We start from the raw sequence: 57,671 nt of genomic DNA, 5'->3' as shown, positions 1-57,671 counted from the left end.
CCATGCGCGCTCCGGCTCTCCCCGTCCTCGTGGTGATCGCCCACGGCAGCCGCGATCCGCGGCACGCGGCGAGCGTGCACGCGCTCGTGGAGCGGGTGCGGTCGCTGCGGCCGGGGCTGCGCGTGGAGACCGGCTTCCTGGACTTCAACGTCCCCTCCGTGCAGGGCGTGCTCACGTCGCTGGCCGCGGAGGATGTGCGCGATGTCGTGGCCCTGCCGCTGCTGCTGACCCGCGCCTTCCATGCCAAGGCCGACATCCCGGCCGTCCTGCGCGACGCGCCGCCGCGACTGCGGATCCGGCAGGCAGACGTGCTCGGCCCGTCGCCGCTGCTGCTGTCGGCGCTGGAGCGGCGGCTGTACGAGGCGGGTCTGACGCCCGCCGACAAGTCCTCGACCGGGGTCGTGCTGGCCTCGGCGGGGTCCTCCGACCCGGAGGCGATCGCAGTGATCGCTGACATCGCGCGGGAGTGGTGGCACACCGGTTGGTGCGCCGTGCGGCCTGCGTTCGCCTCCGCATCCCTTCCCCGTACCGAGGACGCGGTACGGCAGCTGCGTGACCTCGGCTGTGAGCGGGTCGCGGTGGCACCGTACGTGCTGGCCCCCGGCTTTCTGCCGGACCGCATCGCGCGCGGCGCGGCCGGCGCGGACGTCCTGGCGGATGTGCTGGGCGCGGCGCCGGAGGTGGCGCGGGTGCTGCTGGAGCGGTACGACACGGCCCGTCTGCCGCTGCCCGCGGTGCTCGGCGCCTGAGCCCCGCCGGACCCGTCCGGTCGCCGTACGTCCCGACCTGCTCGGTTTCCCCGAAACCCCTACCTGGCCCCGCCCGGATCTGCTGGGATGGTTCCCCGAAGCACTATCGGGGGAGCAGTTCGCGTGGCCGGTCAGGAGTTCGGGCATCACCTGGGGCTGCCCAGGGCCCTGTCGGGTCTTCCGCTGAGCCCTCTCGTGCCCGGTTACGGTGCGCTCGCCGCCGCCCAGCACGCGGCCGGTCTGCGTCATCTCGGTGAGGTCCTCGGTGCCTCCCCCACGGGGTTACGGGTCCTGGACGGGCTGTACGTACCGGCGGGCCCGCGCGGCCGGCGCCGGGTGGACGGCGCTTTCCTCGACTCCCTCGCCCGGGGCGCGGATCCGGCGGCCGCGCTCGCGGCCCGGATGGCCGCACTGCACCGCAGCGATCCGCAGGCCCTGCGCCGAGTCGTCCTCTACCAGCTGATAGGCCTGCTGCAGGATCGCCCCGCCGGTCAACGTGCCCGTGCTGCCGCCGAGTTGGGGGTGCATGCCGACGAGGTGGCGGGCCTGGTGGCGGCCGCGCGGCTGCGGCCCGCCCTGGACCGGCGCGGGCGCGACGCCGCCGAGTCCCTGGCCGACACCCGGGAGCGGCAGCGGCTGCACCGCCTGCGGGCGCTGCTCGACCGGCTGCCGGCCGGCGGCGGGGATCCGGCGCTGGCCGCGCTGCGCACCGAACTGGCCGAACGGCTCGACATGGTGGACGACGCCCTGCGGTCCGCGCGACGCGCCGAGGAGCGCGGCGACCGGGACGCCGCGAGCAGCGCGTATCTGACGGCCCTCGGCGAGGCCGCCGACGACCGGCGCGCCCTGGGCGGGCTGGTCCGCATCCACCGGCCCGGCCCCGGCAGCCGCCCCCTGCTGGATGCCGCACTCCGCCCCGACCACATGGAGTTGACCTGGCAGGACCCGGACGGCACCCCGGGCGACTGGCGGCTGCTGCGACTGCAGCGCACGGGGGGCGGCAGGCCTGCCGTGCGGAGCGTGTCCGGCGCGGACCCCACTCCGGCCGGGACCGTCCGGGACACGGAGGCCGCGCTCGGCTCGACCGTCCGCTACGCCGCCCTCCCCCTGCGCGACGGGCGGGTGGCGGGGCCGCCCCTGGTGTCGCGGCGACTGCTCGTCGCCCCGGAGGCGGGACGTGTGACGCTGACCGACGGGCCCGGCCGCATCGACGCCGGCTGGCAGCGGCCGGCGGGCGCCGAGGAGGTGACGGTCGAGCACACCGGGCCGGAGGGCGGCACCGGGCAAACGAAGCTCCGTTCCGACACCGGGCAACCAGAGCTCCGTTCCGACACCGGCCAGACGGAGCTTCGTTCCGACGGGTTCACGGTCACCGGCCTGCCGGCCGGTGACCACACCTTCCGCATCGTGTGCCACTACCGGGCGCCCGACGGCAGCCGCGTCGCCTCCCCGGGCATCGGCGTGACCGGTACCGTCCATCCCTGGCCCGAGCCCGTGCACACCCTGACCGCCCGGCCCGAGGGCGGCTCCTTGCGGTTCGCGTGGACGGGCGGGCGGGACGCCGAGGTCCGGCTGGTGGTCTGGCCCGGCCGGGCGCCCGCGCCGGGCACCGAGCTGCGCACCGGTCAGCTGCCGCCCCGGCCGGACTGGCCCGAGCGGGCGGGCGCCCTGCTCCCTCCGCCCGGCACGCAGGCCGAGGTCACCGCGGTGGCCGTGCTCGGTGCGCGGGCGCTGGCCGGTCCGGGCGTCACCGTGGAGGCCGTCCACGCCGTGCCCGGGCTCGCCGCCCACCGGCTACCGGACGGGCAGGCCCAGGTCACCCTGGACTGGCCCGAGGACGCGGGGCACCTCGTGGTCACCTGGGAGGCCCTCGACGGCGAGGTGGCCGCCGGGGAGCGGACGCTCACCGCGCACGCCTACCGGCGCAGCGGACTGCGCCTGCCCGTCGGCCCGGGCGCCGTGCGCATCCGGGCGGCGACCGTGCCCCGGGTGCCCGGCGCCGTCGTCGTGGTCCCCGACGCGGCCGAGGCACTGCTGCCGCCGGACGCCGCCGTCAGCTACCACCTGGTGCGCGCGCCCCGGCGGCTGCTGGGCCGGGGCCGCGCCCTGCTGCGGGTCACCCTGTCCGCGTCCGGGGTGCTCGGGGACGTACCGGAGTTCGTGTGCGTCGCGCGCAGCGGGACCCTCCGCCCGCGCAGCGCCGCCGACGGCACGACCGTACTGCGGATACCCGGGCCCGACCTGGCCCGGCACGGGACCGTCGAACAGGAGCTGCCGGCCTCCCCCTGCCCGGCCCCCTATACGCTGCGCGGCTTCCTGCTCGGGGAGCACGCGGCCCTGGTGCGACTCGAAGAACCCTCCCTCGCCAGCCTGGTGGTGCGCTGAGCCATGACGACCGTGATCTGTCCCTACTGCTTCGACCGCGCGCCGGCGGCGAAGCTGCCCTACCGCTGTCAGATGACCCCGAGCGGTGTGCGCGGCAGCGCGCCCTGCGGGCCCGAACGCGACGACGCCTGGGCCGGTTTCATGGGTCCCAGTGTGCCCCCGGCGGCCCGGATGCGCGGCCCGCTGTTCGCCCCTGCGCGCAAGGTCGCCGGGCTCGGCGGGGGCAGCAGCGTGCCCTGCCCGAAATGCGGGGTGCCCACACCGGTACGGGCGTGCCGGTCCTGCCACAGCGATCTGCCCAGCGACTACTGCGACCAGGACAGCCGGATCATCGCGCTGGTCGGCGCGAAGGCCTCCGGCAAGAGCACCTATGTGTCCGTGCTGGTCAACGAGTTGAACCACCGTGTGGGGCAGGCCTATCACGCCTCGCTGGCGGCGATGGGGCAGAGCACCCAGCAACGCGACAAGGAGATGGCCGAGGACCTGTACGAGCGGCTGCGGCTGCCGGACGCCACCCGGCCGGCCGCCCTCGGCTTCAACGACCCGCTGCTGTACCGGCTCAGCCTGCCCCGCAAGTCTCTGCTGGGCGGCTCGGGGACCCGGCACACCACGCTGGTCTTCTTCGACGCGGCCGGCGAGGACCTCGCGGGCGCCGAGGCGATGAACCGCTACACCCGCTACCTCGGCGCCGCCGACGGGATCATCCTGCTCGTCGATCCGCTCCAGCTCGGCTCCGTGCGGGACCGGCTGCCGGTGCACGAGGGGCCGCCGCTGCCCGTGGTGGAGACCTCGCCGCAGCAGATCGCCGCCGACCTGGCGGCCCAGCTGCGCGCCCACGGCAGGGGGAAGGCGCGCGGACGCGTGTCCACGCCGATCGCGGTGGCCGTCACCAAGACGGACATGCTCGGACCGCTCCTCGACCCGCACTCCCCGCTGCTGCGCAACGCGGCGCACAGCGCCGGCCGCCACGACGCCGAGGACCGGCTCGCCGTGCACGAGGAACTCCGGTCCCTGCTGAACGACTGGGACTCCGGCGCGCTCTTGCGTCAACTCGAGCTGGATTTCGCCGAGTTGTCGTTCTTCGGGCTCTCCGCGCTCGGGGCGCCGCCACCGGCGAGCGCCCCGGCGGACGTACCGAAGTCGGGTCCGCAGCCGGTCCGGGTGGAGGATCCGCTGCTGTGGCTGCTGTCGCGGCGCGGGCTGCTGCCCGTGCGCGCGGCGGGGAAGGGGCGTGCCCAGTGAGCCTCGCCCAGCTGCACTACACCTCGGCGCCGCCCGGGCCGGACGGGTCCGGGTTCCGCTTCACCGCGGTCAGCCCCGGCGTGCCGCCCACGCTGCTGCGGGAGGCCGAGCAGCTCATCGGGTACGAGCCCCCGCGCGACCTCGCGGCCCGCCCGGACGCCGAACAGCTCAAGAGCTTCCCGAAGGCGTTCGGCTTCAGCGAACTGTCCGACGGCGGCATGCTGCTGAGCCGCTCGGTGTACACCGGCGCCGACTACAGCGGGCGGTGGGGCAACTTCCACGCCCATGCCTTCCATCTGCCGCCCGGCGTACGGCTGCCGGACGGGGCGCTGCCCATCACGGCGTGGGAGTCGCCGCGCTGGACCGATGCCACGCCCGCGGGCGGACGGCCCGAGCCCGTCGAACGGTTCGAGCCGTCCGGTCTGCTGCGCCGGGACGGCCTCGTGGCCTTCGCCCGGTCCCGCGCGGACCGGCTGGCCGCCTTCTTCGCGGACCTGCGGGCCCTGACCGAGGGCACGGACACCCGGCAGATCGTGCTCGTGGAACACGACAGCGCCGACGTCGCCCAGTGGATCGCGCTCGCCTGCACCGTGCTGGCGCGCGAGCAGGCGCACCGGCTGACCTTCACCACGTACACCCGCCGTCCGCAGCAGGCCCGCCAGCAGATCGTCGGGGCGCTGCCGTCCTCCGAGCCGGCCGGCCACGACCACCGGTTCCGGGTGCACGACTGCACCGCCCGCGCGGACACCGGGCCCGTCGAGGACGCGTGGGCCGACGTGTGCGCGAGGATCTGGGGCGCGGGGCGGCCCGAGCTGTTCCGCGACGGCTCCGGCGAGCTGGGCCCGCTCGCCGTGGCCGCGCTCGTCGACGGCATCGAGCTGCGGGCCGACGGGCGGGCGGCGGCGGCCCGCTGGGCCGCCGACCACGCGTTCACGCTGCCCGAGGAGTCGCTGACCGCGCTGGTCGCCGCGCTGGCGGGCGAGGCCGGTGAGCCGCGTGCCGACGCCGGCGCCCCCGGCGGACGGGAGGCGCGCCACAGCCCCGCCGGCACGCCCCTGGACGATGAACCGCCCGCACTGGCAGCCCTGTTGACACGGCTGGACGGGCAGGTGCCCACCGTCGTGTCGGCGCCGCTGGCCGCGCGGGTGCTGGCCTCGGCGGTGCGCGCCCGGGGCCCGGTCCCGTCGGTGGGCGCCGGCTCCCTGACGCCCGCGATCCGCGCCGAGCTGGCCCGCGATCTCGCACCGGACCTGCGCCAGGGCATCGCCGACGCCACCGAACCGGCCGCCGGCCGTCCGCTGGCCCTGCTGCGCGTCGCCGATCTGCTCGATGTGGACTGCACGGAGGTGCTTCCGGAGTTCGCGGGCCGCGCCGCCCGTGACCTGGTGAGCGGCCGGGCGACGGGCCCGGCCGCGGCGGAGGGCACCGCGCAGGCGGGTCCCGACGCGGGAACCGTGCACCCCGGCCGGAGCACCACCGCGGGGGACGGCGGCGCGCGCCCCGGAGATCCTGCGCGCTCCGCGGCCGACGGCCGCCCCGGCGACGGGAGCTGTCCCGTCGCCCTCCTCGACGCCGTCCACGGCCATCCCGCCCTGCGCACCGCCCTGTTCGGGGCGCTGGACGCGCTCGCGGCCGCCAACCCGCCCGGGGTCGCCGGGCGGCTCGCGGGGTCCGGGCTGCCGGTCTGGCTCGACTCCGGCTTCCCGCATCTGCGGATGTGCGTCCAGGCCGAGGGGAGGGACCGGCCCGGCGGTGACCGGCTGGGGCGCTTCCACGAGGTGCTGCGCACCGCCGGGGTCTCACCGCACGCCGAACCCGCCGTCCTGTGCACCGCCTTCCACCTGGTGTGGCCGGACGGTCTGCCCACCGGGGAGGAGGCGAGCCTGCTCCTCGACGAGCTGGGCTCGGACGCCCACCGGGTGGCCGGCACCCGGGATCTGCTGGTCGAGTCCGCGCTCGCCGCCCCGGCCGACGACCCCGCCGTACCGGAGCTCGCCACCCGCCTGCTGACCGGCTTCCCCACCGAGCTGCGCCCCGCCCACCGCGGGCCGCTGCTCCTGCTGGAGTTCGCCGGGCAGCTGGGCACCGAGGCCGAGGGCGAGGGCTGGGCGAACCGGGTGCTGGACCTGCGCGACGGCGCCGCCGAGGCCGTGCCGGAGCCGGTGACCCGGCGGGCCTGCGACGCCGTGGCGCGGCGGCTGCTCGCCTCTCCGGCGCCCGAGAGCGAGCTGTACGCGCTGGCCCGCTCGGGCGATCCGGCGCTGCTTTCGGCGTACGAGCGGCTGGCGCGCTCGGACCGGGTCGGTGACCGGCTGCGCACCGTCCCGTCGTACGTCGCGGCCTGCTTCTGCGACTGGAGCGCCTACCCGCAGACGCACACGGCCTGGGACGAGATGCGCACGACGCTGCTGACCAAGGTGCTGCGGCCCGTCGTGCGGGCGCTGCCCGCCGAGGACCTGGCCGAGGTCGAGGAGGCACTGCGCCGCACCGGCCGGGGCCGCCTGGACGCCTACCGCGCATGGAACCGCCCCGGGGCGCTGGGCAGGCTCGCGGGCCGCCTGACCGGGCGCGGGCGGCGCGAGGACCGGCAGACGGCCTGGTACGGCGATGTGGAGTCGCCGGGCGAGGAGGGTCGCCGATGAGGGCGGGCACGGACGACAGTGTCGAAGTGCTGGTGCTCCTGGCCCTGTTCGGGTGGGCCGGGGTGGTCGCCGCCGCGGTGTGCGGGTGCCGCGCGCTGTGGGAGTTCCTCTGGCGCGGCACACGGGCTGTGTGGCGGGGGCTCGGGCCCTGGCAGGCGGGCCGGACGGATCCGCGCCTGGCCGGGGTCGGCGGCGGGGAGCCCGCACATCCGGCCTACTGGTGGCGGCAGTCGTGGGCGGACGCCCTGTCCGCCGGGCGCGCCGGGCTTCGGGCCCTGTGGTCGGCGTTCACCGGCCGGTGGCTCCACCGGATCGTCAAGAACCTGTTCCTCGGGCGCCGGCCGTCGGGCCGCCCCGGCTCGATGCCGCTGACCCGGTTCCTGCTGGCCGTGCTCGTCGCGCCCGGAACCGCCGCGGGCGCGCTGGCCGGCGCCGTGCTGGCCACGGTGCTGCTCGGCTGGGGGCTGGTGGTGTTCGCCCTGCTGCTGGCCGTGGTGTGGCTGGGCTGGGCCGCCGCCGTGCCGGTGCTGCGCGGGCTGGAGCGCGGCTGGACGCTGGTGCGTGGCATCCGTGTCAGGTGCCCGCATCCCGGCTGCTACGCGCCCGTCCCGCTGGCCCTGTACCGCTGTCCCGGCTGCCGGGTGCACCACGCCGCATTGCGGCCGGGGCGTTACGGCGTGCTGGGGCACGTGTGCCGGTGCGGGCACCGGCTGCCGGCCGCCCGGCTCGCGGGCCGCGGGAAGCTGACCGCGCTGTGCCCGCACTGCGAGCAGTTCCTGCCGCGGGCGGCCGGCACCATGCGGGTGGTGCACACGCCCCTGGTCGGCGGAACCTCGTCGGGCAAGACGATGCTGATGGCGGCCATGGTCGACGGACTGCACGCCTGGGCCCGGCAGGGCGAACTGAGCGTCGAGTACGCCACCGTCGACGACCGGCGCACCCAGACCGGGCTGACCCAGGAGCTGAACCGCACCGGCTGGGCGCACGCCACGACCGGCGGCCCGCCGCGCGCCCTGATGCTGACGGTGGCCCGGGGCCGCAGGCGCCGGCTGCTGTACCTGTACGACCCGATGGGCGAATCGGTGAGCGACGCAGAACGGGTGCGCGCCCAGCGGTACCTGGCGCACACGGACGGAGTGGTCCTGGTCGCCGACGTGCTGGCCGACCCCAAGGTCCGCGGACTGCTGAGCCCCGCGGACGGCGACCGGGCGGACCGGGCCCGCCCCTCGTCGCAGGGGCCGTGGGAGACGTACCAGCGGCTCACCGGGGAGCTGGCGGCGCTCACCGGCCGGCGGTCCCGGATGTCCGTGGCGACCGTGGTGACCAAGCGGGACGTGCTGGACCAGCTGGCCTCGTTGCCGGTGCCCGGTGCGGACATCGGCGAGTGGCTCACCGGCATCGGTCTCGGCGGGCTGGTGCGCGCCCTCGGACACGACTTCGGGGCGGCCCGCTACTGGGCGGTCAGTGCCCACGCGGCCACCGGCACCGGGCCGCTGGAGAGCGAACAGCGCCGGGCCGCCGAGCCGGTGCTGTGGCTGCTCGCGGCCTCGGGCCTGCGCACCGGATCGCTCACCGGGTCCGGCGGCGGCCCGGCGAGCCGGCTGCTCCGTCCCCGGCGGCGCCCGGACGAGGCCACGGAAGGGAGGTTCAGCAAGGCATGAGCCAGGTCACCCCCTCGGTCTCCCGTGCCCGGCGGGCTCTCGCGGCCCTGTTCGTGACCGCCCTGGTGCTGGCGGTGGCCGCACTCGGCTACGGCGTACGGCTGCTGCTCTGATTCGACCCGATCCCGAACCCACCTCCACCGGAAAGGAAACACGGCGTGAGCGACATTCCCGGCGGGCCCATGGCCAACCGGCCGGTCCACTTCATCTGGCTTCTCGACTGCTCGTACTCGATGCAGGGCGAGAAGATCGCGAAGCTCAACTACGCGATCAGAGAGGCCGTTCCGGAGATGCGGTCGGTGGCGCACGACAACCCCGCGGCCCAGCTGCTGCTGCGGACGGTCACCTTCTCCAGCACCGCCCGGTGGCACCACCAGGCCCCGGTCCCGGTCGACGACTTCACCTGGCAGGACGTGCAGGTCGACGGCATGACCAATCTCGGCGAGGCGCTGCATCTGGTGGCGCGGGAGCTGCAGACCCCGCCGATGCCGCAGCGGGCGCTGAAGCCGGTGCTCGCGCTGGTGTCGGACGGGGTTCCCACCGACGACTGGAAGGCGGGCCTGAAGGCCGTCGACGCCACCCCGTGGGGCCGCAAGGCGGTACGGGTCGCCATCGCGATCGGCGCGGACGCGGACCGCGGAGTCCTCCAGGAGTTCCTCGCCAACCCGGAACTGCAGCCCCTGGACGCCAACAGCCCCAAGCAACTGGCCGCCGCCATCCGGTGGGCGTCCACCGCTGCCGTCAAGGCGGCCTCCCAGCCGGTCGCGGGCGGTGACAGCGCCGGTCCGGGCGTGACCATGGCGAAGCAGCCGTACGCACCGCCGGTGCTGGACGACGACGATGACGACGTGTGGTGACGCTCGGGGTGCGGCGATGGGAGACGCTGGCCGACAGCGTCCAGGGTGTCAACAAGCGGCGCAACCAGGACTGGTACGACTGTCTGGGCACCGGGTCCGGTGACGACCCGCTGGTCCTCGCCGTGGCCGACGGGCACGGCTCGGCGGTGCACGCGCGCAGCGAGCTGGGCGCGCGGTTCGCCGTGGACCGGTTCGTGTCACTGGCCGCCCGCTTCGGCCGGGCGGCGCACGACTGCCACGAGCCGGGGCGGCTCGCGCGCCTGATGACGTACGCGCGGGACGACTTCCCGCGCGCCCTGGTCCACGAGTGGCGGCAGGCGGCGCTCGGCCACTGGGACCGGCACCGTCCGGTCGTCGAGGAGGCCTCCCGGGAGCCGGCGCCCGAGGAGAAGCTCGTGCTGTACGGCACGACGCTGATCGGTGCCGTGCTCACCCCGTGGCTGTTCGTGGCCTGGCAGCTCGGCGACGGGGATCTCGCGGTGGTGGAACACGACGGCACGCTGAGCCGGCCGCTCGCACCCGCCGAGGAGGAACTGGGCGACGAGACGGAATCGCTGTGCGGGCGCGAGGCCTGGCGGTCGGTGCGGATGCACTGGGCGCCGCTGTTCGAGGAGGCACGCACCCCACGCCTGGTGGTGCTCTCCACGGACGGGCTGTCCAAGAGCTTCGCGGCGGCGGACGGGTACCGGGAGTTCGTCGCGGGGATGGCCGGGCGGCTGGCCGAGGAGGGCGGCCCGGGCGTGCGCACGGTGCTGCCCGAGTGGCTGGCCCAGGCCTCGCGCTACTCCGGTGACGACACGACGCTGGCGGCGGCGGTGCACTGCGCGCAGGACGCTCCGGAGCCGGACGAGGTGACGGTGGACGACGAGTCCTCCGCGGCGGCCGGCGGTGCCGCCGCGGGGGGAAGAACGGGAGACGGAGACGTAGATGAGCGGCATGCTCGATGGCGGGACGCGCCTCGCGGCGGAGAACGGTGACGAGGTCGAGATCGTCGACTTCCTGGGCGCTGGCGGCCAGGGGGAGGTGTACCGGGTCCGCACACCGGACGGGGAGCGGGCCCTGAAGTGGTACTACCCGACCTGTGCGACGGGCGAACAGGAGCAGATCGTGCGGGAGTTGGTCGCGCGGGAGTTCGCCGACGACCGGTTCCTGTGGCCCGGAGCGTACGTGCCCGCGCACCGCGGCTCGTTCGGCTATCTGATGGGGTTGCGGCCGGACCGCTACAAGGGCCTTCCGGCGCTGTTCCGGCGGCAGTTGCGCACCAGCCCGCGCGCGCTGCTGACGGCCTGTCTGTACACGGTGGAGGCCTACCAGGCGCTGCACTCGCGGGGCATCGCCTACCGGGACATCTCCTGGGGCAACATCTTCTTCGACCCGGCCACCGGTGACGTGCTGGTCTGCGACAACGACAACGCGGTGGTGGAGGGGGACGCCAGCGGCATCTCGGGGACCATGGAGTTCATGGCGCCGGAGCTGGTGCGCGGCGATCCGGGCGCACGCCCGGGCACCCAGTCCGACCTGCACTCCCTCGCCGTGCTGCTGTTCATGTTCCTGATGAACCATCACCCGCTGAAGGGCAAGCGGGAGCTGGGCATCCACTGCCTGGACGAGGCGGCCGAGCGCCGGCTGTACGGCAAGAGCCCGCTGTTCGTGTTCGACCCGGCGGACGACTCCAACGCGCCGGACCCGATGGAGCACGCAACCGTGCTGGCGACCTGGTCCGCGGCGGCCGGGACGCTGCAGGAGCTGTTCCGGCGCTCCTTCACGGCCGGGCTGCACGATCCTGCGGTCCGGGTCCGCGAGTCGGAGTGGCGCAATGCACTGCGGGCGGTGCTGGACTCGGTCGTGGAGTGCGCGTCCTGCGGGCGGCAGAACATGACCGAGCCGGGCGAGAACCCGCCGCCGCGGCACTGCTGGGGCTGCGGGGCGGTCCTGGTGCTGCCGCCCCGGCTGACGGTGACCACTCCCCCGCCGCGCACCGAGCACCACATCCGGCTGCGCCGGGGTGCCCGGATCCAGGCCCACCATCTGCTGCCGGAGCCCACACGGCACGACTGCTCGGACGCCGCGCTGGTGGCGGAGCTGGTCGAACACCCGGCCAAACCGGGCCGGTTCGGCTTCGCCAACCGCTCGCAGCAGACCTGGACGGGTACCCGCTCCGACGGCTCCGCGCAGAAGGTGGAGCCCGGTCAGACGGTGCCGCTCAGGTCCGGCCTGGAACTGGACCTCGGGGACGGGGTACGGGCGGTGGTACGGGCCAGGTGAGCGAAGGGCGGGGCCCCGTGGTGACGGGGCCCCGGCCGTCTACAGGCCCATGACGTGCATGAACTGCTGGACGAAGGCGAGGCTGCTGGTGCCGGCCGAGGCGCTGATGCTGATCGCCTCCAGGGCCGAGCGGATCCGGCCCCGGTTGGGCGGCCCGCCGTCCGCCTCGGACTCCGCCAGCGCGCCGCGGATGACGTCGCCGTGGTGCACGAGCCCCGGGTACTCGGCGCGCAGCGCCGCGAGGAGCCCCTCCGAGAGCTGGATGACGCCCTCCAGGTTCAGCCCGTGGGTGATGTCGATGCGGCCGTGATCGCCCATGTTGGCGGGGCCGTTGATGTTCCCGTGGAAGTTGTAGGTGCTCACTGTCGTGTCCTGACTCCTGGTCGGAGGGAGCGGTCGGGGTTGGGGCTACGGCGCGGGCGGGCCGGATCCCGCGGGTCCCGGGCCGCCCTGGGGTCCCTGGCCGCCGTGCGGCCCGGGGCCCTGCTGACCGCCCATGGTGATCCGGCCGTCGTTGCCGAAGATGCTGGGACCGCTGACGTTACCGATGTTGTAGGTCTGTGTGCTGATGACCTGAACGGCTTTGTCGTACGAGCTGGTGTCGACATTGTGGTCCTGCAGGAACCGTTCCGTGGCGACGAGCACGCCCTGCTGGAGCCGGAACAGGAAGTCCTGCGCGTCGGTGCGCTCGGTGTAGCCGGCCGCGTCCCACGCGCCCAGGTCCTGGCGCAGGCTGCCCTTGGCTCCGTAGTCGTGCAGCACGTGCTGCTTGGTGATCGCCCGGCGCAGCCGGGTCAGCGCGCGCTCGTGGTCGTGCTGCCAGCGGCGACGGGAGCGGAGCCGGCCGAGGGCGCCGCGCAGTTCCCGGCCCGTGTGCGAGGTGGCGTATCTGACGAGGTCCCACCAGCGTTCGCGGGGTGCCACCGGGAGGCGGTCCACCCGGTGGAAGCGGCCGTCCAGCGGCGGTATCGCATAGGCGGCGACCTCCCAGGTCAGGCTGGGCGGATGGAGGATCGCGCGCAGGTACATGGAGACGATCATCCGCCCGCCCTCGCCGATGCGTTCCAGGCAGAGGTGGGTGCGCATGCCCGCGCCCGGGTTCTGCAGCCCCGCCTGCACCAGGTGCTTGGGTAACCGGGCGTGCGGCCGGGCGGTGCGGTCGGACACCAGCTCGGGCAGGAAGGCGGCGTTGCTCCCGATGACGTAGAGCCTGTTCTGGGCCCTGAGGCCCTGGAGGCCGGAGATGCTCTCCATGTGCCGGGCCACGTAGGTGTGCAGGTCGACGGCGTCGAAGTCGCGCAGGGGGAGCTTGCCGCCGCCGGGGGCGTCGGCGGGCCTGCTGACGTCGATGGGCTGCCAGACCACCTCCTTGATCTTCGAGCCGCTGCCGACGAACGGCGTGGTCTGGGCGGCCGCGTCCGCGTACGGCAGGACGTTGGCGCGCTTCAGCTCGTTCAGCCAGGCCTCCGCCTCGGGCTCCACGGGCGGCGCCAACTGCTCGGGTTTCCCGGCCGAGAGATAGACCTCGCGGGCCGTGTCCCGGTCCGTGGACTCCTTCTGGTGGACCAGGGTCCAGGCGGCCGCGTACACCGCGAGTGGGCCGAAAATCGCCACCCATCCGAGTGAACCGTGTCCATTGACAAGCCCCCACAGGCCCGCCAGAACGGCCACGGGCACGACCGCCGCGAGGCCGGCCAGCCGTCGGTCCAGCGTCGCGCGGCGGCGGGTGGCCTTGCGTGCGTGCCGGGCGAGGGCCACGAAGTTGATGCCGAGACTCAGGCCCAGGGCGTCCAGCCGGTCTCCGGTGAGCGCCCGGTCCACGTACAGGGCGAAGGCGTCGTCGAGGTGCACCGAGGCACACAGACGCCGGGTCACCGAGTCCTTCCGGTACTGCGGCAGTGACGGCAGTGGTCTGCCCGGCGTGCTCATCCGTCCCCCTCAGGCCCGTTCCGCGCGCTTCACCCTAGGGACAACCTGGGGAGTTTGTCGCGGGGTTCCGGCGAGCCGGGGCCCCGCGGTCCGGCGCTCCCCTGTGACGTCGGACCGCGGTCGGCTCTTGCTACTGCGCCAGTTCCGGCACAGGTGTCACTGCCGCAGGACGACGCGCGCACCCGAGGGATGCTTATCAGCCAATCTTCGTGCGTCGTGCGGAACTTGACATCCGGGCGGCTCCCCTGCTCCGGGTCGGCCCGGTTCGTCGGATCAGTCGAAGCGGAGCGCCCCGGTGCGGGTGCGCTTGAGTTCGAAGAGGTCGGGGTGGCGGGCCAGCACCCTGAAGCTGTCGAAGAGTTCCGCCGCCTCGGCGCCGCGCGGAATCGCCCGCAGGACCGGGCCGAACCACACCGTGCCGTCGACGTGGATCGTCGGCGTGCCCACATAGCCGCCCGACTCCGGCTCGGCGCCCGTGTCGTGGCTGCGGCGCAGCGCCTCGTCGTACGACGGGTCGTGGGCGGCGGCCGCGAGGCCCGCGGGGAGCCCGAGTTCGGCGAGGGACTCGGCGACCACCGTGTCGAAGTCCTTGATCCCCCGCTCGTGGATCCGGGTGCCGAACGCGCTGTAGAGGCCGCGCAGCACCGGGGCGCCGTGCCGTTCGGCGGCGGCCACGGCGACCCGCACCGGGCCGATCGACCGGTCGACCAAGTCGCGGTACCAGTCGGGGAGTTCGTTTCCGGTGTTGTGCAGGTACAGGCTCATGACATGGAAGCGGAGGTCGAGCGGGCGCTCACGCTCGACCTCCAGCAGCCAGCGGGAGGTGATCCAGGCGAAGGGGCAGGCCGGGTCGAAGTAGAAGTCGACCCGGGTGTCGGGAGCAGGGGCGGTGGTACGGCCGTGACCGGCGGGCGTCGTCATGATGGTGACGCTAGTCGGTCGACCGCGCCGGATCCCGGCCCAATCCCCTCCGGTCTCACTGATCCACTTCGGGGCTCCGGAGGCTGGGCCCCCCGGCTTCCCGCACCGCCCGGTCGGCCAGGCGTTCCAGCTCCGCGACCGGCAGGGAGCCCGCCGGGCGGTGTTCCCGTGCGAACCGGCCGGCCAGGTGCTGCAGCAGCTCGTTGAGCGGGGTCGGTACGCCGTGCAGGCGGCCGAGGAGGACGATCTCGCCGTTGAGGTAGTCGGCCTCGATGGTTCCGGTGCCCCGCGCCAGCGACTGCCAGGAGGAGCCGCCGCGCGGAGCCCCGTCGAGCGGGACGAGGGTGACCTTGTCGCCGCGCGCCTCCTTCTGCTCCTCGGCGCTCGCGCGGGCGATCCGGGCGGCGTCGAGCACGGCTTCCCCCTCGGCCCGCACGCTCGCTTGCAGCGCCCGGCCCTGCGCGCCGTCGACGGGCCCGCTCAGCGCTTCCAGGGCGGTGCCGAGGTTGTGGAGCAGTTTGGCGTACTGCCAGCGGGACACGTCCGGCACGACCGGTGCCTCGAAGCGGGCGGCCTCCAGGTCGGCGGCGATGTGCCGGGCGGTGTCGTCGGTGCCGTGCGGATACCGGCCCAGGTGCAGGATGCCGGTGAGCGGGCTGCCCGCCGCGGAGACGATGCCGGGTTCCACGAAGGTCGAGGGCAGCCAGACGCAGACGCCGTACACGTGCCGGAAGCGGCGCAGTGCGAGCCGCGGGCTCTCCACCCCGTTCTGCAGGCACACCAGCGGCAGCCGCTGCGCCGCGGTCCCGCCGCCCGCCACCGGCGCCCGGCCCCAGCGTTCCAGGGCGGCCACGGTGTCCTGGGTCTTCACGGCCAGGACCAGGACGTCGTCGGCGCGCAGTTCGCCGAGCGGTTCCGGTCCCTCGACGGCGGGCAGCCGGTGCGTCAGTTCTCCCTCCGGCACCCGCAGCCGCAGCCCGTGCTCGCCGAGCGCCGTCAGATGCCGTCCGCGGGCGACGAGCACGACCTCGCGCCCGGCCTGGGCCAGCCGCCCGCCGACGGTGCCGCCGACCGCCCCCGCCCCGATGATGATGTAGCGCATGGGCAGAGCCTCGCACACCCGCCGGTGGCGTCGGCCCGCCGCTCCCGTCACCCCTGCGGAGCGGTCAACTCCACCAGTTTGACCACGGTGTTCCAGTTCCGGGTGGTGGCGGTGACGCCCTTGGTGATCCGCGGCCGGGACAGTGCCTCGGCGAGCTTGGAGCGGCCGAGGCCTTCCGGGGCGTACAGGTAGAGGCAGCGGTCGCCGAGGCGGAACTCCTCGGGGAGGTGGGCCTCGGGGTCGATCTCCGCGTAGCGCTGAGCGGTGACGGGCGCGGAGAAGTAGGTGACGTGCAGCTGCTTGGCGGCGAGGTCGGCTGCGGGGAACGGACAGGTGTCGGCCACCGCCTTCAGGTAGGCGTGGTCGCGCACGAGCACGTCGACCGGGAAGCCGAACCGCTCCTCGATCGCCTGCGACAGCTCGGCGGCCAGGGACTCCTCGTCACCACGGTCGGTGGTGAACACGGCCTGGCCGCTCTGGAGATGGGTCCGTACGCCGCCGTGGCCGAGCCCTGCCATGAGCGTGCGCAGGTCGGCCATCGGGAGCTTCTTGCTGCCGCCGACGTTGATTCCGCGCAGCAGCGCCGCATAGGTCGTCATCCGGCCACCTTAGAACGGCCGTCGTGCCCCGTGGGGGCGGGCACGACGGCCGTACCCGGGCGCGCCGGGTTGCGCGAAACTCTGGCTGATCGGAAGGGCGCGGATCAACTCCTACACGCAGCTGTGATTTGTTCAACAACCTTTCTTAATCACAAAGTGGATCTCTGTCGGCGGATCGGACATCCCATGTGCCACCCCGGCCGCCGGCCCCGAGAACCGTCCCCGAGAACCACCGATAGATGTAAGGGCCCGTCGTCCTCCCCCATGGTGAGCCGGGGCCCTCGTAGTTCACCGGGCAGTACGAGGTGACGTCCTTGTCCGGCCCATACCGTCGATGCAGAGCAAGCGAAGACGTGGCGGCAGGGGGCCGTCACCGCACACGAGGGGGATGGCCCGTCATGGGGAACACGGACGTGCGGGTGCGGGGCCTGGCCGCGCGCGCCGGCGGCTGGAGCGCCCGGCACCGCTGGGCGGCCGTCGGCATATGGGTGCTGTTCGTCGTCCTCGCCCTGGGACTCGGCTCGGCCGCTGGCCGGGTCAACGTGGACGAGAACGACCAGCTCAAGGGCGAGACGCACACCGCGGCACGGATCATCGACGACGCGGGCATCAAGGAGCCGGCCGCGGAGAGCGTCCTGATCCAGTCCAGGGACGGCTCCGCGAAGGTCACGAGCGGTGAGTTCCGCGCCGCCGTCGCGGACGTCGTCAAGGCCGTCGAGGGCACCGGCAGGGTCACGGGGGTGACCTCGCCCTACGACAGCCACGCCATCTCCCGGGACGGCCGCAGCGCGCTGGTGCAGTTCGACATGCGGGGCGACGCGGACACCGCCTACGACAGGGTCCAGCCGGTGATCGACGCCGTGGCCGGGGCGCAGAAGGCGCACGGCTCGCTGCGGATCGAGGAGCTCGGCGGCGCCAGCATGACCAAGCAGTACAAGGACGCCTTCGGCAACGACTTCCAGCAGGCCGAGTACTCGGCGGTGCCGGTGGCCCTCGGCATCCTGCTGATCGCCTTCGGCGCGCTCGTGGCCGCGCTGCTTCCGGTGGGTCTGGCGATCACCGCGATCATGGCGACGATGGGCCTGATGGGCCTCGTCAGCCATCTGCAGCCGATGAGCGACACCGCCAACTCCGTGATGCTCCTGGTCGGTATGGCGGTCGGCGTCGACTACTGCCTGTTCTACCTGCGCCGGGAGCGCGAGGAGCGGGCCGCCGGGCGGGATGCGGGCACCGCGCTGCGGATCGCCGCCGCCACCAGCGGCCGTGCGGTCATCGTCTCCGGTGTCACGGTGTGCGTGGCGATGGCGGGCATGCTGTTCACCGGTCTGGCCACCTTCGAGGCGATGGGCCTGGCCTCGATGATGGTGGTGGCCGTCGCCATGGTCGGCTCCGTGACGGTGCTGCCCGCGCTGCTGTCGCTGCTGGGCGAGCGGGTCGACAAGGGCCGCATCCCGTTCCTCAGCCGCAGGCAGCGGCGCGCCCCGGACAGCGGGAGCCGGTTCTGGACCGCCGTGCTGCGGGGCGTGCTGGCCAGGCCGCTGGTCTCCGTGGTCGTGGCGGTCGGTGCGCTGCTGGCGGTGGCCGCGCCCGCCCTGGGCATGAAGACGCAGCAGCTCACACTGGACCAGGAGTTCGGCAACTCACTGCCGATGGTGCAGACCTACGACCGGATCAACGAGGCGTTCCCGGGCGGCTCCGAGCCGGCCCAGGTGGTCGTCAAGGCCAAGGACATCAACGCGCCCGAGGTGCGCAAGGCGCTGTCCGAATTCCGTGAGCAGGCGATCTCCTCGGGCGCCTCGCGCGGCCCGGTCGACGTCAAGCTGCACGCCGCGCAGAACGTGGCCGTGGTCTCCGTGCCGCTGGTCGGCGGCTCGGACATGGACAAGGCCGTCAAGAGCCTGGAAACGCTGCGCGACACGGTCCGGCCGGCCACCCTCGGCAAGGTCGAGGGCGTCGAGGCACCCATCGCCGGACAGGTCGCGGGCAGCCACGACTTCAACGACCAGCTGCTCGGTTCCGTCGTCCCGGTCTTCGCGTTCGTGGTCGTCTTCGCCTTCCTGCTGATGCTGCTGTCGTTCCGCTCGCTGACGGTGGCGATCACCTCCATCCTGCTCAACCTGCTCTCGGTGGGCGCCGCCTACGGCATCCTCGTGGCGGTCTTCCAGCACGGCTGGGGGGCCTCGCTGGTGGGCGCCGAGGGCGTCGGCGCGATCGTCACCTGGCTGCCGCTGTTCCTGTTCGTGATCCTGTTCGGCCTGTCCATGGACTACCACGTGTTCGTGGTCTCCCGGATCCGCGAGGCGCGGATGCGCGGCCGTACGACGCGGGACGCCATCGAGCACGGGGTGGTCACCACGGCCGGTGTCGTCACCAGCGCGGCCGTCATCATGGTCGCCGTGTTCGCGATCTTCGGCACGCTGTCCATGCAGTCCATGAAGCAGATGGGCGTGGGCCTGGCCGCCGCGGTCCTCATCGACGCGACGGTCATCCGCGGAGTGCTGCTGCCGGCCGTGATGGCACTGCTCGGCGAGCGCAACTGGTACCTGCCGAAGTGGCTGCACCGGCTGCCGGACCTCACCCACGACGAGTCGCCGGAGCCGGCCCCGACGACCCCCGTGCGCGGCGAGGGCGAGCGGCTGAGCGTCTGATTCCGTGGGTGCGGTTCCGGTACGGTTCCGTACACCTGGTTCCACAAACCTGGTTCCACACCTGCGGAGCGGCACCTCTGCCGTGTGCGGCACATGGCGCTCGCGGACACAGGGCCCGTCGGTCTCCCCCGGGAGAGCGGCGGGCCCCGCCCGTTTCCGCTACTCGTGGCCGCCTCCCGGCAGTTCCGCCTCGATCAGATCGGCCGCCCGGCGGGTGCCGCCCTCCTCGGCCATCGCCGCCCGGATCTCCTTCAGGCGCCGGGCCACCTCCGGGTCGCCGGTCAGGGCGAGGGCGGCCTCGCGCAGACTGTCGGCGGTGGCCTCCTCGGTGGGCAATCGCCGGGCGACACCGAGGGACTGGAGCATGTCGGCGTTGCCGAACTGGTCGACGGCCTGCGGTACGGCGATCATCGGCGTGGCGGTCGCCAGCCCTTCCTGACTGCCGCCCGCACCGGCGTGCGTGACGAACAGGTCGGCCTGCCGCAGGACGGCCAACTGCGGCACCCAGCTGTGCACTTCGACGTTTGCCGGTACGTCGCCCAGCTCGGCGGGGTCCACATGCCTGCCGATCTGGAGGACCAGGTGCCAGCCGGGCAGGTCGCCGAAGGCGCGCAGGCACGCGCGGTAGAAGCCGGGCTGTTTGGTGAAGGCCGAGCCGAGGGAGACCAGGACCACCTTCTCGGCCCCGGCCGGGCGCTGCCAGTCGCCCTGGTCGGCTCGGTCGCCCTGGCAGGCGCCGACGAAGGTGTGGACCCGCTCGTCGACCCGGTCGGCATGCGGCTGGAGCGCCTTCGGGATGAGCACGAGGGAGCGGGCGGGCCGGCCCGCGAAGGGATCCGGGTGCTGGGTGATCCCGTTCTCCGCCAGCCAGGCCTCGAAGCGGGCGTAGTAGGCCCGCCCGCGCTCGGTCTTCCTCGGCTCCGCCCACATCGGTTCGGTGACCTCCTCCTCGTAGCCGTCCCAGGCGACGAGGTTCGGCGAGAGGGAGATCGCCGGGACGCCCCAGCGGTGCGCGAGGACGCGGGCCGGGTAGGAGGCGATGTCGTGCAGGACGAGATCGGGCTCGTCACCGGCGTAGGCCCGGATCAGCTGTGGAAGGGCCTGGATCGCGTCGTCCAGGAAGGGTTCCACGTTGTCCAGCAGGGTGCTCCCCCAGGCCTCCGGGTCGGCGTCGGGTCCGGGCAGCGTGCTGGTGTAGGGGACGGGCAGGGCGCCCGTCGCGGCCACCTTCCCGGCGAAGGCCGGCGGGATGCCGTACGTGACCCGGTGGCCCCGGGCGACCAGTTCACGGATCACCTCGAGGCTGGGGTTCACATGGCCGTGGGCGGCGATGGAGAACATGGCGATATGGGCAGGGTCGCGTCGGGTAGTCATACCCACGAGGCTAGACGAGACGGGTCGTCTCGCTCAATGGATTTTCCGGCGCGCACCGTCACCGCTGGTACCTCGCCAGCACCCGGTTCCCGTCCACCTCCAGGCGTCTGCGCAGGTCGGACAGGCCGATCGAGCCGCTGTAGTACTCCTGGAAGGCCGGGGTGGCGACCTTGTCCTTCCACTCCGGATAGCCGCGCACGGACTGGGCGGGCGCCGGGCGGAGGTGGGCCGCCAGGGCGGTGCCGACGGCCCAGCCGTTCTCGGCGGTGTGCAGGGCGGGGTCCCTCAGGGCCTGGGTGCCGGTGGGCAGCATCCAGTCGCCGAGGGCGAGGCGGACCATGTTCGCCGGCCGCAGCAGGAAGTCGATGAACGCGGCGGCCTCCCTCTTGTGCGGGCAGTCGGCGGCGACGGACAGGGTCTGCGGACTGACGCCCTGGGTGAGCCCGCCGGCGCCCGCGGGCGCGGGCAGCACCTCCCAGTCGAAGCCTCTCGGGGCCTGCTGCACGATCTGCTGCCGGTAGGAGAAGCCGAGGGGCACCATCGCGTAGCGGCCGCCGAAGAAGCCGGGCAGCGTGTCCGATCCGCCGCTGCCCAGCGTCGAGACGGGGGCACTGCGGTCGGTGGTGACCTGGTCGTGGACGGTGCGGGGCACGACCGCGTCACCGGCCTCGAAGCGGACGGCCACCTTGCCGTCTGCGCCCCGGTGGAAGAGCTGCCCGCCCGCCGACAGCGCGAGGTTGAGCGTGGCGGAGACGGGTTCCTTCAGCGGCCACGCCACGCCGTACCTTCCGTCGCCGCCGAGCCGCGCGGTGATCCGCCGGAACTCCGCCCAGCTCCAGGGGTGCTCGGGTGTCGGTGTGCGCACCCCCGCCGTGCGCAGCCAGGTGGAGTTGGCGATCAGAACGCGGGGCTCCTGGAGGAAGGGCACGCCGTAGATCCCGTCCCCGAAGGCCGTCGTCCGCCAGCTGCGCCGCGGGATGTCGGACCGGAGCCGGGCGGACAGCAGGCCGGTGAGGTCCGCGAGGTAGCCGCCGTAGGCGAAGTCGGCGAGGTCGTCGGAGGCGTCGTGGATGATGTCGGGCGCCTCGCCGCCCTCGAAGGAGGTGAGCAGCTGGTCATGGACGCTGCCCCAACTCCCCTGCACATACTCGACCTTGACCTCCGAGTGGGTCGCGTTCCACTCCCTCACCAGGTCCCGGTTGGCGGCGACGGACTCCTGCTGCCAGGCCAGGGACTGGAAGCGCAGGGTGATCGGGCCGCCGTGCCATCCGCTCCCCGACGAGCAGCCCGCAAGGAGCAGGAGGAGGACGACGGCTGCCGTGACGGCCCTGGTCCGCATCAGCTCTTCACCGCCCCGGCGAGCAGTCCGCCCGTGATCCGCCGCTGGACGAGGGCGAACACGAGCAGGGAGGGCAGGGTGGCGAGGAACGCCGCCGCGGCCAGCGGACCGAGGTCGGTGACGCCCTCGGCGCCGATGAAGTGGGTGAGGACCACCGGGAGGGTCTGCCTGCCGGGGCTCTTGAGCAGCACCAGCGCGAAGAAGAACTCGTTCCACGCGGTGACGAAGGCGAACAGCGCCGTCGCCGCGATCCCCGGCGCGAGCAGCGGCGCCGTCACCGACACCAGGGTCCGCAGCCGCCCGGCCCCGTCGACGGCCGCCGCCTCTTCCAGTTCGGCGGGTACGGCCCGGACGTGGCCGACGAGCATCCACAGCGCGAACGGCAGCGACCACACCACGTACACCATGACCAGGCCGGGCAGGGAGTCGATCGCCCGCAGGTGCTTCAGCACCAGGAACAGCGGGATGATCACCAGCACGAAGGGGAACGCCTGGCTGACCACCACCCATCCGGTCGCCGCCCGGGACAGCCACGACCGGTGCCGGGCCATGACGTACGCCATCGGCGTCGCGAGCAGTACGGCGACCACGGCCGCTCCGAGTGCCACGAGCAGGGAGTTGAGCGCGGCGTGCAGCAGCGGCTGCTCGTCGAAGGCCTTGCGGAAGTTGTCCAGCGTGGGGTGGCGGGGGATCCAGGCGGGATGGAGGCTGCCCAGTTCGCGGGGCGACTTGAACGCGGTGGACAGCAGCCACAGGAACGGGAAGGCCAGAAGGGCGAGGTAGGCGAGCAGAGCGGCGTACTGGCCGGCGCGTGCCGCGGGGCGGGTCCTCATGCGTCCTCACCGCCCCGCAGCCGGCCGGCCAGGAACACCGCGAGGAGGACCGAGACCACCGCGACCAGCACGCATCCCATCGCCGCCGCATAGCCGAACTGGCCGTAGCGGAAGGCCTCTTCGTAGGCGAACAGCATGGGCAGCCGGGTCTTTCCGCCGGGCCCGCCGTTCGTGAGCACGTACACCAGGGCGAAGGAGTTGAGGTTCCAGATCAGCTGGAGCGCGGTGATCGCGAGGGCCACGGGCCGCAGGGCGGGCCAGGTGACCGTGCGGAAGCGGCGCCAGGCACCCGCGCCGTCCACCGCGGCCGCCTCGTGCAGTTCGCGCGGGGTGTTCTGCAGCCCGGCGAGCAGGGCGACCGTGGTCTGCGGCAGGCCCGCCCAGATGCCTACGACGACGACGGCGGGCAGTGCGGTGGCCAGTCCGCTCAGCCAGTCCCGCCCGTCTCCGAGGCTCAGGTCGTGCAAGGTCTCGTTGAGGACCCCGGCGTCCGGGTTGTAGACCAGCCGCCACATGATGCCGACGACGACCTCGGGCATGGCCCACGGGAGGATCGCGAGGGCGCGGGCGAGCCCGCGCAGCCGTAACTCCTGGTGGAGCAGGAGGGCGAGGCCGAGGGCGAGCAGGAACTGGGGCACGGTCACACCGACCGCCCACACCAGCCCGATCCGGAACGACTCCCAGAACAGCGTGTCGTGCAGCAGGTCCCGGAAGTTGAGGGCGCCGATCCAGCGGGTGGCCGCGGTGCGCCCGGACTGGGCGTCGGTGAAGGCCAGCAGGATGCCGTACAGCAGCGGGCCCACGCTCAGCACGAGGATCGGGATCAGGGCGGGCAGGACCAGGAACCAGGCGCCGTGACCGGCAGGGGATCCTGCCGTATGTCCGGCGGCGGGTCCGGCCGGTCGTCTCGTGTCGGCAACCGATGCCACGGAATCAGCCCCTTTGCCATGTCCGGTTGGCGTGTTCATGGTCGTGAAGGCGTGAAACCTCGTCAAGAGGCCGCGCACACGGTCCGACCTGTGCGAATGCGAGACTGGCCGGAGACCGGACAGGCAGGCCACGGTACGAACGGCACGGAGGCGGACGATGGACGAGGCGCGGGCGCGGGACGTACTGGCCGCGGCGAAGGTGCTGCCGGACGCGGCGCCGGACGCACGGCTCCTCGCCCTCGGCGAGAACGCGGTGTTCGCCGCCGGCGACCTCGTGGTCAAGGTGGGCCGTGACGCCGAACTGCTGGAGCGGGCCCGGCGGGAGCTGGACATCGCCGGCTGGCTGGCCGAGGCGCAGGTGCCGGCGGTGCGGGCGGCCGAGCCGAAGCCGCTGTTGGTCGAGGGGCACCCGGTGACCGTGTGGCACCGGCTGCCCGAGCCGGTGCGACAGGCCGAGCCCCGGGATCTGGCGCAGTTGCTGCGGATCGTGCACGCACTCCCCTCTCCCCCTTTCTCCCTCCCGCCCCGCGAGCTGCTCGGCGGTGTGGAGCGCTGGCTGCGGCTCGCGGGCGAGGCGATCGCCCCCGAGGACGCGGCCTATCTGCGCGAGCGCCGGGACGGCTTCGCGGCGGCCGCGGCCGCGCTGACGCCGCATCTGACACCGGGCCCGATCCACGGCGACGCGCTGCCCCGTAATGTGCACGTCGGCCCCGAGGGCCCGGTCCTGGTCGACCTGGAGACCTTCTCCGCCGACCTGCGCGAGCACGACCTCGTGGTCATGGCCCTCTCCCGCGACCGCTACGGCCTGCCGGGCGAGGCGTACGACTCCTTCACCGGGGCCTACGGCTGGGACGTGCGGGAGTGGGAGGGCTGCTCGGTGCTGCGCGGTGCCCGCGAGACGGCCAGCTGCGCCTGGGTGGCCCAGCATGCGCCGAGCAACCCCGAGGCCCTGGCCGAGTTCGGGCGGCGGGTGGCATCCCTGCGGGAGGGGGACGAGACGGTGCGGTGGTATCCGTTCTGAGCGCCTGCCGGAGGGGGTGGGCCGGCTGCCGCGACTGCGGGTCGTCCGCGGCCGGTCGCGCCCACGCGGCGAAGCCCCATGCCGAACACGGCCCCGCGGGCCTCAGGCAGTCGCCTCGCCCTGGATCGTTCGTGCCGCTCGCCCCAGTTCCGTCAGGACCGTGCGGACCGCCTTTCTCGCCGTGCGCTCGGGGCGGCACAGGACGTCGATGTGCCGTGTGGCCTGGACACCGCTGAGCGGCCGCAGGACCAGCGCGGGATGCCGGCGCATGGTGAAGCGCGGCATCAGCGCGATCCCGCCTCCCGCGGCGACGGCCTCGGCGACCACCGCGAACTCGTTGATGCGATGGACCAGGCGGAGCCGCCGGCCGGCGGCCGCGGCGATGGCCTCGATGGTGGCCATGACCGGGAACCCGTCGTGCACGGTGATCCACGGCTGGTCGGCGACGTCGCGCGGCGTCACCCGCCGCTTGGCGGCGAGCGGATGCCCGGCCGGCATCGCCACGTCGAGCGGCTCGTGCAGCAGGGTGGTCACGGTCACCGTGCGCGGCCAGGGCGGGGCGTGGTCCAGGCGGTGGGCGAGGACGAGGTCGTAGGCGCGGGTCAGCCGCGGGAAGTCCTCCTGCGGTACGTCCTCGTCGGCGAGCGCCACCGTCGGCGCGTCCGGGCCGGACAGGCCGCGCAGCAGCAGCGGGAAGAACGCCGAGCCCGCACTGTGGAACGCCGCCACGGACACCTCGCCGTCCGGCCTGCCGACGAACTCCTCGACCGCGTGCCGGGCCCGGGCCAGCGCCGACTCCACTTCGACGGCCGCGTCCGCCAGCGCCTGCCCGGCGTCGGTGAGCACCAGGCGCCGCCCGTGCCGTTCGGTGAGCGGCACGGGGATCGAGCGCTGCAGCAGCCGCAGCTGCTGCGAGATCGCCGACGGCGTGACCAGCAGCGCCTCGGCGACCGCGGTGACGCTGCCCAGCTCACCCAGCTCCCGCAGGATCCGCAGCTGCCGTTCGTCCATATCCTCAGTGTAGGTCGACGATGTAGGCCCGCTAAAAGATCGTTTAAGAAGTTGGTTCTGGGCTTCAGACACCTCGGCGGTGCACCGTGGGCGGGTGACCGACGCCCGCCGTACCGATGCGGTACTCCTCCTCGTCGCGCTGGTCTGGGGTTCCAGTTATCTGTCCGCCCAGACGGCCGTGGCCGCCCTGCCCGTCCTCCTCGTCCTGTTCGCGCGCTACGCCCTTGCCGCGCTCCCCTGCCTCGCTCTCGTCGCCGCCCGGGGAGGACCGCGCGGGTGGACCCGGGACGAGGTCCGCGCGGGGCTGCCGCTCGGGGTCACCCAGGCCGCGGTCCTGGTCGTGGAGACCTATGGCGTCGCCCACACCACGGCCGCCAACGCGGGTCTGATCATCAGCCTCACCATCGTGCTCACCCCGCTCCTCGACCGCGGCGGCCGCCGGGGCGGACCGCCTCCCGCCTTCTTCGCCGCGGCCGCGGTGTGTGTCCTGGCCGTGGGTCTGCTCATGTCCGCGGACGGATTCCACGCGCCGCGCCTCGGGGACCTGCTGATGCTCGCCGCGGCCGGCGTCCGTGCGCTGCACGTGGCCCTCGTCGGCCGGCTCACCGCGGGCAGGGCGATCCGCCCGCTGCATCTGACGGCGGTGCAGACCCTGGTCGGCACGGGCCTGTTCCTCGTACCCGCCGCCCGCGACCTTCCGCTACTGGCCCGGGCCGGTGCGGCGACCTGGGCACAGCTTGTCTATCTCGCCCTCTTCTGCAGCGTGTTCGCCTTCCTCGCACAAACCTGGGCGGTGCAGCGCACCTCCGCGAGCCGGGCCAGTCTGCTGCTGGGCACCGAGCCCGTCTGGGCCGCGGCGGTGGGCATCGCCCTCGGCGGCGAACACCTCACCCCGCTCACCGCCCTGGGCGCGGCCCTGATGGTCACCGGTACGTACTGGGGCCAGGCCGTGGAACGCGCCCACCGGACCGCGCAGACCGCCCTCGGCCCCAGGGGCACCGACAGCACCGGGGACGTCGCACCCGCCGCGTCCCCCGAGAGGAACGGGGACGACCTCCCCCACCGGAGCACGACACTCACCAGCACCTGATCTCCCGGCTCGACGCCTCGGCCGCGCTTCAACGCCGCCCGTCCCGACCGCTCGCCGTGTCCGGCCGGCGCCGACCACGCGAGACTCGCCGGCCCGCCGGGGGCCCGCATCGCGAACGCCGCGCCGCGCCGCGCCGGTGTGACCGCTCGGCTCAGACCTTCTCGTCCGCCAGGTCCGCGGGCTCGCGCAGCGGCCACAGGCCGTCGACCACCGCTGTCGCGTCCCCCTTGCGGCGCAGGAACGCCTGGAAGTCCGCCGCCCACTCGGCATACCACTGGATCTGGCGGCGGTGCAGCTCCGCCGGGGCCAGGGACGCGATCTTCGGGTGGCGGTCGGCTATCGCGGAGGCGAGGCGGGCCGCGGCGAGGGCGTCGGCCGAGGCGTTGTGGGCGGCGTCGAGGACTATGCCGTACTCGGCGCAGACCGCCTCCAGATTCCGCTTGCCGCGGCGGTAGCGGTCGACCCAGCGGTCGATGGTGTAGGGGTCGACGACCGGCGCCGGGTCCGGGCCGCCGAGCCGGTCGGCCAGGGACGGCAGGCCGTACCGGCGCAGTTCGGCGTTGAGCAGGGTGAGGTCGAAGGCCGCGTTGTAGGCGACGACCGGCACTCCCGTGTGCCAGTACGAGACCAGCACGTCCGCGATGGCGTCGGCCACCTCGTCGGCCGGACGGCCCTCGGCCGCCGCGCGTTCGTTGCTGATCCCGTGCACGGCCACCGCGTCGGCCGGGATCTCCACGCCCGGATCCGCCAGCCATTCCCGGCGCCCCATGGGCTCACCGGCCCTGACCTCGATCACCGCGCCGGTGACGATGCGCGCCTCACGCGGATCGGTCCCGGTCGTCTCCAGGTCGAAGCCGATCAGCAGCTCCCGGTGCCAGCCCATGGGCGGCCCCCCTTCTTGGTGGTGCGTTCCCCCAGTGGCCTCCACCCTCGCACGCGGCACTGACAATCCGATGACCGCGTTCCGCTTACCGGAGTGGACCGTTCAGGACACCGGGCGTGAATCCGCCCAGGCCAGCTCGAATTCCTCGCGGTACGTCGGGAAGAGTCCCACTTCACCCACGTCATCCGACTTGACCACCTTGCTTCCGTTGCGCAGCACCAGCACCGGCGACTCCATCCCGCGCGCCCCGCGCAGATAGGACTGCACCACGGCGATGCCGTCGGCACCGTCCCCGTCCACGAGATAGGCGGTGAAGCGGGGCGTCTCGTCGTAGACCTGGATCTCGAAGGCGCCGGGGTCGCGCAGCCGGGACCGCACCCGGCGCATGTGCAGGATGTTCATCTCGACCGACCGGCTCAGTTCGCCCCGCTTCATCCCGAGTTCCCGCTCGCGGCGCTTGACCGCACTGGAAGCCGGGTTGAGGAAGAGCAGCCGCACCCGGCAGCCGGACTCGGCGAGCCGGACCAGGCGGCGTCCGGAGAAGTTCTGCACGAGCAGATTGAGGCCGATGCCGATGGCGTCGAGACGGCGGGCGCCGCCGAACAGGTCCTCGGCCGGGAACTGGCGCATCAGCCGCACCCGGTCGGCATGGACGGCGACCACGTCCGCGTACCGGTCGCCGACCAGGTCCTCGACCGCGTCGACGGGCAGCCGACGCGCGGAGGGCACGTCACCGCCCGCGCCGAGCATCTCCAGCAGCCGGGCCGAGGCCCGCTCGGCCTGGTTCAGGACGGCCTCGGACAGGGCCCGGTTGCGGGAGACGACGTTGCGGGTGACCTCCAGCTCGTCCAGGGCCAGTTCGAGGTCGCGGCGCTCGTCGAAGTACGGCTCGAAGCACGGCCAGTGCTGCACCATCAGCTCGCGCAGCTGCGGCAGGGTGAGGAAGCTGAGCACGTTGTCGTCGGCCGGGTCGAGCAGATAGCCCTTGCGGCGGCTGACCTCGCGTACCGCGACCGCGCGCTGCACCCACTCCTGCCCGGCGGGTCCGGCCGCGGCCACCACCCACTCGTCGCCATGGACGGGTTCGTAGATGGGGCGCAGTACGGCGGCCACGACGGCGCGCAGCCGCTGTTCGACGAGGTTCAGCCAGATGTAGGCCCGGCCCGCCCGCTGGGCACGGATGCGCACCTCGAGCCAGGCGTCGGCGTCCCAGTCCAGTTCCGGCCCGATGGACCCCGCCGCGTCCATCGGGCGGGCCAGGGACACCGCGCCGGGCGGGACGTCTGCGGAGCTCCCCTCGTGACCCTCGTCACCAGGGGGCAGCTCCAGGCCTCCCGAGCCCACCCGTGCACCGCCTTCCGCCACCCCGGGCCTTCCCCGTCTCAACGATCAAGGAAGGGTACTCCGGGAGCGGTCGGCGGTGCAGCCGGATCGACAGGTCGGTTTCTCAACTACGAGGGCGCCAGTGGCCGTTCTGCCATGACAGCGCATCCGGAGTGAGCGGATTCATAGCGGTGACGTCCCTCGGGGCGATGGCGAAGCCCTGCCAGTGGATCGGCATGGGCTGCTGGTCCTCGTCCCGCGCGATGTGATGGAAGCCGACGTTCATCCAGACCACCGGGTGAGTGAGCGTCTGGCCGTTGACCCACTTGTCGACGGACTTGCCCGCTCCGGCCGGGCAGGCGCCGGGGTTGTTGCTGGCGAACTGCTCGCACGTGTTGTACTCGGTGAAGTACACGTCGTGCTTGGTGAAGCTGCGGCCCGGGTACTTCGTGGTGGGGCCGGGCACGATCTCGTACGAACGCGCGTGCCCGTCCTTGTTCTTGCCGCTCTCGCTGACCACCCGCCACCAGCGGTAGGTCTTGTAGTCGCCCGCGAGTTCCTTGGTGACCTTGGTGCGGGTGGTCTTGTTGGTGGGCGCCTGCTGGCCGTGGGCCGGGGCGGTGACGGCGGAGTCGTACTGCTCGACCTTGGTCCTGGACGAGCCGTCGAGGCCGAAGTCCAGTCGCCAGAAGACGTTGTGGCTGTGGCTGGTGGCGTAGGCCTTGGCACCCTTGCCGATGGGCCAGCCGCGGCCGTCGCCGGCGTCGTAGTCGTCGTAGGAGAGGCTGCCGGTGGCGCCGACGTTCATGTTGACGGTGCCGTCGTCCTGGAAGCGCCACTCGGTCATGTACTCGTACCAGCCGACCTTGTTGACCGTGTAGACGAGCAGGTCCTTGCCCTGGGCCTGGAAGACCTTGTTCGCGCTGTCCCCCTGCATGCGGTAGGCGTGGCCGCGCGAACGGGTGGTCGTGCACAGGCCCTTGACGTCCTGGTGCTGCGGGTCCCAGGCCTCCGGGACCCGGACGGTCTTGATGGTGCCGCCGGGGCACTCGCCCGGCGCCAGGTCCACCAGTCCCTGGGCGAAGCCGAACCCGGTGAGGTCGTCGTACTCGACGCTGCCGTTGTCGTAGGGCACGTCGATCTGGGCGAGACGGGCGCTGTTGAGGACCTTGATCGGCTTCGGCTCGCCCTTGGGCTGGTAGGAGACGTTCTCCAGGACGAGGCCGGCCTTGCTGTCGTAGCGCCAGCACATCCGCCAGGTGGTGCCGGTGGCGAGTTTCTGCTCGATCCGGTAGGCGGCACTGCAGTCGGCAGCAGCGGCGGGGGCTGCCTTGGGCCGGGCGGCCTTGGGCTGGGCGACCGCCGGTCCGGCGCCGGCCGTGGCGCCGGCGGCCAGTGCGGCGACGGTCAGGCCGACGGCCGCCCGCGTGCGGGCACGCGTGATTCTGTCTTTGCGCATGAAGACGTGACTCCCCTGCAGGAGATGCAAGTTGGAAAAGCGAACGGACTGCCGGGACTCAGCGGCGGTCGAGCCCTGCGACCTTGCGGGCGCTCAGGTCGACGATCAGCCACCGGGCGTCGATCCACGGGCCGTTCTTGACCTTCGGGAACAGCCGCACGCAGCGGTGTTCGCCGCACTTGTCGAGCGCGGCGGGCTGTCCGCCCGGGGTGGCCCGGTAGACGGCGCCGTTGAGCAGCAGCTGGTCCGCGGAGGTCAGCTCGTGGCCGGTGGCGTCCTTGTAGTCCGCCTTGAGGCCCGCACCCAGCGGGTCCGCGATCAGCAGCCTGGCCGCCTCGGCGTTCTCGTCGCGGCTCAGCGGCGGCTGGACGCCGTGCTGGCTGCTGGTCCGTTCGACCTTGCCGCTCTCCAGGTCGACCGTCTTGGTGACGAGCGTGTCGCTCTTGTAGTCGTAGAAGGTCACCTCCGCCCGGCGCGGCGCGTCCGGATCGTCCAGCTCGTTCGCCTCGGGGTCGGCGAGGTCGACGCTCAGACGCTGCGGACCGCGGTCGCCGTCGACGTTCTCGCCCGAGGTCAGCAGCTGCTTGTTCAGGGCGATCTTCTCGACGCGTCGCATCTCGTCGCCGGTCAGCGGGTCGCGGCCCGTGCCCTTCTTCCCCTCGGCGGGCGCCTGCTGCACGACGCCCGGCCGGACCGCGTCCGGCCCCTGCCCCCCTTGCTGTGCGGCCTGCGCGCCGCCGCTCGCTCCTCCCGATTCGTCCGCCCCGGCCGTGCCCGGCAGGGTGATCCCGATCATCACGGCGGTCCCGGCGACCGCCAGGGCCGCACCGGCCACCACCTTGCCCAGATGGCGGTGCACTACATCGCGCACATCTTCCCCCTACTCCCCCAACATCCCCGGGAGTACGTGTTGCCCCACTGGTTCGGCGCACGGCGGGTGGTCGAGTCGCCGTGCGCACTGGTCGGCCGGTAAGAGGGGCGTAAGTCGCGGGAGGTTGCATCACTTTCGGGCAGACTCGAAGCCGAACGCGGCCCCGGCGGGGCGGCACACCTGGAAGAGTCGTGCCCATGCAGGTCTGGCCTGGAGAGGCGTATCCGCTCGGCGCCACCTACGACGGCGCCGGAACCAACTTCGCGGTCTTCACGGAGGCCGCGGACCGAGTAGAGCTGTGTCTGCTGCACGACGACGGCTCGGAGACGGCGGTGGAACTGCGCGAGAGCGACGCGTTCGTGCGGCACGCGTACCTGCCGGGCGTCATGCCGGGACAGCGGTACGGGTTCCGGGTGCACGGCCCGTACGCCCCCGAGCGCGGGCTGCGCTGCAATTCCGCGAAGCTGCTGCTCGACCCGTACGCGAAGGCGATCGGCGGCAGTGTCCGGTGGGGCGAGGAGGTGTACGGCTACCACTTCGGCGCCCCCGACCGGCGCAACGACCTGGACTCGGCGCCGCACACCATGACCTCGGTGGTGATCAACCCGTACTTCGACTGGGGCGACGACCGGCCCCCGCGCACCGAGTACCACCACACGGTGATCTACGAGGCCCATGTCAAGGGCCTGACCATGCGCCACCCGGGACTGCCGGAGGAGCTGCGCGGCACCTACGCGGCGCTCGCGCACCCCGCGGTCATCGAGCACCTGACCGCGCTGGGCGTGACGGCGCTGGAGCTGATGCCCGTCCACCAGTTCGTCAACGACCACCGGCTGGTCGACATGGGCCTGAACAACTACTGGGGCTACAACACGGTCGGCTTCTTCGCCCCGCACAACACGTACGCCTCCTGGGGCGACCGCGGCCAGCAGGTCCTGGAGTTCAAGTCGGCGGTCCGGGCGCTGCACGAGGCCGGGATCGAGGTCATCCTCGACGTCGTCTACAACCACACCGCCGAGGGCAACCATCTGGGGCCGACGCTGTCCTTCAAGGGCATCGACAATCCGTCGTACTACCGGCTCGCGGACGATCCCCGCTACTACACGGACACCACGGGCACGGGGAACTCGCTGCTCATGCGGTCCCCGCACGTCCTCCAGCTGATCATGGACTCGCTGCGGTACTGGGTCACCGAGATGCACGTCGACGGCTTCCGCTTCGATCTCGCGGCGACCCTGGCCCGGCAGTTCCACGAGGTGGACCGGCTGTCGTCGTTCTTCGACCTGGTGCAGCAGGATCCGGTGGTCTCCCAGGTGAAGCTGATCGCCGAACCGTGGGACGTGGGCGAGGGCGGCTACCAGGTGGGCAACTTCCCGCCGCTGTGGACCGAGTGGAACGGCAAGTACCGGGACACGGTGCGGGACCTGTGGCGGGGCGAGCCGCGGGCGCTCGCGGAGTTCGCGTCCCGGCTGACCGGCTCCTCGGACCTCTACCAGGACGACGGGCGCCGCCCGCTCGCCTCCATCAACTTCGTCACCTGCCACGACGGCTTCACCCTGCACGACCTCGTGTCGTACAACGACAAGCACAACGGGGCCAACGGCGAGGACAACCGGGACGGCGAGAGCCACAACCGGTCCTGGAACTGCGGCACGGAGGGCGAGACCGGCGACCCGGGCGTGCTCGCCCTGCGTGCCCGCCAGATGCGGAACTTCGTCGCCACGCTGATGCTGTCCCAGGGCGTGCCGATGCTCAGCCACGGCGACGAGTTCGCCCGCACGCAGCGCGGCAACAACAACGCCTACTGCCAGGACAGCGAGGTGTCCTGGCTGGACTGGCCCGAGGACGGCGGGGAGCTGCTGGAGTTCGTCCGGGCGATGGTCTGGCTGCGCCGCGACCACCCGGTCTTCCGCCGGCGGCGCTTCTTCCACGGGCGGCCGGTGGAGGGCACCCACGACGAGCTGTCCGACATCGCCTGGTTCACGCCCGAGGGCGGCGAGATGGCCCAGCGGGACTGGGACTCGGCGCGGGCGTCCGCGCTGACCGTGTTCCTGAACGGCAACGCGATCTCCGAACCCGGTCCGCGCGGGGAGCGGATCGCCGACGACTCGTTCCTGCTCATGTTCAACGCCTCGCCCCGGCCGCTGGACTTCCTGGTGCCGGTCGACCACGGCCGGCAGTGGCAGGTGGTCGTCGACACGGGCCGCCCGGAGGGGGTCGCGCCGGGGACGGGGGCGAAGGTGGCGGCCGGTGACCGCATCACCCTTCCGGACCGCAGCATGACGGTGCTGCAGCGCCCGGCCTGACGCCCTCCCGCGCGGCCCGGGCAGGGAGCCGCAGCGGCTGCGGAGAAGGAGTCGTGGATGCTCCGGACGGGGAGTGGTAGCGGCTGCGGCCAGGGAGTCGTGCGGGCCCGCTCGTCCTCCACGCGCGCGTGGAGGACCTGTCCGGCCCGTCCGGAGCGCGTCGCCGGACGAGCCGTCGAGCGGGGCACGCGTGCGGGGGTGTGTGCAGGAGTCGATGACACGAAAGACGGCGGGCTGGGTACGTAGGTCTCCATGACCTCTGTGCGATCCGGACCGGGGGTGCCCACGGCCACCTACCGGCTGCAGCTCCAGCCAGCGTTCCCGTTCGCCGCGGCCGCCGCGGCCGTGCCGTACCTGGCGTCGCTCGGCATCTCGCACCTGCACCTGTCCCCCGTCCTGGAGTCCGTGCCGGGCTCCACGCACGGCTACGACGTCGTGGACCACGCGCGCGTGCGCGAGGAACTGGGCGGTGAGGAGGGGCTGCGCGCGCTGGCGCACACCGCGCGCGAGCACGGCCTGGGCCTGGTGGTGGACATCGTGCCGAACCACATGGCCATGGCGCCCCGGCACAACCACGCGCTGTGGGAGGTACTGCGCGAGGGGCCCGGGTCCCCGTACGGGCGCTGGTTCGACATCGACTGGGAGGCGCAGGGCGGGCGCGTGCTGCTGCCCGTGCTCGGCGGCCCGGTCGGCTCGGAACTGGACCGCCTCGTGGTCGACGGGGACGTCCTGCGCTACCACGACCACGCCTTCCCGCTCCGCGCGGGCACCGAGGACCTGCCGCTGCCCCGGCTGCTCGACGCCCAGTGGTACCGCCCGGTGTGGTGGCGGCTCGCCCGCACCGAGCTGAACTACCGGCGCTTCTTCAGCATCTCGGAGCTGATCGGGGTGCGCGTGGAGGACCCCGACGTGTTCGAGGCCACCCACGCCAAGATCCTCCAGCTGCTGGCGGAGGGCGTGGTCGACGGGCTGCGGATCGACCATCCCGACGGGCTCGCGGACCCCGACGGCTACCTGGCGCGACTGCACGGGGCGAGCGGCGGGCGCTGGACGGTCGTGGAGAAGATCCTCGCCGACGGCGAGCGGCTTCCGGCCGCCTGGCCCGTCGCGGGCACCACGGGGTACGACGCCCTGCGCCACGTGGACGGCCTCTTCACGGACAGCGCCGGGGCGTACGAACTGGTGGGGCGGTACCGGGCGTTCGCGGCGCCCCAGACGGACCGGGGCGGCAACTGGGAGGCCACGGTGCGGCAGGCCGCCTACAAGGTGCTCACGCACGAGCTGGCCGCCGAGACCGACCGGCTCACCCGGGTGGCCGCCCGGCTGTGCACCGACTCGCCGGACCCCGCGCTGCGCGACCGGGCTCCCTGGGCGCTGCGCACGGCCGTGGAGGAGCTGCTGGTGCGGCTGCGGGTCTACCGGCCCTACGCCTCGGGCGACGCCTCCGCCGTCCTCACCGAGGAGGCCGCCGAGGAGGCCCGGCTGGCCTTCGTGGTGCCCGAGGAGGCCGAGGCCGTCGACATCGTGCGCCGGCTGCTGGTCGAGGCGCCCGGCGACCCGTCGGCGCCGGACCACGCCGACCGGGTGGACTTCCGCACGCGGTTCGCGCAGACCGCGTCGGCGCTGCGCGCCAAGTCCGTCGAGGACACGGCGTTCTACCGCTACGTGCCCCTGCTGTCGGCGACCGAGGTGGGCGGCGACCCGGGCAGTCCCGGCATGGCCCCGGAGGACTTCCACGCCTACTGCGCGCGCGTGCAGCGCGACCGGCCGCTCACCGGCACGGTGGTCTCCACCCACGACACCAAGCGCAGCGCCGACGTGCGCGCGGCGCTGGCCGTGCTCACCGAGTGCCCGGACCGCTGGGCGGAGTTGCTCGCCGGGGTGGCCCTGCCCGAGGAGGGCGCACCGGACGGGCAGCTGGCCTGGGCGGCCTGGCAGACGGCGTTCGGGCTCGGACCGGCGCAGGGCGAACGGGTCCGCGAGGCGCTGCTCAAGCATGTGCGCGAGGCGGGCATGTACACCAGCTGGACGGAGCAGGAGCCGCCGTACGAGGAGGCGGTGGCGGCCTTCGTCACGGCCGGGCCGTGCGGGCCTCCCGGGGAGCGCGTGGCCGCCTTCCGCAAGGCGCTGGAGCCGCACATCCGGGCGAACGTCCTCGGCACCGCGCTGGTCCATCTGACGATGCCGGGCGTGCCGGACCTGTACCAGGGCACGGAGGGTGAGTACCGGGCGCTGGTGGACCCGGACAACCGGCGGCCGGTGGCGTTCCCTCCCGGGACCCGCGGCGAGAAGGACGCGCTGACGGCGGCGGCGCTGCACCTGCGCGCCCGCCGGCCCGGCGTCTTCGGTGCATCGGCGACGTATGCCCCGCTGGCCGCCGAGGGACCGGCGGCCGACCACTGTGCGGCGTTCACGCGCTCCGGCGAGGTGGCCACGGCCGTGACCCGGCTGTCCCTGCGGCTTGCGGAGTCGGGCGGCTGGCGGGAGACACGGCTGGAGCTGCCGCCGGGGCGATGGGCGGACGTGCTCACCCCCGGACGGGAGTTCACGGGGCACGCGCCCGTGGCGGATCTCTTCGAGCGGCTCCCCGTTGCACTGCTGGAACGGACCGGGGAGGACTGAGGGGCCGCCGGTCCGACACCTGCTCAGCCCCCTGCGAGCAGCTGCCCCTGGCACTGCCGGGGCAGACCGGGAGGAACTGAAGAACCGCCGGTCCGACGCCTGCTCAAGCGGCCGGTCTGCCTGCTCTGCCGGTCCGGCGCCCGCTCTGCCGGTCTGCCCGCCCGCTCGGCCGGCCTGCCCGCTCAGCCGGTCCGACGCCCGCTCACCCGGTCTGCCCGGCGGGCGAGCCGCACTCGTCGTACGCCCGGGCGGCACCTGCTGCCCCCGCGGAGGGCCAGGCGGCGCGCAGAAGGTCCACGAAGGCCGCGGCGGCCCCGGTGGGCGGCACGCGCGCGTAGACCGTCAGGGCGCGCTTCCAGGCCGGGTCGGGGGTGAGGACCACGCAGTCCTCGCCGACGGCGCCCCGCACCACGTGGGCGGGCGCCACGCACACCCCGACGCCCGCGGCGGCCATGCGCACGGCCGTCGAGGTGTGCTCGGTCCACACGGCGGTCCTGGGCCGGAACCCGGCCTGCCCGCACGCCCAGTCGAGGAAGCGTTCGCCGTGGACGACGGGTTCCATGGCGCAGCGGATCCAGTCGCGCTCGGCGAGTTCCGGCAGCGTCACCGTCGTACGGCCGGCGAGCCGATCGTCGAACGGCACGACGAGGACGACCTCCTCCTCGCCGACCGGCACGACGGTGCCGGGCGGGCCGGCGGGCTCGGGGCCGACGGCGAGGTCGGCGGTGCCGCGCTGCACCGCCTCCTCCAGAGCTTCGGAGGTGGCGTACTCGTGCAGCCGCAGCAGGACCTGGGGGTGGGCCGTGCGCCAGCGGGCGAAGACGTCCGGGAGGGCGCCCACGGCGATGGAGTGGAGCGCGGCGATGTGCAGCTCGCCGCCCTCGGCGCCGGCGGCGGCGCGGGCCGCGCGGTGGGCCCGGGCGGCGCTGCGGACGGCGAGTTCGGCGTGCGGCAGGTAGGCGCGGCCCATCGGCGTGAGGCGCACCCCTCGCGGCATGCGCTCCAGCAGGGCGCCGCCCACTGCCTTCTCCAGGGCCTTGATCTGGTGCGAGAGGGCGGGCTGGGTGACGTGCAGGGCCTCTGCCGCGCGCGTGAAGGACGCCTCCTCGACGACGGTCAGGAAGTACTCCATCTGCCGCAGGCTCAACTCCCCGCCCTCCCATGAAGATCCTGCATGGGTTCTACAAGAACATTGCCTTGGACTCATGGCAAGCGGCGGGCGGAGGGTGGAGCCATGAGCATGAACACAGCGGACGTCATCGTCATCGGCGGCGGCACCGGCGGGTACAGCACCGCTCTGCGCGCCGCCTCCCTCGGGCTCGCCGTCGTGCTCGTCGAACGCGACAAGGTCGGCGGGACCTGCCTGCACCGGGGGTGCATCCCGAGCAAGGCCATGCTGCACGCCGCCGAACTCGTCGACGGCATCGTCGAGGCCCGTGAACGCTGGGGCGTGAAGGCCACGCTGGAGTCCGTGGACTGGTCGGCGCTGGTGGCCGCACGGGACGGCATCGTGGAGCGCAATCACCAAGGGGTGGAGGCTCATCTGGCCCACGCGGGCGTACGGGTGGTGCGAGGCAGCGCGCGGCTGACCGGGACACGCACGGTGCGCGTGGAGGACGTACACGAACGCTCTGCGTCCGGCGCGGTCGGCGGTTCCGGGTCCCGGTCCGGCATGGTCGGCGGTTCCGGGTCCGGGTTCGGCATAGTCGAAGGTTCGGCGCTCGGCGCGGTCGACGGTTCCGGAGCCGGCGTGGTCGACGGTGCCGCGTCCCGAGGGGGCGACGGTTCGGCGCCCGGCGTGCACGACTTCACCGCGCGCCGGGGCATCGTCCTCGCGACCGGCTCGCGACCGCGCACGCTCCCGGGGCTCGCACCGGACGGCCGGCGCGTGGTGACCAGCGACGACGCGCTGTTCGCACCCGGGCTCCCCGCCTCCGTACTGGTGCTGGGCGGCGGCGCGATCGGCGTGGAGTACGCCTCCTTCCACCGCTCGATGGGTGCCGAGGTCACGCTGGTGGAGGCCGCCGACCGGATCGTGCCCCTGGAGGACGCCGATGTCAGCCGTCATCTGACGCGGGGTCTGAAGAAGCGCGGCATCGACGTGCAGGCGGGCGCGCGGCTGCTGGACGCGGAGGTCGTGGAGGACGGCGTACGCGCCCGTGTGCGCACCGTGCGCGGGGAGACGCGGACGGTGGAGGCGGAGCGGCTGCTGGTGGCCGTCGGCCGGGCCCCGGTCACCGAGGGCCTGGGCCTGGCCGCCGCCGGTCTGACGACGGACGAGCGGGGGTTCGTCGTACCGGAGGACTGGAACCGGCTGGAGACGGCCGTACCGGGGATCCATGTCGTGGGCGACCTGCTGCCGCCGCCCTCGCTGGGCCTCGCGCACGCCTCGTTCGCGGAGGGCCTGCTGGTGGCCGAGACGCTGGCCGGGCTGCCGTCGGCCCCCGTGGACTACTCGGCGGTGCCCCGGGTGACGTACTCCTCGCCGCAGACCGCGGCCGTGGGACTCGGCGAGGCGGAGGCACGCGCGCGTGGGCACGAGGTCGACGTCAACACGATGCCGCTGACCGCCGTCGCCAAGGGAATGGTGCACGGGCAGGGCGGCATGGTGAAGGTCGTCGCCGAGGCCGGCGGCGGGCAGGTGCTCGGCGTGCATCTGGTGGGCCCCCACGTGTCGGAGATGATCTCCGAGAGCCAGCTGATCGTCGGCTGGGACGCCGAGCCCTCGGACGTGGCCCGGCACGTGCACGCGCACCCGACGCTGTCGGAGGCGGTCGGCGAGGTGTTCCTGACGCTCGCGGGACGCGGCCTGCACCAGCAGTGAGCACCCGGAGCACGGTGCCCGGCCGCAGTCCCGGAATGCGTCGGGCGCCCCCTGGAGCCTCCCCCGTCGAGTTCTTGACAGTTCCCCCACGCCGTGCGGCACTTGGAGGGCGAAGCCGGGCGGACAAGTCGGGGGTGAGTCTCCTGCCGGAGCTGCGCTACCCCAGCGTTCCCGAACTGGTCGCCTCCGCACGGGCGTTGGCCGCTCAGGAGCCCGGGCTGTGTGCGCTCAGACAGGTGGGCGTCTCGCGGGCCGGCCGGCCCCTGCATCTGCTGTCCGTGGGGCATGCGCGGCGCGCGGTGCTGGTCGTCGCCGGCGCCCACGCCAACGAACCGACAGGGGGCTCCACCCTCCGGGTGCTGGCCGAGCGCGTGCTGGCCGAGCGGGAGCTGCGGGCCGGCACCTCATGGCACTTCCTGCTCTGCGCGGACCCGGACGGCGCGAGCCTGCATGTGACCCCGGCGCCGCGCAGCCTGCTCGACTACCACCACGGCTTCTACCGGCCGACGGGCGCCGAGCAGCCCGAGTGGTCGCCCGCGGTGCTGCCGCCGGACCGCCTGCCGCCCGAGACCCGGGCCCTGACCGGGGTGATCGACGAACTGCGCCCCTACCTCCAGGTGACGCTGCACGGCACCGATCTGGGCGGCAGCTGGGTGCAGCTGACGAAGGACGTGCCGGGCCTGGCCGAGCCGTTCGCCAAGTCCGCGGCGGAGCTGCACATCCCGGTGGAGGCGGGTGCCTCGGACGCCGCGGGCTGGCCGGTCTCGGGGCCCGGGGTGCATGTGATGCCGGGCCCGGAGACGGGCGTCGCGTACCCGAGCCTGCCGGACGACGCACGGCACAGCACCTGGTACCACACGCACCGCTACGGCGGTCTGACGGCCGTAGTGGAGGTCCCGATGTGGGCCAGCGATCTGGTGGACGACCCGGCGCCGCACCCGGCACCGGCGGCGGCGATGCACCGGCTCGCGAAGCGGCTGCTTCGGGACTCGCGGGAGGTGGAGCGGGTGCTCGCCGAGGCGCTGCCCCGGCTGGAGGGCGCCGACGGGCCGCTGCTGCGGGCCGCGCAGTGGGCCCTGGAGCTGATACCGGGCCTTGCGCGGGACTGGACCCACACCCCGCCGGCCGGCACGACGATGGCGTACGTCGGCAGCGTGGACGCCTTCGGACGGAGGCTGCCGCTGCGGTCCGCGGCGATGCTCCTGCGGGTGCTGCGGGAGACGGACGACCGGGCGGCGCCCGGGCTGGAGCAGCTCGTCGCCTCCTGGTGCGAGGCCTTCGCGGATCGTTTCAGAGCCCGCTGGGTGCCGTTGGAGCACCAGGTGGAGCATCAGTCCCGGACGGTGCTGGTCGCGGCCCAGCAGGCACGGGAGCGGGCGGTGTGAGGCTGCACACCGCCCGCGCCTCGCTCACCTCACGGGAGCCGGGTCGTGCTCCAGGGCGAACACCGATCCCGTCCGCGCGTCCATGACGCACTTGCTGGAGTAGGTCTCCTGGTAGTCGACGGGCCGTCCGTTCCACTGCCCGTGGGCGTGGACGGTCACGGGGGCGAAGATCATCGGGCAGAAGACCTTCGTGTGCGGGATGCGCGCGATGTCGCCGTCCGCGGCGCCGAGTTCGGCACAGGCCTCGGCCGCCCGGGCGAACCCCAGGGGCACCGGGTCGCACAGCAGCAGCTTTTCGTGCGCGTCGCGGGGCGGGGTGTCGCCGCGGGCCACGGAGAGGTAGAGCCAGTTGTCGGCAAGGGGGAACGTGCTGCGGGGTGCCGCCTGGGCCGGGCCCGCGGCGAGGAGGCCGGCACAGGCCAGCAGGGCGCCGGCGGCCGCTGTCGCTCGGGTGATGTACGTCATGCCCGAATCCATCGGCACGGCGGCCCGCGTTCCCCAGCCCGACTCACCCGAACGGGACCGTGCGGACAGGCGGTGGTGCGTCAGTTCGAATGCGGGGAGGTGTCCCCGTACGCCGCGAGCCGGAAGGCGATCCGCCCGAAGGCCACCTGGTCGCCCTCCTGGACCACCACGGCGCCGACCACTCGGCGTCCGTTGACCGTGGTGCCGTTGGTGGAGCCCAGGTCCCTGAGGATCCACATGCCGCCCTGCCGGCGCAGCTCGGCATGCACCCGCGAGACGGTCTCGTGGTTCAGGCGCAGCCCGTTCGCGGGGTCGCGGCCTATGCGCAGCGGATGGCCCCCCGCCGGATGCGGCAGCAGCAGCTTGGGCAGCCGCTCGGCCTGCCAGGCCCGGCGCAGCCGTACGGTGAAGCCGGAGACGGCCTCGACGGTGCCGAGGAGCGCGCGGGAGAAGCGGTTCTCGCGGGGCAGGTCGGCGGTGAGGGCGACGAGTTCGTCGGCGCGGCGCGCGGCGAGCGCGAGTTCCATCCGGCGCACGAACGTGTCGTGCGACAGCCGTCCCATGGCGACGCCGTCACGCAGCACCTGCAGCGCCTTGTCGCGCTCCGCGTCGGACAGCCGCGCGGGGTACGTGGGGAACTCGAAAGACGACGTCACGCTGGCGATTGTCGGGCAGTGAACCCCTGGTGTCCAGAAACGGGGGAAACGGTTGCAAGGCGCGTGCACTTCCGCGACACCTTCCGGGAAAGGGCGTATTCGAAAGCGCATGGATCTCTTTCGCGGCACGATGGACGCGCTACATCACGGTGAGCAGACGAAGGGGAACCGTCCGTGCAGTTCGAGGTGTGGGCACCGCAGGCAGACCGTGTGACGCTCCATTGCGACGGGGCCACGCGCGCGTTCGCGTTGGAGCGCGATCCGGAGCGTGCCGGCTGGTGGACGGGGGAGGCCGAGGGCGAGGACGGCTCGCGATACGGGTTCGCGCTGGACGACGGGCCCGTGCTGCCCGATCCGCGCTCGCGACGCCAGCCGGACGGCCCGGACGGGCTGAGCGCGGTGGTCGACCACGGGCGGTACACGTGGCGTTCCGCGTGGGCGGGACGCGAGCTGCCGGGCGCGGTGCTCTACGAGCTGCACGTGGGCACCTACACCCGCGAGGGCACCCTGGACGCGGCCGCCACGCGGCTGGAGCACCTGGTGGAACTGGGGATCAGTCATGTGGAGTTGATGCCGCTCTGCCCGTTCCCCGGACGGCACGGGTGGGGCTACGAGGGAGTGTCGCCGTGGGCGGTGCACGAGCCGTACGGCGGGCCCGAGGCGCTGAAGCGGTTCGTCGACCGGGCGCACGAACTGGGCCTGGCCGTCGTGCTGGACGTCGTGCACAACCACTTGGGCCCCTCGGGCAACCATCTGCCGCAGTTCGGGCCGTACTTCACCGACACGCACCACACGCCGTGGGGTGCGGCGGTGAACCTCGACGCGCCCGGCTCGGACGAGGTGCGCGCGTACTTCCTGGGCAGTGCGCTGGCCTGGCTGCGGGACTACCACGTCGACGGGCTGCGCCTGGACGCGGTGCACGCGCTGCACGACACGCGCGCGTGCCACTTTCTGGAGGAGTTGTCGGAGGCCGTCGACGGCCTCGCGGACGAGCTGGGCCGCCCGCTGTTCCTGATCGCCGAGTCCGACCTGAACGACCCGCGGATCATCACCCCGCGCACGGAGAACGGCCTCGGGCTGCACGCCCAGTGGAACGACGACTTCCATCACGCCGTACACACCGCGCTGACCGGCGAGTCCCAGGGGTACTACGCCGACTTCGCACGCACCCCCTTGGCCTCGCTCGCCAAGACCCTCACCGGCGGCTACTTCCACGACGGCACGTACTCGACCTTCCGGGGCCGCAGCCACGGCAGGCCGCTGGACCGGGCGCGCGTCGCCGCGCACCGTTTGCTGGGCTACGGCCAGACCCACGACCAGGTCGGCAACCGAGCACAGGGGGACCGCCTTTCGGTCCTCCTCTCCCCCGGTCTGCTGGCCTGCGCGGCCGCGCTGACGCTGACCGCGCCGTTCACACCGATGCTGTTCATGGGCGAGGAGTGGGCGGCGGGCACGCCCTGGCAGTTCTTCACCGATCACACGGATCCGGAACTGGCCGATGCGGTGCGGCGGGGCAGGCGGCGGGAGTTCGCGGAGCACGGCTGGGCCGAGGAGGACGTGCCGGACCCGCAGGACCCGGCGACCCGGGAGCGGTCCTGTCTCGACTGGGCGGAGCGGGAACGCGAGCCCCACGCGCGCGTGCTGGCCTGGTACCGGCAGCTGATCGCGCTGCGCCGGGACCAGCCGGACCTCACCGATCCCGACCTCGCCGACACGAAGGTGGCCTACGACGAGGAGGCCCGCTGGCTGGCGTTCCGGCGCGGGGACGTCCGGGTGGCGGTGAACCTCGGCACGGAGCCGGCGGCGATCCCGCTGGGCACCCGCCCGGCCGAGGTCCTGGCCGCATGGGAGCCCGTAGCGGCACCGGGCCCGGACGGGCTGCTCCAGGTGCCCGGGGAGTCGTGCGTGGTACTGGTGCAGCCCTGAGCGGCGGCGCCCGGGGAGTCCTGCGAGGTGCTGGCGCAGCCCTGAGCGGCGCCCGGGGCCGGTCCGCGTCGCGGGGCGGACGCGCAGGTCCGGACGGCCCTGGGTCTGTCGTCGAACTCCCGTCGTCCGCCCGGAGGGCGGGCCCTGCGCCCGGAGGGCGGGCCCTGCGGGCGTCGGGTGCGTGCTCTCGGCGTGCCGTGCGCAGGCCTTCGTACTGGATGTACCCGGGACTGTGCGCGGTGCGGCGGGAGTGCGTGCATGGCGTCGCGGGGCGGGCAGGAGTTTGACGGCAGGGCCTAGGGCTCGGTCTCGTCGTCCTTGAACTCGGTCACCCGCTCCAGCAGGATCGGCTCCCAGGTTCGCCTCAGCCGGGTTCTCAGCAGCGGCAGGTCGCCCGGTGCGCGGCCGTCGACACGATCCGTGAGGCGGATGACGGTGTCGCAGCGGGCGAGCCACAGTCCGCGCAGGCAGGGGCGGGCGCCGTAGCCGGCGAGGGTGGCGGCGCGGACGGCCGCCGGGGAGCCCACGGCCACGGCGAGCCCGGCGATGTCCTCGGCGGGGTCGCCCAGGGCCGCCTCGGTCCAGTCGAGGACGCCGCGGACCCGCCCGTCGGCACTGACCACCACGTGCTCGCCGGTGAGGCCGTGGTGGGTGAGGACGGCGGTCCCCGGCTGTGCGGCGAGCTGGGCGGCGCCCGGCGCGGTGAGCTGGTGCAGGCGTGCGGCGTCGAACTCATCGGCGGCGGCGAGCCGTTCGGCCGCGTGCACGGCCATGCGGCGCAGCGCCTCCAGGGAGCGCGGAGCGGTGCGGGGCACGCCGAGCGTCTCGCACTGCCGCGCGGGCACCGTACGCAGCCCGCTGAGCAGCCCGGCCAGGTCGGCCTCGCCGACGGCGGAGACGTCGTGCTCGTCGGCGGTGCCGCCGGGCACCAGGGTGTCGAGGGTGTAGGCGAGTCCGGGTGCCCAGTCACCGTGGGCGACGCTGGTGGGGACGGCGACGGGCACCTGCGGGCGGACCAGGTCGCGCAGGCGCAGTTCACGGCGGCGGCGGACGGAGGCGTCGCGGTCGGGGGCGAGGCGCAGCACATGGCGGGTGCCGATCCACCAGGTGTGTTCGTGGCCCATCCCCACGGGCCGCACGTCGGGTCCCTCGGAGCCGGTGCCCCTCCCGCTGCTCTCCCTGCCCTCCTTGAGCAGCGAACGGACCAGTCGGCGGACGGTGTCCGCGGTGGGTGTCGGTGCCTGGGTCATGGGTCGCGTCGTCGCCGTTCCGGGATGTCGTCTGGGTGTGTCTCCTGGTCCTCTCAACCCACTATGACCATCTCGCGGGTGGTGTTGTTGAAGCGGCGGCCGCCGTCCTCGGTCACCGTCACGATGTCCTCGATGCGCACCCCGAAGCGGCCGGGCAGATAGATGCCCGGCTCCACGGAGAAGCACATGCCGGGCACGAGGGGCTGTTCCTCGCCCTCGATCATGTACGGCGGCTCGTGCGTGGTGACGCCGATGCCGTGCCCGGTGCGGTGGATGAAGTACTCGCCGTATCCGGCGTCGGTGATGACCGCGCGGGCGGCGCGGTCGACTTCCTGGCAGGCGACGCCCACCCGTACGGCCCTGAAGCCCTCCTCCTGGGCGGCGCGCACGATGTCGTGGACCGTGCGTTCCTCCTCGGTCGGCTCGCCGACATGGACGGTACGGGTGGTGTCGGAGCCGTAGCCGTCCTTGAGGCCGCCGAAGTCTAGGACGACCATGTCGCCGTCCTGGATGACCCGGTCGCCGACCTCGTGGTGCGGGTTGGCGCCATTGGGGCCCGAGCCGACGATGGTGAAGTCGACCTGGGAGTGCCCGAAGCGGCGCAGCAGGTCGGCGAGGTCGTGGCCGACGTCGGACTCGCGGCGGCCGGCGAAGGGGACCTTCCGGATCTCCTCGAACGCCCGGTCCGCGGCCGCACCCGCGGCTGCCAGGAGTTCCAGTTCGGCCGCGTCCTTGACGGCGCGCAGCATGGGCAGGGCGTCGGTGAGCGAGGCGTAGGAGGTCCCGGGCAGGGTGCGCTGCAGGCCCAGCAGGTGCATCGCCCAGGTGTTGTCGCTGATGCCGAAGCGCCCTCGGTCGTCGAGGAGAGCGGCGGTGACGGCGTAGGGGTCCTTGCCGTCGGTCCAGTCGCACAGGGTGAGGGCGGCCGCGCCGGCCCCCTGTTCGGCGTCCGGGGCCTCCAGGGTGGGCACGACCAGCACGGGGTCGCGGCCGGGGACGAGCACCAGCACCGTGAGCCGTTCGGTGACCGCGGTGGGCGTGTGCCCGGTCAGCCACACCAGGTCGGGTCCGGGCGCCACGAGCAGGCCCGCGAGGCCGGCGTCGGCGGCGGAGCGCACGGCGCGTTCCATGCGGGCCCTGTAGTCGTCGGCGGTGAAGGGCGCAGGCGTGCTACCGGTCATCCGGGCCTCCGAGCGCGATCGAGGTGGCGGGGGCGAAGCGGTCCCGGGCAGCATCCTGCCCGGCCGGGCAGGGCGGCGCGAGCCGATCGCGCGATACCGACGGCACGGTTCGCGGACAGGGGCGCGGCATGGGGCCATCATGGCGCGTGGGGCGGGGGGCGACCAGCGGGTTTCGCGACGTGTCCGGACACGCGGGAGCGGGCTCGGCACATGAACATCTCACACCCGGGACCGAGCCCCGGGCATGAACACCTCACACCCAGGACCGGGCCCGGGGCATGGACACCTCACGCCGGGACCGGGACGCGAACGCCTCACACCCGGCACCACGCCCGGAACGCAGAACCCTCACACCCGACACTGCACCCAGAACGCAGAACCCTCACACCCAGCACCGCACCCGGGACATGGACACCTCACGCCGGGACCGGGACCGGGACGCGGTCAGGTCACCACTCCCGGAACGACCGTCAGCTGCTGGTAGCCGCCGCTGGAGTGGCGCACGGTGAGGACCACCGCCGTGCCGGGGCGGGCGTGGGCGACGGCTCGGACGAGGTCGGCGGCCGTGTCGATGCGGATGCTGCCGAACTGCAGCAGGACGTCGCCGCGGACCAGACCGGCCGTGTAGCCGGGGCCGGGCACGTGGACGCCCACCACCAGGGCGCCCGGCTTGCCCGCGTCGACGGCCTCCACACCCAGCGTGGCGCCGGTGCGGACCTCGGCGGGGCTCGGGGACACGGAGAGCCCGGGCCGGGCCGAGGAGGCCGGCGGGATCTGGTGGCGCAGCTCGGCCAGCCTGCTCATGCCGATCACCGTGGCGCCGACCGTGCCGATGCCGACCCCGGAGAGCACCAGGACGGTGCCGGTGATCAGTCCTAACAGCAGGGTCCTGATCCGCCTGCCGCGCCGGCGCGCGGCGTGCGGGTGCCGGTCGGGGCCGGGCGTGTCGCCCTCCCGCCCCTCCTGACCGGGCATCGGTTTGGGACGCAACGCAGTCTGTTCCATGGTTCGCTCGCCTCCGGCTGGTGCTCTACCCGTGACACCGGGCCGCGACGAGACACGAACGAGTGAGACTGGCCGGAGGGTGGCGGAGGGTAGCCATGACTTTCGTGTCCTTCCACCACCTCGAAACGCTCCGGCCCAACGGACTGCGCCCGTCCGGGCACGACGAGGACGGGCAGGTCTGCGTGGCCGGACTGCCGGCCCCTCCCTTCTTCCTGGCCACGGCGTTCCGGCCGGAGCTGTCCGGCGACGGCTCGCGCTCCACCCGGTGATGCGGGCGCCGTCGTGAGCCTCGGTCGAGCACGCGGGCCGGGCGGAGCCCGGCCCGCGTGACGTGACCGGGGTCAGCCGGTGTGGCCCCCGCCGCCGTCGTGACCGCCGTCGTGACCGCCGTCATGACCGCCGTGCGCGCCGTGGTCGAACTTCATGGCCTCGGCCGGTATGACGACGAAGGGCCGCATCATGCCCATGTCCTCGTGCTCCAGCAGGTGGCAGTGGTACATGAACCGGCCGTACGCCCCGTCGAACCGGCCCATGACGCGCAGGATCTGCCCGCCGGGGACGCGGAAGACGTCCTTGTGGCCCATTTCGTTGGGCGCGAGCGGTATCTGCGTGCCCTTGTCGTACGCGACAGGGGTGCGGGTGCCGCCCGCCGCCGGGTCGAAGCCCGTGACGTCGTACGCGTCCCGGCCCAGCAGTTGGAAGTCGGCCAGATGGATGTGCATCGGGTGGACGATCGGGGCGAGGTTGAGGAAGCTCCACTGTTCGTAGGAGCCCTCGGCGACGGTGAAGCCGAGGCCGTCGTTGAACGTCCGTGCCGTGCGCCGGTACGTCTTCGTCGTGCCGTCCGCCCCGGTGAGCTGGATGACGCCGTCGGCGGGGAGCCGGAGGCCGCTCGGGTCCGCCACCTCGGTCATCTCCCAGATCTCCGGGTGACCGCCGCCGCCCTTGGTGGCGGGCGGGGTGAGCACGACCAGGCGGTGGCCGTGCTCGATGTCGTGCGTGAGACGGCGGAAGGAGCCGGAGAGCACCTGGGGCACCTCGAAGGTGTCGCACGTCCCGCTCTCGCGGACGCGGAACTCCATGACCGCCGGGTACCGCACGTCGCCCGCCGGGTCGGGCACGCCCGGGGGCTGGTTGGGACCCTTGTCGACCAGCCGGAGCCTCCTGCCCGCCAGCCCCCGGAAGTCCGCGAGCAGGTCGAACCGCTCGGCCGGGGCCGCGGTCAGCGTGGGCAGCGCCTCGTCGAAGTCGACCGGGACGGAGCGGGGCAGCAACCCGCCGTCGCTGCCGATCTGGTGGACGACGCCCGGCACCGGGTTGTCGTCCTCGTCCACCAGGACGAGGTTGTAGATGCGTGCGTTGGAGGCGTTGACCAGCCGGAAGCGGTACCAGGCGTCGTCCACGTCGGCGTACGGCCAGATGCGGCCGTTGACCGTGGTGTACGGGCCGCTGAACGGGATGGAGACCGGCTTGCCCGTCTCCGGGTTCCGCTGCTGGACGATCACCGTCTTGTGCAGCAGCCGGCCGTTGAGGCGGCCGTCCTCGTCGGTGTCGAGGTTGCGGTCGGCGAGCAGCAGCGGTATCTCCCGCTCGCCGCACGGGAGGTGGAGGGCGTCCTCCTCGTCGTCACGGACGAGGTAGGTGCCGTACAGGCCCGCCATCACGTTCCACCGGGTGATGTTCATCGCGTGGTCGTGGTACCACCACTGCACCGCCTGGTGGTCGTTCGGGTATTCGGACAGCTGGGCGTCGCCGTGTCCGACGGCGTTGTCGGCCCAGCCGTCGTTGCCGCCGCCGGTCTGGGCGCCGTGCAGGTGGGTCACCGTCCAGCCGGGCAGGGCGGCGACGTCCTTGTCCGGTTCGACGCCCTCGCGGCCGGGCTCGGTGGTGGCGGGCGGGCGCCCGTCGGTGCGCAGCGGCACCTGCACGGAGGTGACCGGGTACTCGCTCTCCTTCGGGATGCGGTTGGTCCAGGCGATGCGGATGCGCTGCCCGCGTCGCACCTCGATGGTCGGGCCGGGCACCTGTCCGTCGTACCCCCACATCAGGGTCGGTGGCAGTTGCGGGTGCAGGCGGACCCAGGCGGGGCGCAGGGCGATCTCGGTCTCGTGCGTCACGTCGGCGGACGCGGACGCCGGGCGCAGGACGGGCGGGACCGGTAACGGGGCGATGTACGGCGTCAGTTCGCCCGGTGCCTGGGTCTGCTGCGCCTGCTGTCCCGTGACGGCCTCGGTGATCCTCTCGAAGATATCGGTCAAGGTCGAACACCCCCCGTGTTCTCTTGTCGGTTCCCCTTGTCCCTGAAGACTCCCGGCGCCCCGCCCGAGTTCCCCGAATATGATGCTCCGTACGAGAACGTCCGGAAATGGCTGGTGCGCGGTCAGCCGACGGGCAGCGCGGGCCTCAGGCCCGGGACGAAGCCGTGGGTCCGGCGAGCCAGGTAGTCGGCCTTGTAGCGGTCGACCTTCCGATGCCAGTTCAGGATGCCCGCCAGCCAGTTCTTCAGGTCGCCGACGTAGTTGTCCATGGCCTCGCGGGCATCGGCCGACAGATCGAAGTCGTCGTACAGGACCGGCAGTTCGTGTCTGACGATGTGCTCGAACTGCTGCATGCGCTGGGTCATCAGGTCGTGGACGATGCCGAGCGCGGCCGGGTAGTCGCAGCCGAAGAAGTTCTGCACGACGAGGATCGCGTTGTGCATCTCCCCCTCGTACTCGATCTCCTTCTGGTACGAGAAGACGTCGTTGGTCAGGCACGCGTAGTCCATGGCGGCGTTCTCCAGCGCCCGGACCGGGCCGGTGCGGTAGACCTCCGGCGGGATCGCGGGTCCCTGGCCCAGTCGGCACAGTCCGAGGGTGAGGTCGGAGCCGAACGTGTCGCGGCGCATCTCCAGGTAGTCGACCGGGTCGGGGACCCGGTTCTGCAGCTGGTTCGACAGCTCCCACACCCAGCTCTCGGTCATCCTGTCCACCGACTCGCGCAGGCTGCGGCGCTCGTCGGGGGCCATGTCGGCGGTGGTGCGGGCCCACAGGTCGATCAGGCCGCGTTCCATGCCGTTGACGGGCACGACGGTGATCGCCTCGCCATCGACGGGCATGCACGCCGAGAGGCGGGCGGTGGTCAGCCGGGCGGCCGCCAGGTCGCGGCGGGCGCCGTACACCAGCGGGTAGTAGTCGTCGGCGTAGGTGCCCCAGGCGAGCCAATGGGCGCTGAGGTCCAGGGCCTGGGGCGTGGCGTCCGGGTCGAGCCCGGCCGAGCACAGCGGCAGGTCGCAGGCGGCGAGCTTGTCCTCGTCCCAGACGCCCTCCTCCAGCATGCCCATGCGGTGCATCCAGGCGGTCAGGCGGGGGCGGCACTCCTGAAGGTGCGGGCTCAGCTCGGCCTCGTAGGGCATGTGGAAGTCGGGCAGCAGGGAGGGGCCGACCTTCTGGAAGGGCACATGCGCGTAGGCGCGCAGACGTTCCGCGGCGGCCGATGCGAGCAGCGCGCCGACGTCGGCCGCGGAGGTGCCGGGGCCGGTCAGCCTCTGCCAGGGTGCGGCGGAGACGGCACCCTTGTTCATGTAGCGGCTGGAGCGCAGGTGCCACTCGTGGCCGCCGGACTGCCAGTCCTGAAGTCCCTTGGTGTAGGCGGCCACCGCTGCGATCTCGTCGGGCCCGAGACCCTTCTCCAGGGCGACGGCGGGCACTTCGGTGAGTGCGGTGTGCTCGAACTGGTGCAGCCGCGAGGTGAGGATGTCGTTGACGGTCTCGGCGGCTTCCTGGGTGGTGCAGCCGAAGAAGGTCTCCAGGACGAGGACACCGTTGCTGTTCTCTCCCTCGTCCTCGACCTCCCGCTGGTAGGAGAAGAGGTCGTTGCGCAGGTGGACGGCGTCGGAGAACGTCTCCATGAGCACCCTGAGCGGGCGGGTCCCGGCGACGGGGGCGGGCACCTCGGCGGTCGCGTACTCCACGAGCCCCGAGGACCAGGGGGCACCGCCCACCTTGCGGCGCATCTCGATGTACTCGACCGGGTTGGCGATCCGGCCCTCGTTGATGTTGGACAGCTCCCACATGGACTCGTTGAGCAGGTGCTCGGTGGCGACGGAGAAGCGGCGGCGCCAGTCGACGGACATCGACGGCACCGTGCGCCTCCACAGGTCGGCGAGGCCCGCCTCGACCGGGTTCTCGGGCTCCGGCACAGGGGTGGCCGGGTCCAGCGGCATGAACAGGGGCAGGCGGTCCAGGTGGGCCTTTCCGGCGGCCCGGTCCTGGGTGCGCTTGTACATGTCCAGGAAGTGGTCGTCGAAGAAGAACACCCACACGTACCAGTCGGTGATCAGCGAGAGGGCCGGACCGTCGCAGTCGGGGTGGGTGCAGGCGCACAGGAGCCCGTAGTCGTGCGCCTCCAGGTCGGACTGCTCCCACACTCCGGAGCCCTCCAGCATGCCCATCTCGCGTGCCCACGCGGTCGAGTGGGCACGCGCCTCGTCGACATGCGGGTTGAGCCGCGCGGGATACGGCATGTAGAAGTGCGGGAGTTCGAACGGCTGCGTCATGGCCGGGGGCCTACCCGTGGCTCCCGAGGGCCATCCGCCCGGCAGGTGATGATCACACCATCGCGTGAACCGGCGGCGAAAGAGGGAACTCCCGTGGGTCCGTGTGGCGTTGGCCATCGCTCAGGGTCGTTGCCCCTGGTGCGGGCGGGACCACCCGGACGCCCGCCGCCCTGCCCGTGCGCACCCTTGCCGGGCCCCCGCGCACGGGCCACGGTAGGCGCATGACCTCCTTCGTGCCGCCCCATGAAGTGCACGGCGACGGCGCCCACCAGGTGTTCGCCGTGCTCGGCTGGTTCGCCGACCGGACTGCCCACGCCGCCGTCCTGCCCGACCTCGACCGCACCGCCTTCACCTGCGCGCTGGTCGATCTGCGCGGCTACGGCGCGGCCAGGGACGCCGTGGGTTCCTTCACGACGACCGGGGCGGCCGTGGACCTGGTGGAGCCGGCCGACCGGCTGGGCTGGGAGCGGTTCTCGGTGATCGGACACTCCATGGGCGGGTCGGTGGCGATGGGGGTACCTCCCACGCCCTTCAGGCAGTGGGGGAGGCTGCTGTCGGTCGCGCCGCACCGGCTGTGCCGGATCGTCGACGTCTCCCCCGTGCCCGCGTCGGGGGTGTCGCTGACCGGGGAGCAGGGCGCGCTGTTCACGGACGCTGCGCACAGGCCGGAGAGCCTCCGCGCGATCATCGACGTCACCACCGGTGGCCGGCGCCCCGCCGCCCGGCTCGACCGGATGGTCGACCGCTCGCTGGAGCGCAGTGACGCCAAGGCGTTCCGGGCCTGGCTCGATTCGTGGGCGGGGGACGACTTCCGCGCCGACGTCGAGTGCAGCGAGGTGCCCGCGCCGGCGGTGGCAGGGGAACTGGATCCGGCGCTGTCGCCCGCGCTGATGCGGCAGACGTGGATGTCCTGGTATCCCCGCGCCGAGCTGACCGCCCTGCCGTGGGCCGGTCACCACGCCATGGACGAGACCCCGCTGGAGCTGATCCGCACGGCGGAGGACTTCCTGCGCGCGGACGCGGTGGGCGAGGGCGGTCCGGCGTGAGCGTGCGCGAGGCCCCGCCGGTGCCCGACGTCTTCGACCCGCGCCGCTACGCCGCCGGGGTGCCGCACGCCGACTACCGGGTGCTGCGCGACCACCACCCCGTGGCCTGGCAGGAGGAGCCGGAGGTGCTGGGCTGGCCGGCGGGGCCCGGGTTCTGGGCGGTGACCCGGCACACCGACGTGGTGCGTGTGCTCAAGGACTCGGCGACGTACTCCTCGTACCTCGGCGCGACCCAGATCCGGGACCCCGGTACGGAGGATCTGCCGTTCATCAGACGCATGATGCTCAATCAGGATCCGCCGCAGCACGGCCGGTTGCGACGGCTGGTGAGCCGGGCCTTCACGCCGGGGCGCGTCGACCGGTTCGCGGCGGCCGCGCGCGAGCGGGCCCGCACGCTGCTCGTCCGGGCACGGGACGAGGCCCGCTCGGGGGACGGCACGGCCGACCTGGTCGCCGCCGTCACCGACGAGTACGCCCTGCTGAATCTGGCCGATCTGCTGGGGGTTCCCGAGAGCGACCGGCAGCTGCTGCTGCACTGGACGCAGCGGGTCATCGGCTACCAGGATCCGGACGAGGCCGCTCCCCCGGTCCTGGACGCGGCGGGCAAGCCGGTCAACCCGCGCTCGCCGGCGATGCTGCGCGACATGTTCGCCTACGCCCGGCAGCTGGCCGCGGACAAGAGGCGGTGTCCGGCCGACGACGTCCTGACGGCTCTCGCCCTCCCCCAGGACGCGGCTCCGCCCGATCCGGGCGGCGCCCCCGGTACGGAACTCGCCGACGCCGAGCTGGAGATGTTCTTCTTCCTGCTCACCGTCGCCGGCAACGACACCGTGCGCAGCGCGGCCCCCGGCGGCCTGCTGGCCCTGGCCGAGCACCCGGAGGCGTACGAGCTGCTGCGCGCCGGCAGGGTCGGCATGCCCTCCGCGGTCGACGAGCTGCTGCGCTGGCACCCGCCCGTGCTCACCTTCCGCCGGACGGCCGCGCGGGACACCGAGCTGGCCGGCCGCCGGATCCGGGCGGGCGACAAGGTCGTCGTGTTCCACGCCTCGGCCAACCGTGACGAGCGTGTCTTCGCCGAGCCCGGCCGGCTGGACCTCGCCCGCACGCCCAACCCGCACGTCTCCTTCGGGGACGGTCCGCATGTGTGCCTGGGCGCCCATTTCGCCCGGCTGCAGCTGCGGCTGTTGTACGAGGAGGCGCTGCGCACGCTGCCCGCACTGCGCCCGGCGGGCCCGCCGGGCCGGTTGGTGTCGAACTTCATCAACGGCATCAAGTCACTGCCGCTGGGCATCGTCTGACGGGTTCACCTGGATCAGCGCATGGGTGCCGCCGGTGCGCCAGCGCCGGCCCTCCGCCGCGACCAGTGCGGTCTCGGTGGCCGGGGACAGGCCGGTGATCACGTCGGACTTCAGGGTGCGCAGGGCGGCGACCGGTCCGGGGAAGTAGGCGGTCACGTCCTGGAAGGGCGTCGTGGGCGGCCACAGCCGGTCGCCCACCAGGCGGCGGTAGTTGAGGTCGCCCTTGAAGAGGGTCAGCGTGGCCGAGGCGAACTCGGCACGCAGGTCCTGAGGCAGGTCGGCGTACGGCAGCGGAGCGCAGGAGAAGGGGTGGGCGCGTACCGTGAGGCGGCCGTCGGCCATGGCCGACCAGAGCGTGCGCGCGTACCCGGCGGCCGCTCCGGGCACCGCGGCGAGGCGCTGCAGGGCGTCGACCACGTCGGCGGTCGTGGCGTCGGAGACGTAGTACGGATACGGCTTGACGTGCAGGACGGCCCGGCCGATGCGTCCCTCGGCGAGGAGGTGGGCGATCAGGAGCAGGTCGGGGACGAGTTCACGGCCGGCGTTGTCCGCGACCAGGCAGAGCGTTGCCGCGCCGGCGGGTGGCAGGAGCGACCAGAGGGTCTCGCTGTCGTCGGCGACCAGGGCGGGCGCCGGTTCGGCGGCCTCGGCACCGGCGGCGGAGAGGCGGAAGCCGAGGTCGGCGCGGTTGCCCCACAGCGAGCCGTGCAGGAGGGCGTCGGCCCGCTCCCGCTCCGGCAGGTCCTGGAGCGCGTCCAGCGCGGCGAGTTCCTCGCCGGTCTCGGGGGCGTCGAGTTCGGCGCGTTTGAACGGGCGGAAGGGATCGATGCCCTGCCAGGGACCCGGGCCGGCATGGCCGACGGCTTCCAGCAGCCGGCGGTAGAAGTAGCTCTCGGACCACAGCCAGGGCACGTCGAACCAGGACCGCCCGGCATGTTCGTCCAGCCCCCACGCACGCCACCGCTCCCGGTCGCTCGCGTCCTCGGGCAGCGGTTCGATCACGCCTTCGGTGCAGCTGTGCAGCAGCTCGTCCAGCGCGCGGTGCTGCCCGGGGCCGTACGGGAAGGCGTCCCGGACCTGCCGGATGATCGCGGGATGCCGCTCGGCCAGCACAGTGTGCGGGAACGAGCCGGGTTCGTTGCCGAGGAGCACGGGTGCGGCGGGGGTGACGGGCATGGCCGTCACCGTACCGCCGGCGGTCAGCCCGTTCTGATCTCCCGCTCCAACTGCGTGGCGAGGGTCAGATAGCGAGGGCGCCGGTGCACCGGCACCAGCCCCCGGACCATGAGGAGCCACATCTCCGCCACCCTGCGCGGCAGCCGTCCGACCGGCTCCAGGGAGCGGCCCGCGACCCGGGTGCCGACGAAGAAGCAGACGAGGGAATGAGCGACCACACCCACGTCTATCTCGGTGTGCACGTCCGCCTCCTTGACGGCGCCGCTGAACTTCAGGGTGGCAAAGTCCAGCCACTCGGTGAAGGGATGCCTGAGCGGCGGCCGCACGGCGACGTCCGCCGTGGCCAGGCGGAGCCCGGCGCGCGGCACCGGGTCCTCCACGGCGAGCCGGGCCATGGCGAACGTGGTGCGCATCAGGGACTCCAGGGAGGAGCAGCCACGGCCCTCGCTGTCGGCCATCACCTGCTGAGCCGCCTTGGCCTGAAGTTCCAGGATGGCGTGAGCCAGGTCCTCCTTGGCGGCAAAGTGAAAGTACAACGCCCCCTTGGTCACCTGCGCATGCCCGACGATGTCACTCAGACTGGTGGATTCGTAGCCCTGTCGGTCGAACAGATCGGCGGCGGCCGTAATGATCGTCGTCCGGGTCTGCTCGGCGCGTAACTGCCTCGCCATCGACCTCACCCCTCCTCGCGGCTCGAACGAACGGGACACGCGGTTTGTTTTGACCCCACGCCTACGATAACTCACCGAGCGGCTTTGGGAGTCGGATGGGCGGACTTCACATCGGACACGCGCAAATCACCCGCACGCAGCCCGGCCCGGATCTTTACGGAATGCAAACGTCCGATGCCATACACCGTTGATCCGCTGGACTTCCTGCATTCCCTGGAGCCAATGGTCGGCGATCGTTGCCTGTTTGACTGCTGCCGCACACAGCACACGGGCCACATGTCGCCGTGGTGTCGCCGCGGCCGCCAAAACAGCCGCGACGGTCTGTGCATCTCGGCGGCCGGTCCCGTGGCCGCCGGACACGGCTGAACGCGGCGGACGGGTCTCCCGTACTGGACGCAGCAGTCCCCTTTCCCGCGCCCGCCGAGGAGATGTCCCGGATGACTCGGATGACCGCCCGCCTGAGCGTCACGGCGGCCGCTGCGGCGACCCCGCTCCTGCTCCTGCCGTGGACGGCGGGGTCCGCCCAGGCACACGGCGCCCCGACGGACCCGGTCAGCCGGGTCTACGCCTGCTCCCCCGAGGGCGGCAGCGCGAACCGGTCGGCGGCCTGCCGGGCGGCGGTCACCGCGAACGGCGGCCCCTTCACCGCGTGGGACAACCTGCGCGTGGCGGGGGTGAACGGCCGGGACCGGCAGGTGATCCCGGACGGCCGGCTGTGCAGCGGGAACCTGCCGGCGTACCGGGGCCTCGATCTGGCCCGGCGGGACTGGCCGACGACCCGGCTGGCCCCGGGCGGCCGGCTGACGATGACGTACGCCTCGACGATCGCGCACGCCGGCACGTTCAAGCTGTATCTCACCAAGCCCGGCTACGACCCGTCGAAGCCGCTGAAGTGGTCCGACCTGCCCACGCGCCCCTTCGCACAGGTCACCGACCCGCCGCTGACGAACGGGGCGTACCACATCCGGGCGACGCTGCCGAAGGACCGTACGGGTCCTCAGGTGCTGTACACGATCTGGCAGAACAGCAGCACGCCGGACACGTACTACTCGTGTTCCGACGTGGTGTTCGGGGCTGCGGGTACGGCGGCAGAGGGTGCGGACGGCGCGGCGCAGGACACGGACGGCGGGGCGAAGACCGCGCGGACGCCCGGCGCGTCACGGACGCCGTCGGGCGCGCCCTCCGCCGGAGCGCAGGCGCACCCCTCGTCGGCGAGCCCGACTCCCGCGACGGAGAAGGGGACGTCGTCGCGCGCGGGTGCCACCGGCAGCAGCACGCCGGTGGCCGAGGAGACCCGCGCGGACGCGGGCCCCTCGGCTCCCTTGCTGGCGGGCGCCGCCGCCACGGTACTGGCGCTCATCGGGGGCGCCGCCCTGGTTCTGCGTCTGCGACGACGCTGAGCACCTTGTGCACGAAGGTCAGTTGACGAAGACCCGGGCGCCCGCGTCGGTGACCGGGGCGTACTTCGCGGTGAAGTAGCCGCTGGCGAAGCACAGCGACGAACCGGAGGCCTTCGTGAACTGCTGGTTGGTGAAGGTGATGCTGCTGTCGCTGTTGTCGGTCTTTCCGGTCAGGCTCGGCGCCTGGTAGACGCACGTGATGGTGCCCAGCAGGGTGCGCAGCTTGACCGTGGTCTGGATGGTGGAACCGCTGGCCGGCGAGACGGTGAGGGTGCCGTCGGACGCGACCGTCGCGGTGTAGGGCAGGTTGTCGACGGTGATGCTGCTGACGCCGAGCACACCTGCGACGTTGCTGGTGCAGCTGGAGCTGTCGAAGGTGTGCCCGGTGACCGACTCGGTGGCCGCGCCGGGGGCGGCGGGGTTGCTCGCGACCGTGGCGGTGAACTGGGACGAGGTGCAGGTGACCCCGCTGGTGCCGGTCGCGCTGGAGTACAGGGTGGCGGAGGTACCCCCGGCCAGCGGCGCGGTCAGGGTGTCGCCGACCGCGGCGGCGGTGCCACCGGCACTGCCCGTGGTCAGAACGGCGGCGCCGTCCGCGGAGGCGGGGACGGCCGCGGCGACGGTGAGCGCGGTGACGGTTGCGGCGAGGGCGAGAAGGGATCGCGTACGCATGCGGGTGCCTCTTTCCTGAAGTGGGGGGCTGTGTGAGGTGAGGTGAGTGGAGGGGTGACGGTGATCAAGCTGGCCGTGGGGGGCGTCGGGGGCATGGGGGGACGTCGCCGCTGCCGGT

General features: G+C 73.1%; 45 protein-coding genes. 20 read left to right on the top strand and 25 right to left on the bottom strand.

Features of this window, described 5'->3' with window-relative positions; genetic code table 11:
• Positions 1–2: 2 nt before the first annotated feature.
• The 8 genes from AB0H32_RS13840 (at position 3) to AB0H32_RS13805 (ending at position 11,801) form a co-directional block, all read left to right on the top strand.
• Positions 3–749, top strand: coding sequence for a sirohydrochlorin chelatase (locus AB0H32_RS13840; protein WP_361119063.1), 747 nt, complete (start codon positions 3–5; stop codon positions 747–749).
• A gap of 123 nt (positions 750–872) precedes the next feature.
• Positions 873–3,134, top strand: coding sequence for a hypothetical protein (locus tag AB0H32_RS13835; protein WP_361119061.1), 2,262 nt, complete (start codon positions 873–875; stop codon positions 3,132–3,134).
• A gap of 3 nt (positions 3,135–3,137) precedes the next feature.
• Complete coding sequence (locus tag AB0H32_RS13830) at positions 3,138–4,376, top strand: hypothetical protein (RefSeq protein ID WP_361119059.1); 1,239 nt, start codon at positions 3,138–3,140, stop codon at positions 4,374–4,376.
• On the top strand, positions 4,373–7,018 hold the full coding sequence (locus tag AB0H32_RS13825; RefSeq protein ID WP_361119057.1) for a GTPase-associated protein 1-related protein: 2,646 nt from the start codon (positions 4,373–4,375) through the stop codon (positions 7,016–7,018). Before AB0H32_RS13830 ends, AB0H32_RS13825 begins: the two co-directional genes overlap by 4 nt.
• Positions 7,015–8,679 (top strand): hypothetical protein, encoded by a 1,665-nt coding sequence (locus AB0H32_RS13820; RefSeq protein ID WP_361119055.1) that lies wholly within the window; start codon positions 7,015–7,017, stop codon positions 8,677–8,679. The genes AB0H32_RS13825 and AB0H32_RS13820 overlap by 4 nt, the downstream gene beginning before the upstream one ends.
• A 182-nt stretch (positions 8,680–8,861) precedes the next feature.
• Entirely contained in the window at positions 8,862–9,536 is a 675-nt protein-coding gene (locus AB0H32_RS13815) for a tellurium resistance protein (protein ID WP_361119091.1), read from the top strand.
• Positions 9,530–10,513, top strand: a complete 984-nt coding sequence (locus tag AB0H32_RS13810; RefSeq protein ID WP_361119053.1) for a PP2C family serine/threonine-protein phosphatase — start codon at positions 9,530–9,532, stop codon at positions 10,511–10,513. The genes AB0H32_RS13815 and AB0H32_RS13810 overlap by 7 nt, the downstream gene beginning before the upstream one ends.
• Complete coding sequence (locus AB0H32_RS13805; RefSeq protein ID WP_361119051.1) at positions 10,464–11,801, top strand: protein kinase; 1,338 nt, start codon at positions 10,464–10,466, stop codon at positions 11,799–11,801. Before AB0H32_RS13810 ends, AB0H32_RS13805 begins: the two co-directional genes overlap by 50 nt.
• 39 nt (positions 11,802–11,840) lie before the next feature.
• Here AB0H32_RS13805 and AB0H32_RS13800 read toward each other — a convergent pair whose 3' ends face one another.
• From AB0H32_RS13800 to AB0H32_RS13780, 5 genes are all read right to left on the bottom strand, one after another.
• Complete coding sequence (locus AB0H32_RS13800) at positions 11,841–12,164, bottom strand: hypothetical protein (RefSeq protein ID WP_361119049.1); 324 nt, start codon at positions 12,162–12,164, stop codon at positions 11,841–11,843.
• 45 nt (positions 12,165–12,209) lie between these two features.
• Positions 12,210–13,730, bottom strand: a complete 1,521-nt coding sequence (locus AB0H32_RS13795; protein WP_361119047.1) for a hypothetical protein — start codon at positions 13,728–13,730, stop codon at positions 12,210–12,212.
• A gap of 273 nt (positions 13,731–14,003) precedes the next feature.
• Entirely contained in the window at positions 14,004–14,651 is a 648-nt protein-coding gene (locus AB0H32_RS13790; protein ID WP_361119045.1) for a DsbA family protein, read from the bottom strand.
• Positions 14,652–14,706: 55 nt separating this feature from the next.
• Complete coding sequence (locus tag AB0H32_RS13785; RefSeq protein WP_361119043.1) at positions 14,707–15,753, bottom strand: 2-dehydropantoate 2-reductase N-terminal domain-containing protein; 1,047 nt, start codon at positions 15,751–15,753, stop codon at positions 14,707–14,709.
• A 47-nt stretch (positions 15,754–15,800) separates the two neighbouring features.
• Entirely contained in the window at positions 15,801–16,352 is a 552-nt protein-coding gene (locus AB0H32_RS13780) for a DUF1697 domain-containing protein (protein WP_361119041.1), read from the bottom strand.
• A gap of 398 nt (positions 16,353–16,750) precedes the next feature.
• Here AB0H32_RS13780 and AB0H32_RS13775 point away from each other — a divergent pair, with 398 nt between their 5' ends.
• On the top strand, positions 16,751–19,000 hold the full coding sequence (locus AB0H32_RS13775) for an MMPL family transporter (protein ID WP_361119039.1): 2,250 nt from the start codon (positions 16,751–16,753) through the stop codon (positions 18,998–19,000).
• 159 nt (positions 19,001–19,159) lie between these two features.
• On the opposite strand, the gene mgt is transcribed toward AB0H32_RS13775, so the two are convergent.
• The 4 genes from mgt to AB0H32_RS13755 are packed head-to-tail and all read right to left on the bottom strand — an operon-like array spanning position 19,160 to position 23,475.
• Positions 19,160–20,374 (bottom strand): macrolide-inactivating glycosyltransferase, encoded by a 1,215-nt coding sequence (gene mgt, locus AB0H32_RS13770; RefSeq protein WP_361119037.1) that lies wholly within the window; start codon positions 20,372–20,374, stop codon positions 19,160–19,162.
• A 58-nt stretch (positions 20,375–20,432) separates the two neighbouring features.
• Complete coding sequence (locus AB0H32_RS13765) at positions 20,433–21,713, bottom strand: extracellular solute-binding protein (RefSeq protein ID WP_361119035.1); 1,281 nt, start codon at positions 21,711–21,713, stop codon at positions 20,433–20,435.
• Positions 21,713–22,546, bottom strand: a complete 834-nt coding sequence (locus AB0H32_RS13760) for a carbohydrate ABC transporter permease (RefSeq protein WP_361119033.1) — start codon at positions 22,544–22,546, stop codon at positions 21,713–21,715. Before AB0H32_RS13760 ends, AB0H32_RS13765 begins: the two co-directional genes overlap by 1 nt.
• Entirely contained in the window at positions 22,543–23,475 is a 933-nt protein-coding gene (locus AB0H32_RS13755; protein ID WP_361119031.1) for a sugar ABC transporter permease, read from the bottom strand. Before AB0H32_RS13755 ends, AB0H32_RS13760 begins: the two co-directional genes overlap by 4 nt.
• Positions 23,476–23,632: 157 nt before the next feature.
• Between AB0H32_RS13755 and AB0H32_RS13750 the strand changes: the two genes are divergently transcribed.
• Positions 23,633–24,496 (top strand): aminoglycoside phosphotransferase family protein, encoded by an 864-nt coding sequence (locus AB0H32_RS13750; protein ID WP_361119029.1) that lies wholly within the window; start codon positions 23,633–23,635, stop codon positions 24,494–24,496.
• Positions 24,497–24,598: 102 nt separating this feature from the next.
• On the opposite strand, the gene AB0H32_RS13745 is transcribed toward AB0H32_RS13750, so the two are convergent.
• Positions 24,599–25,507 carry a LysR family transcriptional regulator gene (locus AB0H32_RS13745; RefSeq protein ID WP_361119027.1) on the bottom strand — a complete coding sequence of 303 codons (909 nt, stop codon included), beginning with the start codon at positions 25,505–25,507 and terminating at the stop codon, positions 24,599–24,601.
• 94 nt (positions 25,508–25,601) lie between these two features.
• On the opposite strand from AB0H32_RS13745, the gene AB0H32_RS13740 reads away from it, so the two are divergent.
• Positions 25,602–26,597 (top strand): DMT family transporter, encoded by a 996-nt coding sequence (locus AB0H32_RS13740; RefSeq protein ID WP_361119025.1) that lies wholly within the window; start codon positions 25,602–25,604, stop codon positions 26,595–26,597.
• Between the two features lie 151 nt (positions 26,598–26,748).
• On the opposite strand, the gene AB0H32_RS13735 is transcribed toward AB0H32_RS13740, so the two are convergent.
• From AB0H32_RS13735 to AB0H32_RS13720, 4 genes are all read right to left on the bottom strand, one after another.
• A complete protein-coding gene (locus tag AB0H32_RS13735) occupies positions 26,749–27,480 on the bottom strand; it encodes a 3'-5' exonuclease (RefSeq protein WP_361119023.1) in 732 nt (243 codons plus the stop codon).
• A gap of 102 nt (positions 27,481–27,582) precedes the next feature.
• Positions 27,583–28,824: an SAV2148 family HEPN domain-containing protein gene (locus AB0H32_RS13730; RefSeq protein WP_361119089.1), complete on the bottom strand. Its 1,242-nt coding sequence runs from the start codon at positions 28,822–28,824 to the stop codon at positions 27,583–27,585.
• A gap of 103 nt (positions 28,825–28,927) precedes the next feature.
• A complete protein-coding gene (locus tag AB0H32_RS13725) occupies positions 28,928–30,262 on the bottom strand; it encodes a copper amine oxidase (protein ID WP_361119021.1) in 1,335 nt (444 codons plus the stop codon).
• A gap of 58 nt (positions 30,263–30,320) precedes the next feature.
• The gene (locus tag AB0H32_RS13720) at positions 30,321–31,133 is read right to left on the bottom strand and encodes a Tat pathway signal sequence domain protein (protein WP_361119020.1); all 813 of its coding nucleotides are present in this window, start codon (positions 31,131–31,133) and stop codon (positions 30,321–30,323) included.
• Positions 31,134–31,330: 197 nt separating this feature from the next.
• Here AB0H32_RS13720 and glgX point away from each other — a divergent pair, with 197 nt between their 5' ends.
• Complete coding sequence (gene glgX / locus AB0H32_RS13715) at positions 31,331–33,439, top strand: glycogen debranching protein GlgX (RefSeq protein WP_361119018.1); 2,109 nt, start codon at positions 31,331–31,333, stop codon at positions 33,437–33,439.
• 252 nt (positions 33,440–33,691) lie between these two features.
• Positions 33,692–36,061: a malto-oligosyltrehalose synthase gene (gene treY, locus AB0H32_RS13710; protein WP_361119016.1), complete on the top strand. Its 2,370-nt coding sequence runs from the start codon at positions 33,692–33,694 to the stop codon at positions 36,059–36,061.
• A 202-nt stretch (positions 36,062–36,263) separates the two neighbouring features.
• Here treY and AB0H32_RS13705 read toward each other — a convergent pair whose 3' ends face one another.
• Positions 36,264–37,208, bottom strand: coding sequence for a LysR family transcriptional regulator (locus tag AB0H32_RS13705; RefSeq protein ID WP_361119014.1), 945 nt, complete (start codon positions 37,206–37,208; stop codon positions 36,264–36,266).
• Between the two features lie 93 nt (positions 37,209–37,301).
• Between AB0H32_RS13705 and AB0H32_RS13700 the strand changes: the two genes are divergently transcribed.
• A complete protein-coding gene (locus AB0H32_RS13700; RefSeq protein ID WP_361119087.1) occupies positions 37,302–38,885 on the top strand; it encodes an FAD-dependent oxidoreductase in 1,584 nt (527 codons plus the stop codon).
• Between the two features lie 134 nt (positions 38,886–39,019).
• Positions 39,020–40,270 (top strand): M14 family zinc carboxypeptidase, encoded by a 1,251-nt coding sequence (locus AB0H32_RS13695; RefSeq protein ID WP_361119012.1) that lies wholly within the window; start codon positions 39,020–39,022, stop codon positions 40,268–40,270.
• A gap of 24 nt (positions 40,271–40,294) precedes the next feature.
• Here the strand turns inward: AB0H32_RS13695 and AB0H32_RS13690 are convergent, their stop codons facing one another.
• Positions 40,295–40,735, bottom strand: a complete 441-nt coding sequence (locus tag AB0H32_RS13690) for an SSI family serine proteinase inhibitor (RefSeq protein ID WP_361119010.1) — start codon at positions 40,733–40,735, stop codon at positions 40,295–40,297.
• An 80-nt stretch (positions 40,736–40,815) separates the two neighbouring features.
• A complete protein-coding gene (locus tag AB0H32_RS13685; RefSeq protein ID WP_361119009.1) occupies positions 40,816–41,391 on the bottom strand; it encodes a DUF1707 and FHA domain-containing protein in 576 nt (191 codons plus the stop codon).
• A gap of 174 nt (positions 41,392–41,565) precedes the next feature.
• Between AB0H32_RS13685 and treZ the strand changes: the two genes are divergently transcribed.
• Positions 41,566–43,317, top strand: coding sequence for a malto-oligosyltrehalose trehalohydrolase (gene treZ / locus AB0H32_RS13680; RefSeq protein WP_361119007.1), 1,752 nt, complete (start codon positions 41,566–41,568; stop codon positions 43,315–43,317).
• Between the two features lie 296 nt (positions 43,318–43,613).
• Here the strand turns inward: treZ and AB0H32_RS13675 are convergent, their stop codons facing one another.
• The 3 genes from AB0H32_RS13675 to AB0H32_RS13665 all read right to left on the bottom strand — a co-directional run bounded on the left by AB0H32_RS13675 (position 43,614) and on the right by AB0H32_RS13665 (position 46,753).
• Positions 43,614–44,567 carry an aminoglycoside phosphotransferase family protein gene (locus tag AB0H32_RS13675; protein WP_361119005.1) on the bottom strand — a complete coding sequence of 318 codons (954 nt, stop codon included), beginning with the start codon at positions 44,565–44,567 and terminating at the stop codon, positions 43,614–43,616.
• Positions 44,568–44,620: 53 nt separating this feature from the next.
• Positions 44,621–45,748 carry an aminopeptidase P family protein gene (locus tag AB0H32_RS13670; protein ID WP_361119003.1) on the bottom strand — a complete coding sequence of 376 codons (1,128 nt, stop codon included), beginning with the start codon at positions 45,746–45,748 and terminating at the stop codon, positions 44,621–44,623.
• 444 nt (positions 45,749–46,192) lie between these two features.
• A complete protein-coding gene (locus AB0H32_RS13665; protein WP_361119001.1) occupies positions 46,193–46,753 on the bottom strand; it encodes a PDZ domain-containing protein in 561 nt (186 codons plus the stop codon).
• 95 nt (positions 46,754–46,848) lie between these two features.
• Between AB0H32_RS13665 and AB0H32_RS13660 the strand changes: the two genes are divergently transcribed.
• Positions 46,849–47,022, top strand: coding sequence for a hypothetical protein (locus AB0H32_RS13660; protein ID WP_361118999.1), 174 nt, complete (start codon positions 46,849–46,851; stop codon positions 47,020–47,022).
• 72 nt (positions 47,023–47,094) lie between these two features.
• Here AB0H32_RS13660 and phsA read toward each other — a convergent pair whose 3' ends face one another.
• A complete protein-coding gene (gene phsA, locus AB0H32_RS13655) occupies positions 47,095–49,011 on the bottom strand; it encodes an O-aminophenol oxidase PhsA (protein WP_361118998.1) in 1,917 nt (638 codons plus the stop codon).
• A gap of 122 nt (positions 49,012–49,133) precedes the next feature.
• Complete coding sequence (gene cyc2 / locus AB0H32_RS13650; protein ID WP_361118996.1) at positions 49,134–51,290, bottom strand: germacradienol/geosmin synthase Cyc2; 2,157 nt, start codon at positions 51,288–51,290, stop codon at positions 49,134–49,136.
• Positions 51,291–51,511: 221 nt separating this feature from the next.
• Between cyc2 and AB0H32_RS13645 the strand changes: the two genes are divergently transcribed.
• Both AB0H32_RS13645 and AB0H32_RS13640 read left to right on the top strand, forming a co-directional pair.
• A complete protein-coding gene (locus AB0H32_RS13645; protein WP_361118994.1) occupies positions 51,512–52,336 on the top strand; it encodes an alpha/beta hydrolase in 825 nt (274 codons plus the stop codon).
• A complete protein-coding gene (locus AB0H32_RS13640; RefSeq protein ID WP_361118992.1) occupies positions 52,333–53,634 on the top strand; it encodes a cytochrome P450 in 1,302 nt (433 codons plus the stop codon). Before AB0H32_RS13645 ends, AB0H32_RS13640 begins: the two co-directional genes overlap by 4 nt.
• Here the strand turns inward: AB0H32_RS13640 and AB0H32_RS13635 are convergent.
• Both AB0H32_RS13635 and AB0H32_RS13630 read right to left on the bottom strand, forming a co-directional pair.
• Entirely contained in the window at positions 53,611–54,810 is a 1,200-nt protein-coding gene (locus AB0H32_RS13635) for a damage-control phosphatase ARMT1 family protein (RefSeq protein ID WP_361118990.1), read from the bottom strand. The genes AB0H32_RS13640 and AB0H32_RS13635 overlap by 24 nt on opposite strands.
• A gap of 23 nt (positions 54,811–54,833) precedes the next feature.
• The gene (locus AB0H32_RS13630) at positions 54,834–55,481 is read right to left on the bottom strand and encodes a ScbR family autoregulator-binding transcription factor (RefSeq protein ID WP_361118988.1); all 648 of its coding nucleotides are present in this window, start codon (positions 55,479–55,481) and stop codon (positions 54,834–54,836) included.
• Between the two features lie 437 nt (positions 55,482–55,918).
• Here AB0H32_RS13630 and AB0H32_RS13625 point away from each other — a divergent pair, with 437 nt between their 5' ends.
• A complete protein-coding gene (locus tag AB0H32_RS13625) occupies positions 55,919–56,881 on the top strand; it encodes a lytic polysaccharide monooxygenase (protein WP_361118986.1) in 963 nt (320 codons plus the stop codon).
• An 18-nt stretch (positions 56,882–56,899) separates the two neighbouring features.
• On the opposite strand, the gene AB0H32_RS13620 is transcribed toward AB0H32_RS13625, so the two are convergent.
• Positions 56,900–57,553: a Tat pathway signal sequence domain protein gene (locus tag AB0H32_RS13620; protein WP_361118984.1), complete on the bottom strand. Its 654-nt coding sequence runs from the start codon at positions 57,551–57,553 to the stop codon at positions 56,900–56,902.
• Positions 57,554–57,671 lie beyond the last annotated feature (118 nt).

The sequence above is a fragment of the Streptomyces sp. NPDC020362 genome (assembly GCF_040642095.1).
Classification (GTDB): domain Bacteria; phylum Actinomycetota; class Actinomycetes; order Streptomycetales; family Streptomycetaceae; genus Streptomyces.
This window is presented reverse-complemented; position numbering and strand designations above follow the sequence as displayed.

What these genes read in the sequence shown, in the direction of transcription:
- AB0H32_RS13840 (WP_361119063.1), top strand. Translation starts at nt 3, where the DNA reads ATGCGCGCTCCGGCTCTCCCCGTCCTCGTGGTGATCGCCCACGGCAGC.
- AB0H32_RS13830 (WP_361119059.1), top strand. Translation starts at nt 3,138, where the DNA reads ATGACGACCGTGATCTGTCCCTACTGCTTCGACCGCGCGCCGGCGGCG.
- AB0H32_RS13820 (WP_361119055.1), top strand. Translation starts at nt 7,015, where the DNA reads ATGAGGGCGGGCACGGACGACAGTGTCGAAGTGCTGGTGCTCCTGGCC.
- AB0H32_RS13815 (WP_361119091.1), top strand. Translation starts at nt 8,862, where the DNA reads ATGGCCAACCGGCCGGTCCACTTCATCTGGCTTCTCGACTGCTCGTAC.
- AB0H32_RS13805 (WP_361119051.1), top strand. Translation starts at nt 10,464, where the DNA reads ATGAGCGGCATGCTCGATGGCGGGACGCGCCTCGCGGCGGAGAACGGT.
- AB0H32_RS13795 (WP_361119047.1), bottom strand. Translation starts at nt 13,730, where the DNA reads ATGAGCACGCCGGGCAGACCACTGCCGTCACTGCCGCAGTACCGGAAG.
- AB0H32_RS13790 (WP_361119045.1), bottom strand. Translation starts at nt 14,651, where the DNA reads ATGACGACGCCCGCCGGTCACGGCCGTACCACCGCCCCTGCTCCCGAC.
- AB0H32_RS13785 (WP_361119043.1), bottom strand. Translation starts at nt 15,753, where the DNA reads ATGCGCTACATCATCATCGGGGCGGGGGCGGTCGGCGGCACCGTCGGC.
- AB0H32_RS13780 (WP_361119041.1), bottom strand. Translation starts at nt 16,352, where the DNA reads ATGACGACCTATGCGGCGCTGCTGCGCGGAATCAACGTCGGCGGCAGC.
- AB0H32_RS13775 (WP_361119039.1), top strand. Translation starts at nt 16,751, where the DNA reads ATGGGGAACACGGACGTGCGGGTGCGGGGCCTGGCCGCGCGCGCCGGC.
- mgt (WP_361119037.1), bottom strand. Translation starts at nt 20,374, where the DNA reads ATGACTACCCGACGCGACCCTGCCCATATCGCCATGTTCTCCATCGCC.
- AB0H32_RS13765 (WP_361119035.1), bottom strand. Translation starts at nt 21,713, where the DNA reads ATGCGGACCAGGGCCGTCACGGCAGCCGTCGTCCTCCTCCTGCTCCTT.
- AB0H32_RS13760 (WP_361119033.1), bottom strand. Translation starts at nt 22,546, where the DNA reads ATGAGGACCCGCCCCGCGGCACGCGCCGGCCAGTACGCCGCTCTGCTC.
- AB0H32_RS13750 (WP_361119029.1), top strand. Translation starts at nt 23,633, where the DNA reads ATGGACGAGGCGCGGGCGCGGGACGTACTGGCCGCGGCGAAGGTGCTG.
- AB0H32_RS13745 (WP_361119027.1), bottom strand. Translation starts at nt 25,507, where the DNA reads ATGGACGAACGGCAGCTGCGGATCCTGCGGGAGCTGGGTGAGCTGGGC.
- AB0H32_RS13735 (WP_361119023.1), bottom strand. Translation starts at nt 27,480, where the DNA reads ATGGGCTGGCACCGGGAGCTGCTGATCGGCTTCGACCTGGAGACGACC.
- AB0H32_RS13725 (WP_361119021.1), bottom strand. Translation starts at nt 30,262, where the DNA reads ATGCGCAAAGACAGAATCACGCGTGCCCGCACGCGGGCGGCCGTCGGC.
- glgX (WP_361119018.1), top strand. Translation starts at nt 31,331, where the DNA reads ATGCAGGTCTGGCCTGGAGAGGCGTATCCGCTCGGCGCCACCTACGAC.
- treY (WP_361119016.1), top strand. Translation starts at nt 33,692, where the DNA reads ATGACCTCTGTGCGATCCGGACCGGGGGTGCCCACGGCCACCTACCGG.
- AB0H32_RS13700 (WP_361119087.1), top strand. Translation starts at nt 37,302, where the DNA reads ATGAACACAGCGGACGTCATCGTCATCGGCGGCGGCACCGGCGGGTAC.
- AB0H32_RS13690 (WP_361119010.1), bottom strand. Translation starts at nt 40,735, where the DNA reads ATGACGTACATCACCCGAGCGACAGCGGCCGCCGGCGCCCTGCTGGCC.
- AB0H32_RS13675 (WP_361119005.1), bottom strand. Translation starts at nt 44,567, where the DNA reads ATGACCCAGGCACCGACACCCACCGCGGACACCGTCCGCCGACTGGTC.
- AB0H32_RS13670 (WP_361119003.1), bottom strand. Translation starts at nt 45,748, where the DNA reads ATGACCGGTAGCACGCCTGCGCCCTTCACCGCCGACGACTACAGGGCC.
- AB0H32_RS13665 (WP_361119001.1), bottom strand. Translation starts at nt 46,753, where the DNA reads ATGGAACAGACTGCGTTGCGTCCCAAACCGATGCCCGGTCAGGAGGGG.
- AB0H32_RS13660 (WP_361118999.1), top strand. Translation starts at nt 46,849, where the DNA reads ATGACTTTCGTGTCCTTCCACCACCTCGAAACGCTCCGGCCCAACGGA.
- cyc2 (WP_361118996.1), bottom strand. Translation starts at nt 51,290, where the DNA reads ATGACGCAGCCGTTCGAACTCCCGCACTTCTACATGCCGTATCCCGCG.
- AB0H32_RS13645 (WP_361118994.1), top strand. Translation starts at nt 51,512, where the DNA reads ATGACCTCCTTCGTGCCGCCCCATGAAGTGCACGGCGACGGCGCCCAC.
- AB0H32_RS13635 (WP_361118990.1), bottom strand. Translation starts at nt 54,810, where the DNA reads ATGCCCGTCACCCCCGCCGCACCCGTGCTCCTCGGCAACGAACCCGGC.
- AB0H32_RS13630 (WP_361118988.1), bottom strand. Translation starts at nt 55,481, where the DNA reads ATGGCGAGGCAGTTACGCGCCGAGCAGACCCGGACGACGATCATTACG.
- AB0H32_RS13625 (WP_361118986.1), top strand. Translation starts at nt 55,919, where the DNA reads ATGACTCGGATGACCGCCCGCCTGAGCGTCACGGCGGCCGCTGCGGCG.
- AB0H32_RS13620 (WP_361118984.1), bottom strand. Translation starts at nt 57,553, where the DNA reads ATGCGTACGCGATCCCTTCTCGCCCTCGCCGCAACCGTCACCGCGCTC.